Source organism: Vagococcus acidifermentans (assembly GCF_003987655.1).
GTDB classification, from domain to species: Bacteria; Bacillota; Bacilli; order Lactobacillales; family Vagococcaceae; genus Vagococcus_B; species Vagococcus_B acidifermentans.
This window is the reverse complement of the sequence record NZ_NGKC01000004.1, coordinates 115,343-173,013: the sequence shown is the minus strand read 5'-3', so window position 1 is coordinate 173,013 and position 57,671 is coordinate 115,343. Positions and strand designations below refer to the sequence as shown.

Below are 57,671 nucleotides of genomic sequence, written 5' to 3'. Positions count from 1 at the left end.
ATCGTGATGGCCGCAACGGCAATCAGCATCACTTCAGCGACGATTTGACCAATCACTTTGCCGCGTTTTTCCCCTAAAGACAAATAAATGCCAAGTTCGGGACGCCGGTCGCGGAGAAATAAAACAACGACGAGCGTGATAATCATGATGGATGCAAGAACCGCGATAACTAGCACCATTTTAGCAATTTTCGACATGCCTTTCATTGGTCCTGCGATGCTGTCGTATTGATCCGTCGAGACAAGTATTTTGTAATATTGATTGTCGAGCACTGCCTGCGCTTCCTTTCTGAAAGCTTCAGCATCTTCCGGACGTTTCAGCATATAAACAGGGGTGCCGATATTCATCTCATCACTGGTATAAAAAGAGATAATCTCATCTTTGGACATGTTTGTCCCGTCTTTGTTAAACATTTCATAGTGATGCGGATTTTTATCAAAATCACGCTGGAAGTACTCCTTGCCATAGTTGGACACCTGTTTATTAGGCAGATAGATTGTATTCAATTTCTCTTCCATCTCGGTTTCAGCATCCATGCCGAACATCTCTCTTTTTTTCCGGTCTGTTTCTTTGCTGGTTTTTTCAACTTTGTTAACGTCAAACAATCCGATGATTTCTAGTGGAAAGTCAAACGTGCTTTTGTCTTCCGGCTCACCGCCTTCATTGTATGAAACAATTTGGGAATCTATGACCACTTTATCGCCGATAGCTAAACTGTTCTCTTTTGCGAACGATGTCGAAACCACTGCAACTGCTTTGCCGTCCGATACTTCCTGGTCGGAAAAGACTCTCCCGTCAGCCAAGGAAATCTTTTTTGTTTTTATGTCCAATAACGGTGCATAGTTAACCCCTTGAAAAGACACATAGTTCTCCATGTACGACATACCAGATATCATGCTGTCATCATTGGCTCTGTTTACTTTCACGCGTTTTATTTTTTCGGTCTGGGCAATGTTTCTGTGATTGTAATCATAATACTTTACATAGGCCAATTGACTGATTTTCTCTAACGTTTTGACAGAGGGATCTTTGATTTCTTCACTTGGAAACTCACCGTTATGTTCATTAGCATATTTTTCCAGTTTGTCTTGGTCAATCGTCACAGTCGCTGTTGCCCCGATTTTTTTCTTGATGTCTTCCTCCACGTTGTCAGTTCCCTGGTCGATGGCTATTGCCCCGGCGATTACATTCCCCAAAATAAAAATCACCGCAAATAAAATCAATGACTTGCCTTTTCGTCTGGTAACACTCAGTAATGCTCTTTTGAAAAAATTCATCCGCTTATATCCCTCCGTTTTTCCTGAAAATAATCCCTCGCTTTTTCATAAAACATACCTTTTCGTTTGTTTTTTAATTGTATCTTAGTTGAATTGAATTAGCTATCTTTTTTTTGCGGTTGCAGCAGATTATGACGAGTGCAACATATCCGGATTACATTGTGACGCTTTATCACCGATTTCTTTGACTGATTTAACAATGGTGTGCAGACAACCTTGATACATGCAAACGTAATTGTTTTTCCGAAAGTATTCTTTATCAATACTTAAACGTCTGGCGGGAAAATGTCTATGACTTCTGTCTTTTTTATTGAATTTATTTTCTTTGAAACGTTATTTAACGAGTAACTATAAACCGCTGCAACAAAAAAAGCCTTGTGGAAGGCTTTTTTTGTTACAATTCATAAATCATGTCTACATAATCCAATATCTCATCTTTGATATAATGCGAAATCATGGTAACGGTCAGCTGATTATCCATAAATATTTTTTCTTCGATATCAAGCGCATTTTCTTTATCCAAACTCGACGTGCCTTCATCAACCAATAGTATATTCTTTTGATGATAAAAAGCTCGTGCCAAACACAGCCGCTGCTGCTGCCGTCGATCCTGCGCTCATAAAGAAATATAACACAAACTGCAAATAAGTTAATTTTTCACTGTAAATTAGTTTGCTGATCGTCAGTTCGATCATCTCGCTTTCTTTGTTTCTTTTACTATGGGGATATATAAGTTCATTTTACGCTTCTTATTTGTTGCTGTTAACAAATTGCCGGAAACAACTCTTTTAATTCTGTCTGATAGAGATTATTACGCCATTGTTTGTTAAAAATAAAAACGAACAAACAAAAATCCTTGTTTGTCCGTTTAATGATTATTGTTACTTTAGCAACTGATAGTTAGTTTACCTCTGCTATCAGTTCCACTTCGACCAGCACATCTTTCGGCAAGCGGGATACTTCAACACATGAGCGTGCGGGCAGTACATCACCAAAGTATGCGGCATATACTTCATTGAACTCGGCAAAATCATCCATATTCGCTATAAAGCAGGTTGTTTTGACGATACTATCAAAATTGCCGTTAATCGTTTCAAGAACGCCCGCGATGTTTTTCATAACCTGATGGGTCTGCTCCTTAATGGTGGTGCCTGTTACGTCGCCGGTTGCCGGGTCAATCGGGATTTGTCCGGAAGAAAATAGCAGGTTGCCGCTGATATTTCCTTGAACATAAGGACCGATTGCTGCCGGTGCTTTTGCTGTTTCAATTTTTTTCATCTTGTCATTACCCCTTCACTGATTTATTTTACGATTAATCGGTCCAGACTTGCGAAGGACAGTGCCATGCGTGTAATCTTTGCGAGCTGTTTCAACCGATTTCTCCGTACAGCTATATCATCCACCATAACCATGGTATTGTCAAAATAATCTTCAATCAACGGTCTCAAATTTTTCAACGCATCATATGTTTCTTTTAATGTTTTGTCGGAAAAATGATTTTCCAAATCTTCGACAGCGTCGTAAAGTGCCTGTTCTGATTCATTTTCAAACAAAGATGAATCAATCTCAATCTCGCCCCCACGATTGAACAAAAGCTCTTCTTCTTTAAGAGCCAAGTTGATGACACGTGTCAGTGCTTCAATACTCGATTTGAAGTCTGATGCATTCGCATTGTTTTTGAGGATTTCTGACGCTTTCATCATCTGATACAAATCATCTTGGGACGACTCCGTCACGGCTTCAATGATGTCATGGCGCACAGACTGGCTGCTGAACCACTGCTTCATCCGATTTTTAAAGAAGCTTTGGACGGCTGTATCGTTATCGGATAATTGCAGACCAAAGAGATCAACATCTTGATTGATAAGCTGTTTGACGTCTGACTCGACTCTTGCTACCGGGAACCGCCACTGTTTGTCATTGATAATCCGGATGATGCCGTATGTCTGACGGCGCAGGGCGTACGGATCGTTTGAGCCGGTCGGTTCCAGTCCGACAGCGAAAAAGGTCATCAGCGTATCCATTTTATCTGCAACCGCCAAGACGGCTCCGATGTTGCTTTCCGGCAATGCGCTGTCGCTGGATGACGGCAGATAATGTTCGCGGATCGCTTGTGCTACCGTCGGTTTTTCGCCTTGAAGCAGCGCATATTTTTCGCCCATAATGCCTTGCAGTTCCGGAAACTCGCCAACCATATTAGTGACTAAATCAAACTTGTAAATGGCAGAAGCCCGTTCCAGATCTGCCAGTTCTTCAGAGTTCAACCCTTCTTTTCTGGCGATCATTTGAGCAATGGCGCTCACACGCTGCATTTTTTCATACATCGTTCCGATTTTTTCATGAAACGTGACTGTTTTCAATTTTTCAACACATGCGTCAATCGTCAGCTGCTGGTCTTCTTCATAAAAGAATGCCGCATCTTCAAGTCTGGCGACCAGCACTTTTTCATTACCTTTAATGACATTTTCAAGATGGCGGTCATCGCCGTTTCTGACGGAAATAAAGTAAGGCAGCAGCCGTCCGGAAGCATCACGCACGTCAAAGTAGCGTTGATGTTCTTTCATGGACGTAACCAGCACCTCATCCGGAATTGACAAATAGCTGTCCGAGAAACTGCCGATGAAAGCTGTCGGGTACTCGACGAGATTTGTGACTTCTTCCAGTAAATTGTCGTCCAACTCAATCTGCCAATCGTTTTCCCGGGAAAAATCGTCGATTTGCGATACAATCATTTGTTTGCGTTCTTCTGCGTCTACGATGACCCAGTCATCTTTCAAGTTTTGTTCATACGTGCGGGGAGAAGAAACAACTACCTTGCCGCCGAGAAAACGATGTCCTCTGGATTCGTTGGATGCTGTGACGTCTAAAATAGTCATCGGGACAATCTCTTCATCCCAAAGAGCAACGAGCCAGTGAATTGGCCGGATATAGCTGAAATCATAATCAGCCCAGCGCATTGAAATCGGGAAAGTCAAATGCATGATGACATCGCTCAGTTCAGGCAAGAGCGTCAATGTGTCTTTACCGGGAGTGAATTTATTAATAAAGACATACTCGACACCTTTTACCTCTTCAAAGAAAATATCCTCTGTGGAACCGCCTTGCCCGCGAACAAATCCTTCAGCAGCTTTTGACCAGTTACCATCAGCGTCACAGGCAATTTTTTTAGCTGGGCCTTTGACTTTTTCAGACACGTCCGGCTGTTTTTCAGCTAATTGATTGACTCGAAAAGCCAGTCTGCGGGGCGTTGAAAACATCTCGATTGACTGAAAAGAAAGACTGTGGCTGTCAAAAAAAGCTGTGACCTTTTTTTCCAGCTGTGCCGCAGTCGGCGTCACCAAATGAGCAGGGATTTCTTCCAATCCGACTTCTACTAACAAATCTTTTGCCATTTATTCTTCCTCCTGACGTGTGTCTTTTAATAAAGGGTAACCCAGTTTCTTCCGTTCAGCCACAAATGCCTTGGCCAGTTGCCGTGCCATCTTGCGGATTCTGGCGAGATAGCCCGCCCTCTCTGTCACTGAAACAGCACCTCTGGCATCCAAAAGGTTGAACGTGTGGCTGCACTTCAGCACATAATCATAGGCCGGATGCACCAGACCTTGTGCAATGCAGTGTGTGGCTTCTTTTTCATATTCATTAAAGAAATGCAGCAGCATCTCCTGATTACTTTCTTCAAATGAATATTTGGAATGCTCATACTCCGGCTGAAGAAAAATTTCGCCGTATTTAACACCATGCGTCCATTCCAACTCATAAACACTCTCAACTTCCTGGATGTACGAAGCAAGGCGTTCGATACCGTACGTCAGCTCTGCTGTGACCGGCTTGCACTCCAGGCCTCCTACTTGCTGGAAGTAAGTAAATTGCGTGATTTCCATGCCGTCTAACCAGACTTCCCAGCCCAATCCGGCACATCCCATGGAAGGATTTTCCCAGTTGTCTTCAACAAAGCGGATATCGTGTGCTAATGGATCAATGCCCAGCAATGTCAAGCTTTCCAAATACATCTCTTGAATATTGAGCGGCGACGGCTTCATCACCACCTGAAACTGATGGTGCTGATACAGCCGGTTGGGATTCTCGCCGTAGCGTCCGTCAGCCGGCCGTCTTGACGGCTCGACATACGCCGCATTCCACGGCTCAGGTCCGATCGCCCTCAAAAAGGTGTAAGGGCTCATAGTGCCGGCACCTTTTTCCGTATCATATGCCTGCATCAGCATGCACCCATTTTGCGACCAGTATTTTTGAAGAGTCAATATCATTTCTTGCACTGTTAATTTTTGTCCCACTTTTCTTTCCTCCTTGTATGCTAAATAAAAAATCCCTGCGTCTAACACATTGGCTAGACGCAGGGACGATAATTCGCGGTTCCACCCTACTTCCGATATAATCGGCAACTTCATTCGCTGTGCTCCCAAGTGCCTGTTTCAAAAACTGCCAGTACCCGGTTCCCACCATCCCAGGCTCTCTTGAACGACCTATTTTTTACTTTGCTTGTTCTGCGCACATTTATTTGATTACTATTCATAATAAGAGATGGTTTTGAGAATGTCAACCATTTCTTATCATTCAGCCGAGATTTGGTGTATCAGTCAGAGTAACATGCGGCGAAACGACACCCTCCGTCTCAAAGATAATCAGTTCGTTTTCCCCTTTTCTCAGCAGCGGTGCCGGGATATAGAGACTCTGCTGCGGTCCGACAGACCAGAATCTGCCGATGTTGAATCCGTTAATTACGACAAAGCCTTTGCCCCATCCTGTCATGTTAATGAAAGTGTCGCCGACTTCATCAAGCGTGCAAATCACTTTATAAAAAGCCGGGACTCCTTCCTCATACGGTTTTGAAAAATCCAGCTGCTGCAGATTGGTCATTGGCAGCGAATAAATATCCCATCCGGTATGCAGGGCGCCGTTGATAAGTACACCGTCACTAATCCCCTTCTTTTGATGCAGCATTTTAGCAGAATAATTGACTCGTCCCATGTTTTCGACTAGTATGCCCAGCTGACTGTCCGATGCCGCGAGCGTCAACGTCAGTTTTTCACCAATTTCCTGATCTAACTGTGTGGCAAGATGTTTCCCGTTGACAAAAATCTGTGCCCGGTCCATACAATTCAACAATCTGAAATCTTCGATGACGCCCGCTTTGTCGATTTCAGTTTTATAGTAAATATAACCTGTCCCTTGATTCAAACATTCCATGCTGACAGGCGACACAGAAGTTACCTTGCTGCTGATGTCCTCAAGCGATTCAAACAAAGATACTTTTTCCGATACAAACTGGCGATCATAGGATTTATACACAATATCAGTCACCAAATCCATCTCCGGCAAGTCTGTGTATTGACCGATGACTTTGCGGAAGGCCTCGTATTTTGGTGTGAGTTCGCCCCATTCCGTTACCAGTGCATCATAATCATAGCTGGTCACGTCCGGAGTCAGCTTGTCATAGTAATTTGAGCCGTTCATAAAACCGAAATTAGTGCCGCCGTGAAACATGTAAATATTGACCGAACCCTCTGACAAAATTGCATCAAGTTCATTTGCCGCCTCTGTAACAGACGTTTGATGATGTTTACTGTCTTCCCACGCATCAAACCAGCCTATCCAGAATTCCATTACCATTAGCGGTTTCTTTCGTCCATGAAATTGTTTCAAACGTTTAAAATGCTGTTTGACGTCAGAACCGCAATTAATCGTTGCCAGTGCACGATCAGGAAGCGACCCGTTTTCCAGCATATCGCCCCACGGTCCGTCGGAAGTGACCAGCGGTACTGTCACGCCTCTGTCAATCATCATGTCTGCCAAACTGTTTAAATAGTGCAAGTCGTTGCTGTAACTGCCGTATTCATTTTCAATTTGCATCATAATAACAGGCCCGCCAGCAGTCAACTGCAAATCACCTATCTCTTTAAATAAACGGTCAAAATAGTTGCCGACCTTTTGCATAAACAGCGGACATGACTGGCGTATTGTCAATTCCGGATATTGCAGCAACCAATATGGCAACCCGCCAAATTCCCATTCGGCACAAATATACGGTGAAGGACGCAAAATCACGAATAAGTCCAACTCGCCGGCTATTTTAACGAATGATCGAATATCAAGTATACCGGTGAAATCAAAAGCACCTTCTTGCGGTTCGTGCATGTTCCACGGGATGTAAGTTTCGACCGTATTGCAGCCGAGCATCTTTAATTTTTGCAAACGGTCGTGCCAATATTCCGGCACAACTCTAAAATAATGGATTGCCCCGGAAATAATTTTAAACGGGTAGCCATTGAGATAAAAATCATCTGTGATTTCAAATTGTTTCATACAGCGCAACTCCCTCACTTGTATTTTTTAGTTATTACCATGATTATAACTGTTGCTGTCTGAAATAGTTTGGTATGATAAACTAAATTATATGAGAAATCGAAACAAAGGAGACCTCCCATGCCGATATACTATCATCTGTCTTCTGAACGACTGCCGTTGTCAATCGAAAGCATCGGCAATCACTGGCATCAGGAAAAAGTTCGCCGCTCTAACGGCTACCCGTACTATCACTGGCTGCAGACGGAAACCGGCAGCGGAACCGTAGTCAGCAAGCAGCAGACTATCCGTTTAAAAGAAAATCAGGGAATGTTGATTCCACCTTTTACACCGCACGTTTATTTTCCGGATACGGCCAAACACTGGCATACCTGTTTTGTCACATTCAATGGCACACTGGCAGAGAGCATTCACCTGATTGTTGGCGATGCAGATCATATCACGGCTGAAAACCAGACGTCCTTTTCATTTTCACATTGGATTGAACACTATGTCGCGCTGTTTGACACAAATACGCCGGTTGACCCTGATGCTCTTTCCGTTGATTGTTTCCGCTTTTTGTCACAGCTGGCCGCATTGTCGGGATATGGTGTACAAAATGCCGAAAAACATCCGCTCTTTACAGCCTACGTTGAACCGGCATTAGCATATATTGCGGACAATTACGCGCATGATATCGCCGTGTCATCTCTTGCTAAGCGTCTATTTGTCTCTCCTCAGTATTTGACAAGGCTGTTCAACCGCTTTTTAGGTCTTTCCACCAGCCGTTATTTAGTGCAATACCGCTTAAAAAAGCCAAAGAGTTGCTGGTCAATCACCCGTATCTGGATATCAAAACTATTGCGTTCCGGACGGGATTTAACGATGTCAGCCATTTCGTTGCAACTTTCCGGCGCGAAACCGGCTATACTCCGCTGTCTTTTAAAAAACTGTATAACAATCAGTAGCTGCTTACCTGAATAAAATTATTTTGAAGCCAATAAAAATATTTTTGTGATTTAAGGTTGTTATCAGCTGACCGGAAATATGCTAAAATTTAAAGTAGTTTACAAAGGAGGTTCGTTATGGCAATATCACAAAATGAACTTTTTGTGTTCATCAGGTCTGACGACGTGTATCGGCATCAGCTCAAATTGCTGATAAAAAAATACAAGTTAAAAATCATTCCTTCTGCTTACCACTTTGTTTCGAGCTATACAAACACTCTGGCGCATTTCAAGATTGAAGACATCACCGAATTAAAACAGTCGTTCCGCAAGTTCGCACCTTTTTTCGACAGCTATATCGACGCCTTTGCAACAAGTCCGACCATGGAGGAATCCAGCCTGCTCCTTATCTTTTTTTACGGCTTGACCATGGCTGACAATTATACGTTCGACATGTTCGAACAATTTCTGCTCGCCAATCATATCACCTTGCTTGACAGCCGCTCGCTGTACCATTCCCTGCAGCGTCTGTATAAACAACACATGAAGCATTAAAAAATATGCCTGAAGCCTCTTAATCACGGCTGTCAGGCATATTGTTTTTGTTTTTCAATGTATCTTCCCAAGATTTCATATCGTCGATAAATTTTTTACTCTTCAAGTGGAGCCCGACATATTCGTCATAAAGCTCGTCGATTACATGCCGAATCAGTTGCTTGGTCGACTCCTTCATAGTGATTTGATTGATCTGCTCGTATGAAATCTGCGAAAACATCCTTAAAAAATGAATGGCTTTCGGGTCGGCATGAAGCCGGTGGTCATCTTTGTAAATATGCTGCTCGCACAACAAGCCGTTATACGCCGGTGAAAAATCAAATTTTCCCTGCGTCTCGCCGCAAATACGGCAGCCGCTCCAGTCGATTGCGACACCGAAACGGTTTAGCAATTGAATCTCAAAAATATTCGTGATGATTTCCGGGTCAATCTGATTGTTCAAAGCTGTCAAAGCCTGTTTGGTGAAGCCGTAGAGCGCCGGGTCATACACACGGTCTTCAATCGCAGCGTCTACCAGATTCAGCATATACGTAGCATAAGCGCTGATAAAAATATCCTGCTGTATCACTTGAAACCCTTCGATGTGTTTGACCGCATTTAAAAAAGACAAGCCGTCATCCCTGATGTCGCCGATATACACAGCTTTTGTAAAAGGCATCAAAGCTGGCGTCAGCGGATTATTGGGACGCATCGCCCGTTTGACGAAAAACATCCGCTTGCCGTATGATTCTGTAAAAATTTTCACCAGTTTATCTTTTTCCCGGTGCGTTCTGGCAAACAAGACCAGTCCCTCTGTTTCATGAACATGTTTCATCGGCACTCACCCCCCGTCCCCAAGAACTAAAAAACATGGAATGAATCCATGCTAATAGTCTGTTTTTCGATAGCCGAAGTTTTGCAAATTGCTTTGTTTGTCCCGCCAGTTTTTCTGAACTTTGACCCACAATTCCAAATAAACTTTGTTGCCTAACAAATGTTCGATGTCCCGGCGTGCTTTTGTCCCGATGTTTTTGAGCATTTTACCGCCTTTGCCGATGATGATTCCTTTCTGGCTGTCCCGCTCCACGACGATTGTCGCTTGCACGTGAATCTTGTCATAGGCATCCTTCTCCATGTTTTCCGTAATGACTGCTACCGAATGGGGCACCTCCTGCTCCGTCAGCTCCAGAATCTTCTCTCTAATCAGCTCGGCAACAATAAAATATTCCGGGTGATCGGTGATTTGGTCCTTCGGATAGTACTGCGGTCCTTCCGGCAAATAGCTGCTGATCACTGACAAGAGATGTGCCACATTATTGCCTTCAGTGGCGGAAATAGGAATAATTTCCGCAAATGACATCTGCGTCCGGTAATCATCAATGATCGCCAGCAGATCATCCGGATGACGCTGGTCAATTTTATTGATAACCAAAAAAACAGGCGTCTGCTGCTGGCGGATTTTTTCAATGATGAAATCATCACCAGCGCCGCGCGGCTGGTCTGCACTGACCATAAATAATATGACATCGACTTCTCTAAGAGCACTGTATGCAGCTTCCACCATGAAGTCGCCGAGTTTTGTTTTCGGCTTGTGTATCCCGGGCGTGTCAATAAAGACGATTTGTTCCTCTTCTGTTGTGTAAACGCCTTGGATTTTATTGCGCGTCGTTTGCGCTTTATCGCTCATAATCGCAATTTTCTGAGCCACGATGCGATTTAAAAGTGTCGATTTACCAACATTCGGCCGGCCGATGATTGCTGCAAAGCCCGACTTGAAAGCTTGTGTGTCCATAAGTTTCTGGTTCCTCCATCTGGTTATTTCCATAAATGCATGACTTTCGGCAGAAAAATGATGCCGCCGACGACAAGGGCGAATACCGCCGATATCAGCACCGCCGTTGCTGCCATGTCCTTGACTTTTTTGCCAAGCGGGTGGTACGTACAGCCGGTTGCCAAATCCACCATATTTTCAAGGGACGTGTTGATGACCTCGATAATGATGACAACAAAGATTGCCAGCGCAATCCAGAGCCACTCTGATGCTGTCAGCTTAAACAGCAAACCGGCAATCACTGCACAAACACCTGCTAAAACGTGTACTTTCATGTTGCGTTCTTCTTTAAACACTGTTACAAAACCCTGAAAGGCATGGTAAAACGAGGCATGGAGTGTTTTGTTTTTTTCGATACGTTTATCTTTTGAGTCCATATGCATCCAAAATCTTTCTTTGCAGTCCGAACATTTCTTTTTCCTCTTCTTCGGTCATATGGTCGTAGCCGTTGAGATGTAAAAATCCGTGAACAGCGAGAAAGCCCAGTTCCCGTTCAAAACTATGTCCATATTCCTCTGCCTGTTCGGCCGCCCGCTCCAGTGAAATGATGATGTCGCCCAACTCCCGCGGCAAATTAGCCACTGTCTCCATCAGTAAAGGCAGTTCATCTGCTCCTTCATCTTCTATCGCAAAACTAATCACATCGGTCGGGGCGTCTTTTTGCCGATAGTCTTTGTTGATTTGCTGAATTTCCTGATTCATTACAAAACTTACAGACATCTCAGCCGTTTCTTCAATGCCCAGCGTGTCTGCAGCAAACTGCAGCAAACGGTCGACCTCATCCAGCTGGCCGGTGGTCAAACGTTCTGTTTTATCAATCAAACTAATCTCCAACGGTTAAAGACCCCTTTCTTCTTGCTCCTGTTTCATCCGCTCCGCCTCAGACTTCATCTTCGGGTATTTGATACGGGAATGGAAGGAGCTGCATAATCCATCATACAGCGATTTTTCGACTTTTTCCAGTTCGTTCAACGTCAAGCCGGTTTCATTGAGCTGGCCGTCTTCCAATCTGGATTTAATCAAATCGTGTAAAAATTCTTTGATTTTTTCATTGGTCGGATTGTCCATCGCCCGGACTGCCGCTTCAGCACTGTCGGCGATATTCACCACACCGGCTTCCCGCGATTGCGGCTTCGGACCTGGATAGCGGTAGGACTCCTCTTTGACATTCGGGTCCCGCTCTTCTGCTTTCACATAGAAGTACCGCATCAGGGTCGTGCCGTGGTGCTGCTGGCAGACGTCAATGACGAACTGCGGCATTTGTTCTTTTTTGAGAATTTTAACACCTTCTGTCACGTGACTGAAGATGATTTCTTTACTGTCCCCGGGCAGCAGAAACTTGTGCGGATTTTCTGCGCCGGTCGGAAGGTTTTCGACAAAGAAATTGGCGTGTTTGATTTTGCCGATGTCATGATAATAACACGCCACACGCGTCAACAGCGTACGCCCGCCGATTTCTGCAACTGCATTGGCACTCAGGCTGGCCACCATCATGCTGTGGTGATACGTGCCGGGTGCTTCCTGCAGCAGCCGTTTCAGCAGCGGGTGATTGGGGTTGCTCAGTTCATTTAGCACAATCACGCTGTCATCAGTGACCAGCAGTTCCACGTACGGATGCAGTCCGATTGACAGGAGAAACGCAAAGCTCCCGCCCAAGGCACTGCACAGAATCGATGTCAGTGTCCGGCTGTCAAAGAAATTCAATCCTTGATACGTCAAAAGAATCGCCGTAAAGACTGTCGGCACGATAATCAGCAAGAGCGATGCTTGCTTGAGCTGATAGCCAATCCGCTTTTTATCCAGAAAAGTTGCCATGACACCGTTAAAGGCATAGTTCATCGCAATCGAGAGCAGCGCCGTCGTGCCTGCCAAATCATAGAAAATAAAGATGGCAAAGATGCCTTGGAAAATCGATGCCAGCATCCCTGTCCGCCGGCTGATAAAAATAATCAGCATCAACGGCACGAATGCGACTGGAAACAGCAAAGCGATATAGTCAAATGTGTCGTTTTGCAAAATTTGCAGCAGTTTCATCAACACGATAGCAATCGTCATCGACAGCGTATAAAAGGTCACATCGCGTTTCATTTTGGCCTGATTGCTTTGCGGTTTTAATAAAATCATCAGCAAAAACAGCTGCAGTACAATCAGACACGCCAGCGAAATCATCGGAATAATCGATGTCGTCTGCTGGTTAAGTCCCAGCAGTTTGATTTTCTTCATGGCTTTGGCGTCAATCTGCTCGCTTTCACGAACGATGATTTCCCCTTGATAAATCATGACCGGCTGAACATTCTCACGAGCGTTCTTGCGCAGCTGTTCTGTCGCTTTTTCATTAGCCACTTCGTTGACAACAATCGATGAATTCACGATGATGCGGATGGCCTGCTGCAGTTCACTGCTTACGCCCAAATATTGAATCTGGTCTTTCGCTCGCTGCATCTCCGATTCCAGAGTCGACTGGCGGATGTGGCGGGCCATGGCTTCTTCAACGATATCCAGACTCTTTTCCTGCAGTGTCTTCAAATCGCTGCTTGAAAAGTTCAACAGCTGTTTATAAAACGCATCCTGAAAACTCTGGAAAAACGCCATGTCATCCTGACTGATGGATTCTAGTTTGCTTTTCAGCATGGCCATCTTCTCTTCAATGCTCGGTTCGGTTACAACTTCTTTATCCTTGGCATTTTGTTTGGCTTCATCATATTTTTTCTTTGCTTCCGCGTTCACTTCATTTACCAGACCGAACAGGCGATTGATAAGGTCCTGCTGGTCGGCCGCTTTGTTAGCATTGAAAGTGTACTCAGGTACCACTGCCTCTTCGGCCAGCCGGCGTTTTTCTTCGGTTTCTTCCTTGTTTTCCACCGTCTTGTTGGCACGGATAGTCTCATCTGCCAACTGTCCTTCGCGGATATTCAAATTTTTCTGATAAATACTGCTCGCCCCGAACAGGAATGAAACTACTGAAAAAACGGCTAATATAAGGGGGATATAATATTTTCCCAGCATTTTCATGGTTTTATCGATTTTAGCATTCATTATGTTACACTCCTAAACAGCGCTCCACCAATTAATTGTTTTCCTCATAAGCCTTGATGATGTCTGCCACCACAGGATGACGCACGACATCACTCGTGTCAAATTCAACAAATTCAATTTTTTTCAGCCCTTTTAAAATCATTTCGGCATGTACCAATCCGCTGACGACCCCGCGGGGAAGGTCTATCTGTGTTTTATCCCCGTTAATCACCATTTTCGAGCGGAAACCAAGCCGGGTCAAAAACATTTTCATCTGCGAAATGCTCGTATTCTGCGCCTCGTCGAGAATAACAAAACTTTCCTCCAGCGTACGGCCGCGCATATAGGCCAGCGGCGCGATTTCAATGACACCGCGTTCCATCAGGCGGTTCGTATGTTCGACTCCCAGAATGCTATACAGCGCGTCATAAACCGGGCGCAAATAAGGATTGACTTTTTCCTGCAAGTCGCCGGGAAGAAAGCCGAGACTCTCACCTGCTTCTACTGCCGGACGCGTCAAAATGATTTTTTGAACCTCGCCTTTTTTCATTGCGGATATCGCCATGACAACGGCAAGAAATGTTTTCCCGGTACCGGCCGGGCCAATCCCGAAGACGACGTCGCTGCGTCTGATGGCATTGATATAGTGGCGCTGACCAAGATTTTTTATTTTGATCGGTTTGCCGCTGAAATCCTTGATCAATGTTTCTTCATACATGTCAAGAAAATAATCCAACGTGCCTTTGCGAGCCATTTGGATAGCTGCAGCAAAGTCTGCTGTGCTTACCAGGTTGCCTCGGCTCATCAGTTCTTGAATCACCTCGAGCACCGATTTTGCAATGTTTACGGCAGCTTCTTCTCCAGAGATGTGAATGATGTCGCCTCTAGTCGTGACAGCTGTTTCTGTTTGTTCTTCCAAAAACTTAAGATGCTTGTCATGCGTGCCAAGTAGCTGGCTGATGTCTTGCTCGTTGCGAATCATGACATCTTCTGAGAAATTTTTGCTTGTCGTCAAATAATTTACATCTCCTTAATTCAGATTACACTCTTAAATAATACCACAAAAAGCGCCAATCACAAAGATTACTGTACATAACGAAAAAAAAGTACCTTAAAACAAATCAGATTGTTTTAAAGTACTTCGATTTACATGTATTTAGCTCAGCAGTTCTTTGACAATACCGTTCACAACTTGACCGTCCGCTTTCCCTTTGACCTGCGGCATGACAATCGCCATGACCTTGCCGAATTCTTTGACCGATGCGGCTCCGGATTTCGTGATAGCGTCCTGTACAAGCTGGCGGATTTCTTCATCTGTCAGCTGCTTAGGTAAATATTTTTCTACAACCAAAATTTCTTGATTAATCTTGTCGACTAAATCGTCTCGTCCCGCTTTTTTAAATTCTGCCAAGGATTCGTTGCGCTGCTTCATCTCGCGAGACAGAATCGTCAGTTCTCCATCTTCGTCAAGCGGCTTGCCCAATTTGATTTCCTCGTTTTGGACAGCTGCCTTCAGCATGCGGATGACAGTCAATGTCGCTTTATCTTTGGCCTTCATCGCTGCTTTCATATCATCATTTAACGTAGTTAAAAGAGACATATTCTCAGCTCCATTCGCTAACTTTAGAATTTTTTGCGTTTTCTGGCTGCTTCAGACTTTTTCTTGCGGCGAACACTTGGCTTTTCGTAGTACTCGCGTTTACGGTATTCTTGTAGTGTACCAGTTTTTGAAACGGAACGTTTGAAGCGACGAAGAGCGTCATCTAATGATTCGTTTTTACGAACAACAGTTTTTGACATGAAAATTCCCTCCCCCCAAACTTAAGTAACCGTTTTTCATAATTAATTGTCACAAAACATAAAAAACAAAAAACTGTTCACGTATCATTATATCTAATGTGTTTTTTTCAGTCAACCCCGAGATCATCTTTTTGCGCAAATTTCGCATTTGCCGAGTATTTCAAATCGGTGGTCTTCGATGACGCAGCCGGGCAGTTGTTCTTTAAAAAAATCCATCGGACACAGCGATATTTCGCGGGTCGCCCCGCACTCTGTACAAATGAAATGATGATGGTGTCCGTGGTGGTCACCGTACGAACAATGAAAACGAAATTTTTTTTCACCGTCCAGTTCAGTCACTTCAATTAGAGACAACTGTTCAAAATCATGCAAGTTGCGGTAAACTGTGTCGTAACTCATACCAGTATACGTTGCACTTAGCGAGTCATACACTTCTTTTGCACTGACATACCGGTTTTCTTCAAAGAGATACGCTAAAATATCTTTGCGTTTTGTTGTCAGCTTCAGCCCTTCTTTTTTCAAGACTGCCAAAGCATCATTCAGTTTTGTGTTCATTTTTTTTCACACCTTATAAATAGTCCAAGTTGCTCTGTGATTATATGCTATAATAGTAGCGAATGAAATGCAAGAAAGGGAGTTTTTTATGGTAGATAAAGTGATTCATATTTACGTCATTTCCGATTCGGCCGGAGAAACAGCATCGAAACTGGCTCAAGCCGCCATCGCCCAATATGATGTCCTTGATTTGGAAGTCCAGATTGTCAGGCGGACATTTGTTAGCGACAAGGAAACGTTGATGGATGTGTTGCAGGAAGCCAAAGAGCTTGACGCCATTGTTTTGCAGACATTGATTGTGGATGAGCTGGTCGTCATCGCCAAGCAATTTTGTCAAGAAAACGGCATCTTTTCGATTGACCCGCTGACGCCGCTGGTGGATGAAATCAGCCGCCGTTCAGAGACGGAGCCTAACAGATTGCCTGGTGCCATGCATTTTCTGAACAAAAACTATTTTGACCGTATCGCTGCGATGGAGTTTGCGGTCAAATATGACGACGGCAAAGACCCGAGAGGCTTTTTACAGGCAGACATCATTTTACTTGGTGTTTCCCGCACATCAAAAACCCCTCTCAGTTTGTTTCTGGCAAACAAAAATCTGAAAGTAGCAAATTTGCCGCTGATTCCAGAAGCACATATCCCCTCTCAGCTTTGGGAAGTCAACCCTAAAAAAATTGTCGGCTTGACCAATGACCCGAAAATATTGAATGTGATTCGCAAAGAACGGATGATTGCCTATGGGCTGAATCCCGATACAGCCTATTCGAATATCAATAAGATTAAAGAAGAACTGGAATTTGCCAATAATCTTTATAAAAAAATCGGCTGCCCGGTTATCAATGTGGCCCAACGCTCCATTGAAGAGACGGCCAGCATCATCCTGAGCGAACTCGGTCTTGAAGACAGAAGCTACTACCACAGTTAAAAACTGACACATTGCCCCGACCCAATATGCGCCAAGCGAGATATTGGGTCGTGATTGCAACGGTCAGTTTTTTAATTTACGGTTATCGCGTAGCTGCATGTAAAATGCTGACCGGCTATCAAATGATTGATGCCCAGCTTTTCTTCGATATTGCCTGACGCATCCACCGTATCAGCTACTCCGCACCACGGCTCGATACAGACAAACGGCGCTTCCTTCGGGTACGGCGACCAGATACCAACGTACGGCATGTTGTCATAACTCAGAGCCACTGAGCGGCTGGTCTTCTCAGACAAGATGGAAAAACTGTTTTTGCCGACCGTTTCCAAAATAAACGCATCATTTTCAAACAACCGGCGATTCAAATTAATGTTCGTATTCGTCTGCGCCAGTGTGCGGTTGTCAAAATCGACATAAGGGCCGGAAAGCGGCAATGTCAGACGTGATTTTGACGGGTGAAACCGGATGTAATAATCGGTAAATTCAGTATTCGGTACTAGCGGGACGTTGAATGCAGGATGTCCGCCAATTGAAAAATAAAGTTCTTCCCCTAAATTCCGTACTTCGTAAGTGACTGTCAGCGTCTGTTCTTCCAGCTGATAAGAAATCAGCAGCTCAAAATCAAACGGATAGACGGCTTTTGTCTCCGGTGAACTTGTCAGTGAAAAAGTCGCATGAGACGCACCATGAGCGGTTAATGTAAACTCATGGTCGCGTGCAAAGCCGTGTTGCGACATCGGATAAGTTTGTCCCTGATAGCGGTACGTGTCGTGTTTCAGCCGGCCCACAAACGGAAACAGGACCGGTGCATGACGTCCCCAGAACTCTGGGTTTCCCTGCCAGATATATTCTACGGATGCCTTCTTGTGTTTCAAGCTGTACAACTCAGCTCCCACTGTATGAAAGGAAGCTTGCAAAAACTCATTTTCAATAGTGATGCTCATTGGACTCCCCCTGACCTGACTTAAATAATTTTTTCTTTCGCCAGCTGTTCTTTAAATAAATGGTTGATGATTTTAATGTATGTCCCCTTCATGCCCAGAGAACGCGATTCGATGATGCCTGCAGATTCCAGTTTCCGCAGTGCATTGACGATAACAGAACGGGTGATGCCGATTTGGTCGGCAATATTGGAAGCAGTCAAACGTCCCTCATCGCCTTCCAGCTTGTCAAAAATAGCTTTGACTGCTTTCAGCTCACTGTACGACAGCGTATTAATAGCCATTTGCACCATCGTCTTGTTGCGGATTTCCTGTTCGATTTCCCGGGAAGTCTGATGGAGTATTTGCATACCGACCACTGTTGCACTGTATTCCGCCAAAACTAAGTCATCATTGTCAAAGGCTGTGCCGATTCTGCCGAGGATAATCGTCCCCAGCCGCTCGCCGGCACCATATATCGGGACCACAGTCGTATAGGTATCCGTCAGCTCCTCCCGCAGTTCGATCGGGAATGCGGTCAATTCATTGGTGATTGGAATATTTTCTTCTGTGCGGCTGACACGTCCGACATTTTCAGCATAATTTTTCGGAAAGCGCTGCATCACCAGCATGTCTTTGATACGCTCGTTATTGATATCGTGCAGCACGATGTAGCCTAATACTTTACCGTCTTTATTAATGATGTAAGTGTTGCTGTCGAGGATGTCGCCCAATGCGTCCGCCATTTTGTTGTAAGGCAATTCCGAGTCAAGGCTTAACGTATTTTCCTGTTGAAGTAATTCATTGATCATTCGTGTTTTAGCCAATAAGGTTCCCATGTTCAATTCTCCTTTTATAGAATATAGCGGCTTAAGTCTTGATTTGCAACAATATGCGCCAGTTTATCAGCCACATATTGTTCGGTGATTTGAATATCACCCATCTGCATGTCAGACGCTTCGAACAACAAGTCTTCCAGCAGTTTTTCCAAAATCGTATGCAGTCTTCTGGCTCCGATATTGTCTGTTTCGCGGTTGACCGTATAGGCAATATCCGCAATTTTTTCAATCGCTTCCTTGGTAAACGTGACTTTGATGTTTTCTGTTGCCAAAAGCGCGATATACTGTTTGACAAGAGCGTTATTCGGCTCCGTCAATATTTTGACAAAGTCTTCGGCTGACAAGTCATCCAGCTCGACTCTGATCGGGAACCTTCCTTGAAGCTCCGGTATCAAATCGCTCGGCTTGCTGATGTGAAACGCCCCTGATGCGATAAATAAAATATGGTCAGTGTGAATCGGTCCGTATTTCGTATTGATTTGCGACCCCTCCACAATCGGCAGGATATCCCGCTGGACGCCTTCCCTGGAAACTTGTCCGCCCTGGTCGGATTTGGACGTGATTTTATCAAATTCGTCAATAAAGATAATCCCCTGATTTTGCGCCAGACTGATGGCCTCGCTGTGAATGTCCGCGTCATTGACCAGCTTGGCAGATTCTTCCTGAACCAAAAGTTCCCGGGCTTCCTTGATGGTCAGCGTACGTTTGACTTTTTTCTTCGGCGTCAGTGCACTCAACGTGTCGCTCAAATCGATTCCCATCTGTTCCAAGCCGCTGTTCATCATCGGCACTGATTTCTTTTCTTCCACTTCCACCGTCACTTCGCGGTCTTCCAGCAGACCTTTCTCCAGCTGGGACTGGACCGTTTCGCGGCTGACACGGATAGAATCAGTGACTTCTTCCTTTTCCTCTTCCTGATTTTGCTGCATGCCGCTCATCATCTGCATCATCATGTCAAACTGATTGCCTGACTGACGTTTTTCTTTCTTGATACCGGGCACAAGCAGCTTGACCAGACGGTCCTCGGCTTTTTTCAGCGCCTTCGTATATACTTGACTGTACTGCTGTTTCCGCACAATTAAAATACTGGCTTCGACTAAATCACGGACCATGGATTCGACGTCACGGCCGACATAGCCGACTTCCGTGAACTTCGTAGCTTCTACTTTGACAAACGGAGCATTGACGATTTTCGCCAGCCGGCGGGCTATTTCTGTTTTGCCCACACCGGTCGGTCCAATCATCAGCAAGTTCTTCGGCGTGACTTCCTGCTGCATCTCCTCGTCCAGCTGCATGCGCCGATATCTGTTTCTAAGCGCAATCGCTACCGCTTTTTTTGCAGTATGCTGACCCACAACGTACTGGTCCAATTCAGCTACGATTTCTTTTGGTGTCTTACTAGTCATCGTTATCATCTTCGCACATCCTCTTAAATTTCTTCTACGATAATGTTGTGATTTGTGTACACGCAGATGTCTGCGGCAACATTCAGTGCTTCGCGGGCAATATCGCCGGCAGTCATGCTGCTGTCCCCGCGTTTTTTCAATGCCCGGGCAGCTGCCAAGGCATAGTTGCCGCCGGAACCGATGGCCAAAATACCATCATCCGGTGCAATCACCTCGCCCGTCCCGGAGACGACCAGCATCTCCTTGTCATTCATGACAATCAGCATTGCTTCCAATTTTTGCATGACCTTGTCGCTACGCCACTCCATTGCCAATTCAACGGCCGCGCGCATCAAGTTGCCTTTATATTCATTCAGTTTCGTTTCAAACTTCTCTTCCAGATTAAATGCGTCTGCGACACTGCCGGCAAAGCCGACCACGACTTCATCGTTATAAATACGGCGGACCTTGCGCGCGGTGCCTTTCATGACTACTGACTCGCCCATTGTGACCTGACCGTCGCCGGCCATGGCAAACTTGCCGTCTTTTTCGACTGCACAAATGGTCGTCGAGTGAAAAGTTGTATAAGCCATAGATAATATGTCTCCTTTAACTGTCGATTTTGCTAAGCTCTGGGGTGAAAATGTCGATAGCTTTTTTGTAAGTTATCGGTTGTCACATGTGTATAGACTTGGGTTGACGACAAGCTGGCATGCCCCAGCAGTTCCTGAACGGTCCGCATATCCGCTCCGTTATTCAACAAATGCGTCGCAAAAGTGTGGCGCAGCATGTGCGGATGGATGTCTGTCGTCAGTGCGCTTTTGCGGATAATTGCCTTCAATACATACTGAACGCCGGCCGGTGTGATTTGCTGACCGCGGTGGCTGATAAAGACATAGTCATGTTCCTGCCCGTATTTGGCCATCAGCGGCTCTCTACACTGCTGAAAATAATTTTTCAGTGCATCTTCAATAAAACTGCCGAACGGGACATAGCGTTCTTTATTGCCTTTTCCGTGAACCAGAAAAACACCCGTGTCAAAATCAATATCCGAAAGTGTCACATTCACGCATTCGCTGACCCGCATCCCTGTGCCGTACAACACTTCAAGCAATGCCACATTGCGGTAATCCAGCGGCATCTCGCCTTCAGCTGCGTCAAACAAGGCTTGCAATTCTTTTTCGTAAAAGAAACGCGGCAGCCGCAGCCGGGAGCGTTTCATTTGGATGTAGGAAAACGGATTTTCCTCAATCAGGCCGTTTCTCACCAAAAACTGATAAAACGAACGTAAACTGGAGATTTTCCGGCTGATAGTGTTCCGGCTGTAATTGCGTTCATGCAGTTCGGATAAATAAATCCGTATGTCATGAACCGTGATAGTCAGATAGCGGTCGTCTCCCGTTTTTTCCAAAAATTCATAAAAATCCAGTATATCATCTTTGTACGCCAGTTCCGTTTTATCGGAATATTGACGCTCCACAACCAGATACTTTAAAAAAGAGGACAGCATTTCTTCCTTCGACATAGTGTTCACTCCAATTAGTTTTACAAAAATAATGTACCACAGCTGTTTCGTTAAAACAAATAAATTGTCAGAATTTAAACAATTGTTACGAAAAAAGCAACAATTTGCGTAACTCTTGCCGGACAACGGAAAAACACATGCCGCAATCATGCAGACATGTGTTTTTGTTACGTTATGGACGCCTTAAACTCGCCAATCGCCGTTAACGAGCGGTCAGCCAGTGCTTCGTAGCGCAATTTTTTGTCGCGGATTTTTTCCGGCAGTTCAGGAAACAAACCGAAATTCACATTCATCGGCTGAAAATGTTTGCCGGATGTATGGGTGATGTAATGAGCCAGACCGCCAATCGCAGTGACTGCTGGAAATATCAACGGCTCCTTGCCGAGCGCCAGTCTTGCCGCGTTGATGCCGGCAACCAGTCCGCTTGCCGCACTCTCGACATAGCCTTCCACACCAGTCATTTGACCGGCAAAAAACAGAGAAGCGCGTTTTTTTGTTTGATACGTCGGTTCAAGCAGCTCTGGCGAGTTCAAAAAAGTATTTCGATGCATGACCCCGTAACGGACAATCTCTGCCTGTTCGAGTCCAGGAATCATACGGATAATGCGTTTTTGTTCGCCCCATTTCAAATGTGTTTGAAAGCCGACGATGTTGTACAGTGAGGCAGCCGCATTATCTTGCCGCAGTTGAACAACCGCATAGGGACGTTTGCCTGTTTTCGGGTCTTCAAGCCCGACAGGTTTCATCGGACCGAACAGCATCGTCTTTTCACCGCGGTTTGCCATGACTTCAATCGGCATGCAGCCTTCAAAATATTTTTCCTTTTCAAAGCGTTTTAAAGGTGCGACTTCCGCGGCAATCAAAGCATCGCGGAAAGCATGAAATTCTTCTTTTGTCATCGGGCAGTTCAAATAAGCCGCTTCACCCTTGTCATAGCGGGATTTTAAATAGACCTTATCCATGTTAATGGTCGCTTTATCAATGATTGGAGCGGCAGCATCATAAAAGTACAAACCTTCCTGTTCCGTGAAGCCGGCGATTTTCTCCGCCAGCACCTCGGACGTCAGCGGTCCGGAAGCGATGACTGCCACCTCGTTGTCCGGGATATCACGGACTTCTTCATCGAAAACAGTGATGTTAGGATGATGACGCAGCCGGTCTGTAATAAATTGTGAAAACTGTTCCCGGTCAACCGCCAGCGCCCCGCCTGCCGGAACTTGAGTCGCGTCAGCTGCTTCTGTAATCAGCGAATCGAAACGGCGCATCTCTTCTTTTAAAACACCGACTGCATTAGTCAGATTGTTGGCGCGCAATGAATTGGAGCACACCAGTTCAGCGAATTTTTCCGTCTGATGGGCCGGCGTCTTTTTGATTTTTCTCATTTCGTAAAGCTTGACTGCGACGCCCTGCTCTGCTGCCTGCCAAGCTGCTTCGCTGCCGGCAAGTCCTGCACCGATAATCGTGATAACTGGTTTTGTCATATAGCTGTCTCATTCCTTTTCATTCAGCATGAAGATAACAGGGACTAACATGACATTCGCTGGTTAGTCCCTGTACAGTTGATTATACACAATTTACGGCGCTTGTAAAAATTATTTTTGAACGTCTTCCTTGTAGTCGCAATTGCTGCAGACAACCTGCTTGCCGCCCTTGACTTTTTTCTCGACCAGATAATGCTGGCACTTCGGACAATCGCGCCCGATCGGCTTGTCCCATGAAATAAAGTCACAGTCAGGGTAGCGGTCGCAACCGTAAAACAGCCGGTTTTTCTTGGATTTCCGTTCAACAATCTGTCCTTTGTGACACTTTGGACACGTCACGCCGATTTCTTTAACGATCGGTTTCGTGTTGCGGCATTCCGGAAAATTGCTGCACGCATAAAATTTACCGTATTTGCCGAGTTTGATGACCATCGGATTGCCGCACAGTTCGCAGTCAAACCCTGCCGGTTCATCCTTGATCTGGATTTTTTCCATCTGTTCTTCCGCAACCGACAGTTCTTTTGAAAACGGCTGGTAAAACTTATCGACCACATCGACCCATTTTTCCTTCGCTGCGGCCACGTTGTCCAAATCTTCTTCCATTTCAGCAGTGAAGCTGGTATTGACGATTTGCGGGAAAAATTCTTCCATCAGCTGGTTGACGATTTCTCCCAGCTCTGTCGGTTCGAACCGTTTGGCATTTAATTTTGCATAGTAACGGCGCTGTATTGTTTCCAGCGTCGGCGCATATGTTGACGGCCGACCAACACCATTCTCTTCCAGTGTTTTGATGAGAGTTGCCTCTGTATAGCGTGCCGGCGGCTGAGTGAAATGCTGTTTGGGTTCGATATCCACTGATTTCACCACATCGCCTGCGGCCATTTCCGGAAGGATGTTTTCTTTTTCGTCTTTTCCGTCATCTTTGCCTTCAATGTAGACCTTCATAAAACCGTCAAACTTGACTTTCGAACCGGTGGCAACAAAGCGCACCCCATTTTGTTCGAGGTCGACCGACATCGTGTCCATCACGGCCGGTGACATTTGACTGGCCACCATCCGCGACCAGATAAGCTGATACAGTTTGAACTGGTCTTTATCCAACTTGTCTTTGATGGACTCCGGTGTCCGCATGACGCTTGACGGGCGGATCGCTTCGTGCGCATCTTGGGCCGCTTTATTATTGGCTGTTTTTTTCTTGTTTTTACCGCCGTAATAACCCTCACCGTAAGTATTTTCAATGAATGTGCGTGATTCAGCTTTTGCCGTATCCGACAATCTGGTCGAGTCGGTACGCATGTAAGTGATTAAACCGACAATCCCTTGCCCTTTGCCGAGGTTGATTCCCTCGTACAGCTGTTGCGCCACCATCATCGTTTTCCTTGTTCTGAAATTCAGCTTGCGGGCAGCTTCCTGCTGCAAACTGCTGGTCGTAAACGGCAGCGACGGATTCCGTTTACGTTCTTTCTTTGTGACTTTCGTGACATCATATTCTTTTGACGTCAGGCGTTGAGTGATTTGTTTCACATCATCGGCGTCAGAAAGCTTCATTTTCTTCCCGTCGACTCCATAGAAAGACGCTTTAAATTTTTTGCGGCTTTTAATGAAATTGCCGTTAATCGACCAGTATTCTTCCGGTTTGAAGTCGCGGATAGCCCGTTCGCGGTCGATAATCATCTTTAACGCAACCGATTGAACTCTGCCGGCACTTAATCCTTTTTTGACTTTTTTCCATAAAATCGGACTGATCGAGTATCCTACCAGACGGTCCAAGATGCGTCGTGCCTGCTGTGCATCAACTAAGTCCTGATTGATTTTTCTTGGTTCTTTAAACGCTTCTTTTACTGCTTCTTTTGTAATTTCGTTGAATACGACACGGTTTTTGTCTTCCAAATCCAAAGACAGCACGTGTGCCAAATGCCAAGCAATCGCTTCCCCTTCTCTATCCGGGTCAGCTGCCAGAAACACTTTCTGAGCTTTTCCTGCCAGTTTCTTTAATTCTTTGATGATCGGCCCTTTGCCGCGGATATTGATATAACGAGGCTCGTAGTTATTTTCAATATCTATGCTCATTGTACTCTTTGGCAAATCCCGAACATGTCCCACACTGGCTACAACTTTGTACTGTTTCCCTAAATATTTTTCAATGGTTTTGGCTTTTGCAGGAGATTCCACAATTACTAAGTATTTATAGCTCATACATTAATCCCTTTCGATAGTCATTTCTTTTCGTACACGGCCTCAAATTCAATCGTGTACAATCTTAGTCCATGAAATGACACTTTGTCAAGGCTAGGGATTTATTTTTTTGTAAACCGGCAGTTCTTCAATGATGTGTTCCGCTTTCCAGACGCACTTGGCCCCCTCCTGAATCAGCTGCAAACAACCGTCTGATTGAGTGGTCAGACCATTTCCCGGCACAGCAAATACTTCACGCCCTGATTCGAGCGCCAACTGGGCGGTGATGATACTGCCGCTTTTGGCGCGGGCTTCGATGACACATGTTCCCCATGACAAGCCGGCTATGATGCGGTTGCGCTGCGGAAAGTGCCAAGCAAGCGGTCTGGCAGCCGGCAAGTACTCCGATACCACCAGACAATGGTCGCTCATGTATTGCTGCAACCGGAAATTTTCCTGCGGATATGACACATCCAGTCCGCTGCCGATTACCGCTATCGTTTTTCCGCCGTATCTGATGGCTGTTTGATGTGAATAGGTGTCTATCCCTTTTGCCAGACCGCTCACGATGGTATAAGGCTGCGCTGCCAGTTGCGGCATCAGCGACTCAATGACCCGGCGGCCATAGCTGGTCGCCGCACGGGACCCGACCATCGCCAGACATGTCGTCTTCAGCAGTGTGACGTCGCCTGCGTAAAACAAGGCAATAGGCGGGTCATATATTTCCCTGAGAGAATCCGGGTAGGCATCATCCAGAATCGTCACCATCGGATAGGTTGGATAGGACTCCAACAGGGCGCTCTGCCGGTCTTTGATAAACTCAACGGACTGCTGAAATACTTCTTGATACTTAGGTTTCACCCCCGCACGCTGCGCCAGCAGACCTGCGTCCCACACAATATTGCTTTCTCCCATGAAGGCATGCAGCAAACGCAGCAGCCCGGTGTTGCCGACGCCTTTCAAATGTTTCATCAAAAAGATAAACTCTCGCAGATTTTGTGTCATAAAAAAACCTTCCTTTGCAAACACTGTTTCTACTAGTGTTCGCAAAAAAAGGTTATTTGCTTGTTACACCATATCTTTAACCGGTGCAAAACTCCGGCGATGAATCGGTGTTACTCCTTGGGCAGCCAATCCTGCCAAATGTTCTTTCGTGCCGTAGCCTGCATTTTTAGCAAAACCGTACCCCGGGTATTGTTTGTCAAACTCCGCCATCATCCGGTCCCTCGTTACTTTTGCAACAATACTGGCACAGGCGATAGAGGCGCTCTTGGCGTCGCCTTTGATTAAACTTTGCTGATGAATCGGCAGATTGAGCGTCATTGCATCAAGCAAAAGAAAATCCGGACGGCATGACAATTGGTTGACCGCATCGATCATCGCCAGCTTGGTCGCCTCATAAATATTGACCTCATCGATGATTCGTTCCGTCATCACGCCGATCCCCACACAAGCGGCCTGTTCCAAAATAACATCGTACAGCGCTTCTCTTTTAGCTGCCGACAACTGCTTGGAATCATTCACCTCGTATAACGTGAAATCATCCGGCAGCACAACGGCAGCAGCAACGACCGGACCTGCAAGCGGTCCTCTGCCCACCTCGTCGATGCCGGCAACACATTGATAGCCTCTCTCCTTCAGCTCACGTTCAAATGACAGCATCTCCTCAAAGTGTGCACGCAGGTCAGCCGCTTTTTTCAGCCGTTTGCGTGTTTGTTGCACAGCTGTCAAAACTCCTTTGCGCGTGTCTGCTGCCAAGTCTGATAAAAACGGGTCATCCAAGGAAGCTACCGTACTCAGCTTTTCTTTGATTTCTTTAATCGACTGCTGCTTCATCTTGCCACTCCTCTTCGTCCAGTCTGTCCAGTGTGTAGCGCCCCAGTCTGCCGTCGCGGATATCTTGGATGATCATCCGGCTGCCCCGGTCATAGTCATCCTTGTACCCTCTTTTTTCTGTGATCAGCATCAGCAAGTCCGGTGTATCAAGCAGCAGCTCTTCGCCAGACAGCTGATACCGTTCCGTCAATGCTTCAGGATAATATGCCCTGAAAAAATCAAGACCGAAAATCGCTAAATCATCCATGTGCAGGACATGATCTTTGATTGCGCCTGTCAACGCCAGTTTCTTGCCGATGGCCTGGTCATCAAACTTAGGCCATAAAATGCCCGGCGTATCCAGCAATTCGAGTTCTTTACCGAACTTCAGCCACTGCTGGCCCTTGGTCACCCCGGGTGTATTGCCGGTCCGCGCCATATTTTTACCGGCCAGCCGGTTTAGCAAGGTGGATTTGCCGACATTCGGCACACCGAGACACATTGCACGAATCGCCCGCGGTTTCATGCCTTTGATTTGCGGACGAGTGCGCCTCGCGTCAAGAATCCGCTTGGCCTCCGGAACGATTTTATTGATGCCCTTTCCTTGGTTGGCATTAATCGTCAGTGCGCTGTATCCCTGCTCGATAAAATACTGCTGCCACTTCTTCGTTTCTGCCGGGTCCGCCAGATCACCTTTATTCAACAGCACAATCCGCGGTTTTTGCTGAATCAGCTGATCAAGCATCGGATTGCGGCTGGAAGCCGGGAGACGTGCATCCACTATTTCGAATACAATATCCACCAATTTCAATTTTTCTGCTACTTCCCGCCGTGCTTTGGCCATATGGCCCGGGAACCATTGAATGGTCATCGTTCACTCTTCCTTTCGTCTCTGCTGCCAAAAAAGTTTGGTCGCTTCTTTTTCTACTATTATAATTGCACTAACTAAAACATATTCCTTTAGCACTGTCACGTTTGCCAAGTCACATTATAACATATTCTGCGGATCAGTCGAAAATGATCGGTTTATTTTAAATGCCCTTCCTTGTACTTTCGGTAAAAAAAAGCGGCGGCACAGTTTCATGCCGCCTTGTGGTTTATTAGTGTGACCTGTGCTCCTGTCTTGCCGGATTAGCGACTAGGATAAGCCAGTTTTCTTCTGTTTCCAGATGATGCAGATAAATTATCAAACGTTCGTAAAGGTGAACAGCGGCTTCCTCCTGTTCCTGAGCCAGCAAGGCACCGATTTCTTTCACCGTTTTCTTCCCGTCTATCTGTTGAAATACGAAACTGCCGTACTCATCCAGCATTACTTTGGTTTCTTCCGGTATGTTCACATGGAGTTTTCTGAATAATTTTTGAAGCCAGTGGTTTTGAGATTTATAGACAGTCACTTGATTCGCCGCTACATCGTAGTGGAGATTGTCCGACAGTTTGTAAACTCTCTCTAAAAACTGCGCGTCATCAGTCGTCATGAGTGTCTTCCCGTGTCACTTCTTTTTTCATAAAAATCGGCACAGCTATCGCAATCACCATTACCACCAGCAAGATAAACGCTCCGACATTGCCTGAAAACAGCCCTGCTGGCGTGGCAACTTTTACAACACCCGTTACTTGCAGCACGATACCGATTAAACCAATAATCGAGCCGCCGGCAATTAACCCGGACGACAAACTGACACCGTTTGACAAACGGGCATCTTTCAGCGAGCTGTCCGGAGTTGTTTTCTCAACGAGCACCCTGATCAGCGCCCCAATTAAAATAATGGAGGTTGTTGAAATAGGCAAGTACGCTCCTACTGCCAGACTCATGACCGGCAAATCCAGTAAAAAGAAAACGATGCCCAAGACGATACCGACAATGATCATCAGCCACGGCAGACGCCCCTGCATGATGCCTTGTGTCAAAGTCGCCATCAGATTGGCTTGCGGCACAGCAAATTGAGCTTCATCGCCTGTCAGCGCGATTTGAGGTGCCAGCAAATTGATGACACCGACAACGACTACCACGCCGACGATGGCTGCTATCAGGAAGTAACGTCTCATTTCACGGCTGCTGCCGCCCATGACGAACGTGACTTTCTGCGACTGAGTGTAGCCGCCGGCAACTGAAATAACTACCACTACAAACGTTGCAAACAGCAAAAGCATGACATTGTCTGCCTGAGCGGTCCAGCCCATCGTCACAAAAATTAAGGTCATGATAACAAGGGAGGCAATCGTCATGCCGGAAACAGGCAAGTTGGAAGTCCCAATCGTTCCTGTCAAGCGGCCGGCCACGATTGCAAACAGCACGCTCAAAATCAGCGAGACAAGTGAGACGAGCAGCGTGACCACGATGTTTTTTGAAATCAAAAAGCCCATGGCGAACGTCAGAACGACACCTGTCAATAAAATACCCATGCCCGAAGCACTGGTATCTGCGCCAGTCGATTTACGGCCTTGAATAGTTTGGGAGATAGACGAGCCGATTGTCGGAATCAATTTGACGGCACCGATCAGCCCGCCGCTGATCATCATGCCGGCGCCGATGTACTTTGTATAAGATGCTGAAATGTGATTGACCGTCATGTCATTGACCAGCAGATTATTGACATCCCAAACTGTCGCACTGCTGTCGGCCAGCTCAGTGAAATAGCCGATCAGCGGAATCAATCCGAAATTGGTTAAAAGCGAACCAGCAAACATAATCAGCGCCACCTCAAGCCCCACGATAAACCCGATCCCGGCCAGCATCGGATTCGCCTCGATTTCCAGTTTGCTTTTGTAAAATCCGTCGCTGACGAAACTGATGACATTGTTGACGACTCCAAAAACAGAACTGGTGAGAGCTGTCAGTACACCGCTGATGCCAAAACCGATCCCCATATTTTTCAGCGACTCGCCGCCAGTATCCGAAGCCACCAAAGATTCTGAGATGGCCATCGCTTCTGGATAAACCAGTTTGCCGTGTTCCTGCACAAGCAGATAATTTTCCACCAGACTGGTAATCCCGATACTGCAAAGGACACCTGTTACCCCGACAATCACCCCTTCAATGAAATTAGTCTGTCCGCCAATCAGAATAATGGCAGGAAAAACAAAGATAATACCGCTTGCCACCGATTCGCCGCCAGTGGACATCCCCGACAAAATGTTTTTGCTCAAAATATTTCTTGATTTAACAAATAACGCCACAATTCCCGAACCAATGATTGAACCCGGAATACCTGCTGCAACTGTCAAGCCTACTTTCATGCCTGAATAAGTGGTTGATGCGGCAAATACCGCCGCCAGCAAAATACCGAAAATCAAGACAACAGGTCCCCCGTTGTTCCGGGTTTTCCCATCGGTCACATAAGGCTGGTAATCTTTTCCTTTGACTTCCCCATACGCGTCTTTCGACAGCTTCTTCATTTTAATCATTCCTCATTATTCGATTTTTAATCCGTCAACGCTTATTTGATTAAACGATAAATCGCATCTGCATAGATGGCTGCCGACTTGAAAATATCATCCACATACATATATTCGTTTGCCTGATGCATCACATCTTCTCTGCCCGGGAACAGTGCGCCGTAAGCGACCCCTTTTTCAAACAACCGGCCGTAAGTGCCGCCGCCGATAGTTTTGCCTTGTCCTTCCTCGCCTGTATGGTCCTTGTAGACATCCAGCAATGTCCGGACCAACTCATCAGTCACCGGCACATAGTGAGGTTCTTTCACGCCTTCCTCGGTAACTATGTCTGTATACTCCGGCAAAGTTTCCCGCATTTGTTCGGCGATTTGTTCGGCATCCGTCCCTTTCGGATAGCGGACATTGACAGCAATCATACTGTCTTCTCCTGTCTTGTAACCAAACATATTGGCACTGGAAGTCAGTTCCCCCATGACATCATCTTTGTGGTCAATACCTAACAACTTGCCTTCCGTATCATTGTGAAGATATTTTTGAATGAGCGACAAATATCTTTCGCCAGACGGATCAAACGCAAAACGGCATAGAAAATTAGCCAAATGAGTTGCGGCATTGACACCGGCTTTCGGATTTTGCGAATGCGCAGCTTTGCCGATGACTGTCAGCTGCAAGCCGTCAGCTGTTTTCTCAACCGCTCCTTTTAATTGATGCGCATCGAGGTACTCTTGAAAGGCAAGTGCCACTTCGTCTTCTGAAACGGCTGTCAGGCTGATAACCGCCACGGCATCGCCCGGAACCATGTTAGAAGCCAGTCCGGATTGAAAAGTCGAAAGTGTGGCGTCGCCGCCATCACCCGGCACATAACTGGAGCGTATCTTAAAGGTCGCAATGCCTTTTTCGCCATTGATGATTGGAAATTGGGCGTCCGGGGAAAAGCCGAAATCCGGCATCTTTTCATTTGCCTGATAACGCTCCATGCAGTACCAGCTGCTTTCTTCATCCGTCCCGACAATCAGCCGGACTTTTTTTGAAATCGGTAGCCCAAGCTCTTTAATGATTTTTATCGCATAATAGGCTGCCATCGTCGGGCCCTTGTCATCGCTGGAACCGCGGGCATACAGCCGGCCTTCCTTGATGACCGGCTCAAAGGGATGCGTGTCCCAGCCGTCGCCCGTCGGCACCACGTCGACATGACCAAGTACGCCAAGCACTTCTTCGCCTTCACCGTACTCTAAATGACCTGCGACGTTTTCGATATTTTTAGTGACAAAACCGTCCCGAGCCGCAATCTCTAAAAAAGTCGCCAGTGCTTTTGCAGGTCCGGGGCCAACTGGTGCTTCAGCTGATTTATGTGCTATATCTTTGACACTGTTGATACGCAGCAAGTCAAAGAGATCGGCAAGCAAATCCTCCTTCCGTGATATCACTTCTTTTTCCCAATTGATTCCTGTCATGCTTTGTTCCTCGCTTTCTTTAAATTATCACCGTGAGTTGCCGGAATGGCACTCACGGGTAACCCCTTATGTTGGCAAAATGTCGCATGATGATAACTTTTTTGAGAGAAAACTGTCCACTCATCTTTCATACTGAGTTCATTTCCCGCTAACATGCATCGCAGCCGGCTGAGCGGAGTAAAGTATATGAGTCGCTCACGACGGTTGTCGTACAGTTCAATGGAAAAGTGTAGCGAAATACAGTTATATAACAAATGATATATTCATTTGTCTGACGTTTTACAAAAGTTATCTATCACCAGTCATTATATCACCAGCAAGTAAACGCTTTCCTTTTATAAGATATTTCTTTTTAAATTCTCATGACGTCATCATAAAATAACAATTAAAGATGAATAATTGAACGCCGAAGATAATCTTAAACACCGCTGATCCCGAGCTGGCGGGAGCGCTTATACCGGACATATCCTATTTTGATAAAAACAATCATTCATTTATTCTCAGTGTAATTTTCACCATCGTTTAAAGTCACGTTAACTTGGCATTCATTTTCACCATAAGAAAAACCGTCTGTCAAATCAATTTGACAGACGGTTTTTAATAATATGTTTAAATAGTGTGCTCTGTACGTTCGATGATATCGTCCTGTGTGGCTTTTGACAGCACATTGAAAAATGCGGAGTAGCCGGCAACACGGACAATCAAGTCCCGATGTTTTTCAGGATGTTTCTGCGCATCAATCAGCGTCTCACGCGACACGACATTGTATTGAATGTGGTAGCCGTGCAATTTATTGAAAAAGGCGCGCAGCATCATGATTAACTTTTGCTTGTCTTCTTCTTTTGCCAATGTTTGCGGATTGACTTTCTGATTCAGCAGCACACCGCCGGTAATCTCCTCGGTGCGCAATTTGGAGACAGACTTCAGTACGGATGTCGGACCATTTTGATCCATGTTGTGGGAAGGTGAACACCCTTCTGCCAGCGGCACCCAGGCATTTCTGCCGTCCGGAGTCGCCATCGTGCCTTTCCCCTGGCCGACGTTTGCTGAAATCGACGAAGTACCTGAATAACGGATACCACCGATTGGCCCCCTGCCGAAACGGGTATTCGGGTATTTTTTCACTTCATCAATGTAACTGTCGTAAGCCTCGACAACCAGCTGGTCAACATAGTCATTGTCGTTCCCGTATTTAGGCACGTCATGAATAATCATTTGCTGAATTTCCCGGCCGCGTTCGCTTGAATAATCAGTCATCAACGCATCCCATAACTCTTCCGGCGTGATCTTCCCTTCTTCATACACCAGTTTTTTGATTGCCGCAAGCGAATCCGCCAAGTTGGCAATCCCGACTTGCAGGCCGGAAATGAAGTCATAGACAGCGCCGCCTTCCTTCAATGTTTTCCCGCGGCCAATGCAGTCATCCGTCAAAGCGGAACATAAAATGTCCGGCACTTCTCTTTCAAGTCCAAGGTCAATGGCATTTTCGACAATTACACTCATGCGTGTCAGTTCCCTCACCGTTTTATCCCACGCATCTTGCAACTCTTCAAATGTGGTCATGTCTTTAAAGTGTCCGTGTCCTGTGACGAAACGTTTGCCTGAAACCGGGTCGATACCGTCGTTCATCGCAATCAGCAGGATTTTCGGAAAATTCATGTAGCTCATGCCGGTACAGCGGTAGCCCCATTTGCCCGGCACAGCCGTTTCAACACAGCCGATGGCGCTGTAATCATACGCATCATCTTCTAAAACACCGTAACTGATAAATGATGGAATGATGATTTCGTCATTATTGAAGGCCGGCATACCAAAACCGAGCTTCATGACTTCAATACATTCATTCATAAAACGGTCGTCCAGTCCTGAATGATAACGGACTGTCAAGTTCGGCTGCGGCAGTTTGGTCTGGGCCACACTGCGCAGGACTAAATAAGACAATTTGTTCACGGCATCTTTTTTATCTCTAGTTTGTCCGCCAATCGTCACGTTTTGATAAAGCGGGCTGCCGGCACTGCTGAAAGTGTGTGCCTGACTGCGCACTTTATTGATTGTCAGTGTTTTGATCCACAAGTTGGTCAGCAGTTCGACTGCTTGGTCTTCCGTCAGGCGCCCGGCTGCCAAATCTGCCTGCAAATAAGGGTACATGTACTGGTCGAAGCGGCCGTAAGACAGTGAATGGCCGTTTGACTCGATTTGCAGAATCAGCTGGATAAACCAGACCGCCTGGATTGCTTCGTGAAACGTTTCTGCTGGTTCGTAAGGCACTTTGGCGCAAATACGGCTGATTTCCAGTAATTCTGCTTTCCGCTCGGGAGCAGCTGTTTCCGCCTTTTCTTTTGCCAATTCTGCAAAGCGATTAGCAAACGTTTTGACTGCATCAATGACGATCAGCACGGCATTGTAAAAATGATACTTGTCGATATTTTCAAGAACGGTTAAATCCAAAGCGGCTTTTGCTTGAAGCGTCCGCTCCTCGTAGCCTTGCAAACCGACCGAGAGCATCTTCTGATAATTGACTGCCAAATGGGCGTCGCCGGAATTCATTTTTCCTTCCATTCCGAAGAAGCCGGTTTCCATAAAGACAGAAACTTCTTCAGGCAGCAAGGCGCCGGCCTTAGCCCGCAAATTATTATTTTCCCAAAACGGGGCAATCGAACGCAAATCTTCTTTTGTCTGCTCGGTGATGTAAAACACATCGCCGTCCCGTTTTTCAAACAAGTCCAGTTCATCAAGTACAAATTCCAGTGTGTATTCCGGGAAAATCGGTGCATCTTTGTTTGATGCTGCCTGATTTCCGACAATAAGGGTTTCATCTTCGATATAAATCGACATTTTTTCTAAAATATTTTTCAACATCAAGGCCCGTTTCATGACACTCGGCTGATTCTGATATTCCTGATAAGCTTCTGTCGCTAACAGTGCCCGTTCTGCACAAATATAGGGTTTCTTATTCAGCACAGACTCTCGGTATTCATTCATCCGGTTGGTTAGGTGCCCAAAATATGATTGGTTGACAGCACGCTCGTTTTCTTTGACTTGAATACTCATAATGTCTCCTCCTGTTTTTTCGTTCGTAACACTTTTAACCTTCCTACGAAATAATCATAGCACAGAAACCGTCAGTTAGTCAATTACTCCACCTCTTTTGTGTGAAAACGCACGATTGTGCAGACGGCAAAACAGGCTTTTTAGAGACGTATATGCGGATTGTGTTACACTATCAACAAACAGTCACGCTTATCTCAAATGTTTGATTTAATCAAAATAGGCTGAGTGCCTGTCTGCAAGAATCATCAGCTGCTCTTTTGTCGTTCTTTTTTGTGAGAGGATGGGCAAGTTTTCCAAATTAAAAAAGCCAATATGAGATGTTTCCAGATTTTTTTGAAACGACCCGCTGATGATCTCACAGTCAAAAACTAATTTATAATATTGAAAAAGTTGCGGGATATCCTCCCGTTTATTGGTATCAAATACAGCCAGCAACTTGTTCACACGAACGTTCATCCCAGTTTCTTCCAAAACTTCTTTGCTGATATTGTCGCTTGGCGATAAGCCGATTTCGGCATAACCGCCAGGCAAGGACCATTCTTTGGTGTTTGTATCTTCCACTAAAAGAATTTTATGCTCGTGCTTGATGTATGCCCTGACATCAATTTTAGGCGTAGGGTAGCCGTCTTCTTTCGTAAGCAACCGTTCCAGTGTTTCTATCGGTTCATCACACACATTATTAATCAGCTCAATTGCGATGGATTTAAGTTCTTGGTAGCGTTCTTTGTCAAACGCGTCTTGTCCATAGTACAGGCCGGCTTCTGCCAATGCCAGCACTCTTCTGTAATTTTTTAGCAGTTCATTGCTCATCATCGGATCTCTCTTTCTGTCAAATTTACATTTAAGCTATTTTAAGCTATAATATATTATAGCTTAAAGAAACTTACTCGTAAACAGACTTAGGGTCACAGCAAGGAGGTAACCGCTATTACCAAAGAACAACGATTGAATCTGATTCTATCAACCCTGAAGAAAGAAAAAAGTCTGAGTTTAAAAAAAATCATGTCCTTGACAAACGTATCCAGGGATACTGCCCGGCGGGATATTGTTACTCTCACGGAGAATAATCTGGTCAGGCGCACTTACGGCGGCATCGCCCAGCTTGACTCCTTCAAAGAACTCGATTCGTTTTTAACACGCAGCTCGCACAAAAGCCGGGAAAAATTTTTATTGGCCAAAGAAGCAAGTAAGCTGATTGCAGAAGACGATTTGGTTTACTTGGATGTCTCGACGACTGTCAGCCTGGTTCCGCAAAATCTGCCGGAACACTTAAACAATTTAATTGTGACAAATTCCATTGATATTGCCAACCAGTTATTGACCTACTCCAATTGTCATTGCAGATTGCTGGGCGGGAATTTGGATAAAAAAAAGCGGTGTGTTGTCGGTACGAAACCACTCAGGGAATTGGATGATTATCTCATTGATTTGGCTGTCATTGGCGTCGTAGGCATCGACGAGAAAGGTGTTTATTATGCCTATGAAGAAGATATCGAGATGAAGCGGAAAATCCGCTTACAAAGCAAAAAAATCGCCTTGTTAGTCGACAGCACTAAAATTGGAGAGGCGCATAAGTTTCGTGTCTTTAATTTTGACGAGATTGACGCAATTCTTGTCACTGCAGAATTACCCGGTTCATTGTTGCGCAGGATGAAGGAACATCATGTGGAGATTATACAGGTGGCAAACTGACAAAATATGAACTAAATTTAAACATAATATGATGGAGATGATATCTATGAAATTAATCGGGATTGATTTAGACGGCACATTGTTGAATTCAAAGCAGAAAATAAGTGAGAGAAATGTGGAAGTATTAAAAGAAATATCTTCCAGCTCCCTTCCTTTTATTTGTTCAGGAAGAGAGGTAGCAGATATTAAACAGATTCTTAAAGAATCCGATTTGTCGCTTTTGGCGGTGGGGTCAAACGGCGCTGTCGGCCATGATGAGCATGAGCAGCTGTTTGAATTTTCTTTCAATCAGTCCAGTGTTGAAGCGGTGAACACAGTCGTTGCGGATTTTCCGACAAAGATTTTCACCAATGCCGGAAGTTATGAGTCGCTAGATTATATCAAAGAATTAAAAAATATTTTTGACGCCGTCGGTAATGAATATGACAGGCGCCATTTGGATTATGAACTGGCTTACGCCAGCTCTGTCCATTCGACACCTTACAGACATATCGGCGAACTAGTCGGCTCTGAGCAGCTGAAAGTTTATAAATTTTTTGTTTTTATTCCAAATAAACAAATCAAACAGGACGTTCAGAAACAACTCGCAGGTTTAAACGGTGTGTCTGTCACCGAGTCGTCTGATGTCAACTTGGAAATCGTGCCCGATACAGTGTCGAAAGGGTTTGTCTACGGCCATCTGGAAAAAATTTATCAGCTTAGCCAGACAACCAGATTTGCGATTGGCGACAGTTTGAACGACCTGTCGTTGTTTGAGCACGCCGACATCAGTTTCGCGATGGCTAACGGCCACCCGAAAATCAAAGATATCGCTACTCATGTCATACCTTCAAACGATGAGGACGGCGTGTCAGATGCACTCCGCATGATTGCCGGCATGTAACGGCTGCCCGCAGTCACCGGCGGCATTCATCGTTTAGTTGATGATACCGAAATGCTGCAGCGGGAAGTAGACCATGCGTGCTTTCCCGAATATCTTGTCCGCCGGGACAGCTCCGAATGAACGGCTGTCTTTACTTAGTCTGCGGTTGTCTCCGAGTACGAAATAATGTTCGTCAGGAATAGTTTCAGTCCCGGTAATGTCAGCCGCATCCAAGTCGGTCGTCAAAAGCTGCCCTTCGTTTTTCTTCGATGCCGGTAAAAACGGTTCATCAACTTGGACCCCGTCAATATACAGCTGGTCGTCCTGGTAAGCGACGTGCTCGCCCGGCAGACCGATCACCCGTTTGACGTAGGTTTCCCCGTTTGGCAGTCCGAAGACGATAATATCAAACCGCTTGACAGGGGTCATGCGTTCCATCAAAATGTAGTCTTTTTCTGTCAACGTTTCTTCCATCGATGTACCTGAAACCTGAACGGGTACTAAAATAAATGCCCGAATCAGAAAAGCCAGTGTACCGGCAACCACAAAAATTTTGACCCAGTACCAAAATTTATCAGTCAATGTCCTCTTCATCTTATCCACCTGTCTTTTTCTTCTCTTACATCATACAGAAAAAATGCGGTCATTGCCAGATAAAAACCGCTTATTTATCAAAACAGGACAATGATCATCATTGTCCTGAATGTTTTATGTCAGCTCTTTGACAGCCCGTTCGTACTGCGTGTCTGATTCAAGAATCAGCTCGTACAGCACTTCGGAAAGTGTTTGCGCTGTTGCCTGGTCAACTTTTCCGGTAACCGGCAATTCGTGCGTTTGCTGAAATGACTTGACAGCTGCTGCGGTTTCGCTGGAAAATGTCTGGTCTGCTTTGCCTGTGAAATCGCCTGTAGCTTTCAGCATTTCTTGAATCGTCCCGACTGCTTCGCCGCTCATTCCTTCTTCATAGGTTACTGAGGTGTCGAACACGGTCAAATAGGCAAAGTCCGGCAGTTTTTGTTCAATCGTCGGTGCCAGTCCCTTTTCGTTGACCCAGTTGCCGTCAGGCGTCAGCCATTTTCCGGTAGTTAATTTTACCTCGGCCTGTTCAAATGGTATCATCTGCTGGACTGTGCCTTTGCCGAAAGTCGTTGTGCCGATGACGTCAATGCCGGCGGATTCTTTCAATGCGGCGGCCAGCACTTCTGAGGCGCTGGCGCTGTTTTCGTTGACCAGAATCACGGCCGGTTCAGTCACTTTGAATCCGTCGTCCAATTCTTTGCCTGCCTTCGTCCGTGAACGCTGGCCGTCGGCATCTTCAAACTGGACGATAACTTTGCCGTCTTTAAGGAACATGCTGGCCACTTTTTCAACTTCTGTCAGCACGCCGCCCGGATTGCTCCGCACATCAACGATGAATGACTCGGCACCTTGTTTGCGCAAATCTTTGACAATTGTTTTAAACTCATCAGATGTTGTCTGACTGAAGCTTTTAATCCGGACATAGCCGATGGTCTTATGTGTTTCATCCAGATTGCCTGTGACTGATTCCACCGGAATAATGTCCCGCGTAATCGTCAACGTGAACGTGTCGTTGCCCCGGCTGATTGTCAGTGCGACATCAGTGCCCTTTTCGCCGCGCACTTTAGAAACGACTTCCGATAAGCTCAAGCCTTCAGTTGATTCGCCGTCAACTTCTAAAATCACATCATCGACCTTCAGCCGTGCGCGCTCCGCCGGCGACCCTTTGATTGGCGGCTCGGCAACGGTCGGCAGATTATTTTTCATCGTCATGGAGGCGCCGATACCGCCGAAGCTGCCGGAGATGGATGAATCAAATTCTTCTGCTTCTTCCCCGACCATGAATGATGAATACGGGTCGCCGATGGCCTCGGTCATACCGTTCATGGCCCCGTTAATCAGCGCTTGTGTGTCCACCTCGCCGGCGTAATTGTCTCTGATTAAATGATACAGCTGTTCCACACTGGCAAACTCATTGCCTTGACTGCCTGCAAACGAATAGTTGGGTGTCTTTCTCAGTTGCCATTCATAAAAAAATACCGTACCTGTTACAGCAATCACGGCAACAGCCAGCGAGGTAAGAATGTATTGGAAAAGAGAAATCTTTTTTGATTTATTTTTCACGCTGATTAATGTCCTCCTTTAGACACGTTAGTTGTTCTGCAAATATTTATCCCATAGTTCATCGAAAAGATCCATATTGGTAATATAGTAAGCATTGTTTTCCAAATAATCAGAAATATCATGATACGTTTCAGAATGCTTCGGGAACTGGCTGTCATCTGAAATTGCCTTAGCCAGCTGCGCTTCCGGATTAGGAACGGAAAATTCCTTCAATGTTTGGACATAGTGATAAAAACTACGCTTCATCCGAATCCCCCCAAACGTCTGCCAGATACTGTGCTCTCAGAGCATGGTTCGCGTGATAGCGGCGGGGGTTTTTCAGATAAAACTGCTGATGGTAATCTTCTGCCGGATAGAAAGCTGCGGCAGGTTCGATAGTTGTCACAATCGGCTGGTTGTAGCGGCCGCTGGCTTCCAGAGCCGCTTTACTGGCTTCTGCAATTTTTCGCTGCGTCTCATTTTGATAAAAAATAACTGGACGGTAGCTGTCGCCGCGGTCCTGAAACTGACCAAGTGCATCTGTCGGATCGGTCTGCTGCCAATAGATTGTCACCAGCTGTTCATAGCTGATGACCGCTGCATCAAATTCGATTTTTACGGCCTCTGTATGCCCAGTCTGGCCGCTGCAGACTTGTTCATAAGTCGGGTTCGGCACATGCCCGCCTGTATAGCCGGAAGTCACGTTCAAAATGCCGGGCTGTTCTTCAAAGGGCTGCACCATGCACCAGAAGCAGCCGCCGGCAAATATTGCACTTTCTTTTTTCATTTATTTCTCCTTTTCATCTTGTATCGGGAGAAAAACGCTCAAACGTATTTCATCATCCACTAAATTGATTTTATCGGCTCTTAAAAACATGCCGCTTTGCATCTCAAATTCATCCAAATGAAGATTGACCAGCTGCTCTTCCGGCAAGACTTCAATCCACGGCGGCACGTCAATGGAATTCATGATGTATTTCATGATGGCAGAAATCGGCAGGCTCAGTGTCCCGACCGATAAACTGGTCGCCCGCAATTGAACATTGCCGTTTGTCAGGACAAACGGTTCAAAGTACAGGTAAAATTTTGTGTCGTGCCCTAATAGCTTAAATGTCCCGGAAAGCATCGCCTGATCCGCTAAAACAAAGGAATACTGCACACCGGAATCTTTCAGAAAGTCATTTAAATAGTGACTGATGACCCGGTTGACTTGTTCCTTGTTCAAATCAACGCTGAACGCCGGCATGTCTCCCCGCTGACTTGCGGTCTGGACCGGTTTGTACGTTTCTCTGACACTGAAAATCCGCGTGGATAAAAATCCGGCTGTGCCTAATAAGACTGCTGCCAGTAAGATAAACGCCACTTTCCAGCCGTTGACTGGTTTGTTCTGTTTAACGGGGACCTCCGCCCTGCGTTTTGTGTTTTCTTTCGTTTCGTTGCTTTCTGTGCTTTCTTTGTTTTCGTTCATTGTTGTCGTCTAGCCTCCCCGCCTAGTTTGTCTGCAGCCAGCTCTGCTTGGTGCCGGCGATTTTATCCCTAAAGGCATTGGCAATGATTTGATAGCCGAGATTGTTGGGATGAAAATTGTCCTCACCTGAAATCAGATTGTTGATAGAGTCGTTCTGGGTGACAGAACCGGCCGTTTCCGAACTGTCCGTTGTTGCAAGGGTGGTCAAACCGGAGTAGATGTCGTCGTTAATCGGCACAAAATACGCATTGTCCTGACTTTGCACAAATTCCTGCGACCCTTGATTCCAAAAATCAACCACGTCCTGCATTTCCGTCAAATCCGGAAAGTTTAAGTAAAACGGATTGTATATGCCCAGCTGGTAAATCGTCGCAGTCGGATTCAAATTTCTCAGTTCGTCATAAATTTTCTGAAGATAGGCTTGATATGTTTTCAGCGGTTTCTTAAATGTTGCCAGTTCAATATCATTGAATATATCTGATTTGACTGTTTTCATCAAATCATTGCCGCCGACAGTCAGCAAAATCAGATTGGCCTTGGCAACCGACTGTTGAAGGCTGTCGTCTTTTTTGATGCGTTTCAATATCTGGTCGCTTCTGTCCCCTGACTTGCCGAAATTATCTGCCTGAACGACTTCTGCGATTTCAAGTTCTTCCAGATTTTTCTGGAGCAGCGGCACATAGCCGCCTTCCTCGGTCAAATCGCCGATGCCTTCCGTCAGAGAATCACCGATACTCGTCAGACGGAGAATATCCATTTTCTGCTTTTCAGCAGATTTTGCGGCAGTATCAGTCAGCATTGTTTCTGCTTCAGGAACTGTCACAGTTAAAATGAGAAAGGTCGCTGCTGTCACTATCACAAACAGCAACAGCAGCGCTCTGTTATTTTTGAACATCTTCATTTCCCCTCTATCCAAAAAAGCAGACCAGACTCTGATCTGCAAAAAAGTGACTTCTTAGTCTTCCGTGTACAACATGACAGCAAAGGCCCCTTTGCCTGTGTGAGTGGCAACCAGCGGGGATGTGTGCATGATGGGAATCGCGAGCGACGGCAATTCACGTTGAATCCGTTCCTTCAGTTCACGGGCGATGTCCATTCCGCCCGCATGCGAAATACCCAGAGCCTTGACTTTCGGCATTGTTTTGAGCTGCTCGCAAAACTGATTAACCCATTTGGTGAATGTCTTGTTGCCTCTGCCTTTAGTGATGATTTCAAGCCGGCCTTTATTCAGCTCGAGAACGACCCGCATATTCAGCAGGCCGGACAGCGTGCCGACGATCCGGTTGACACGGCCGCCTTTCACTAAATTATCTAAAGTGGATACACCGATGTAAAGTGTTGTGTTTTCTTTTACTTTGTCGATTTCAGGAAGAATTTGTTCGACGGTCGCCCCCATCTGTGCCATCTGTGCGGCTCTTATCACCTGGAAGCTCAATGCCTGGTCGATAAAATCACTGTCGATAACCGTCACAGCTGATTCGGTCAGTTGTGCTGCCTGATGGGCAGCGCCGGAAGTTCCGCTTAAGTGTTCGGTCAGATGGATGGAAATAATATGACTGCCGTCTTTGCCGAGCCTGTCATACAAATCGACAAATTCACCGATGGGCGGCTGACTGGTTTTAGGCAGCGCCTTCGCTCCGGCCATCATCTCCATGAACTCTTCTTTTCCAAGTTCTTCATGATTCGCGTAAATGACTCCATCAATCATAACAGACAAGCTGATAATGTGTATATCCAGCTCTTCAGCAAGCTTCGGGTCCATCATACAGGAGGAATCCGTTACGATTTTTACGTTTGACATAATCTAACCTCTTTCAAAAAAAACAGTAATCGTGTAGAATTGTAGTAAGTATGAATTCAGTATAACAGATTCATTTTATTTTTTCACTTATTAACGACGAAAGGATGTTTTTAATGGAACATACTGCTTTCTCTAAAAGATATAATATTGTCAACGAAGTTTTCAATGCCGTCACGCACGGCATCGGCACAGGACTCAGCATCGCCGGTCTGATTCTTTTGATTATCAAAGGCGCAAAAGCCGGTTCTGCTTTGGAAATTGTATCTTACGTCATTTTCGGCGCATCGATGATTCTTTTGTTTTTGTTCTCAACCTTGTATCACAGTCTGATTTTCACCAAAGCACGCAACGTGTTTCAGGTGTTTGACCACAGCTCGATTTATTTGCTGATTGCAGGCAGCTATACACCGTTTTGCCTGCTGACCATTCAAGACTGGAAAGGCTGGGCGCTGTTCGGTGCAGTGTGGGGAATTGCGATTCTCGGCATCATTTACAAATCCATCTGGCTCAAGAAAAAAAGCAAAGCAGATGTCCTGATTTATATCGTCATGGGCTGGCTGTGCGTATTGACTCTGCAGCCGCTGTATGCCGGTCTGGGCCGCACCGGCATCCTGCTGTTGGCGCTTGGCGGTGTCGCTTATACTGTCGGAGCAGTTTTTTACAGTTTGAAAAAAGTCAAATTCATGCATGTCGTCTGGCATCTCTTCGTTCTTTTAGGCGCCGGTTTCATCTACTTTTCGATTTATCTATTTGTTTAAGACAAAGCAGCAGATAAAAAAATCTGCTGTTTTATTTTTTTCTGGCAATACACCCTTTTTTTCGGTAAAATGGATGCTTAGGATGTGTCCCTATACAACAAACTCCCACCGGAAAGCAAGGTATCTGCATGAAAATCTATCTAATTTACACAGCTTCCCGCAGCGTCTTATCCCGGACGATTAAGCTGTATACAAAAGAAGATTACAACCACGTATCGATTGCCTTTGATAAAAGCTTGACAGAAACTTACAGTTTCGGCAGAAAAAAAATCAGCAACCCGTTTATCGGCGGATTTGTGAAAGAAGATTTTAATGATCCTTTTTTCCTGACTGCCCACTGTGAGATTTATTCCATCACTCTGACTACTGAACAGTATTTGCTTTTGAGGCAGCAGTTGGCCTACTTCATTAACAACCAGCCTCTGCTCAGGTACAACCTGCTCGGTCTGCTGGCGATTACGGCCAATGTCAAATTTCACCGCGAGCACGCTTTTTTCTGTTCCGAGTTTGTCGCAACGCTGTTGACAAAAAGCCGCATCGCCTCATTTTCAAAAGAGCTGGTGTTTGTCACACCTCAGGATATCCTGAAGACCTGCTCCCTCGAGAGGGAATACCACGGGACTGTCAAAGGTTATCTGGCCTATACGGCAATCAAACGCAGTAAAACCCGTTGACAAGCTTTATAGCTTGCCAGCGGGTTTTGCGTTTGCTGATATGCGCCCGGTTAAATTTTCCGGCGCTGGTATGTTTCATAATCATGCGGGTAAATATTTTGTTCATCGACTTCGCCTTCGCTGACGCTGACCATGTTCCAGTCATACCAGTCGATGTACGGAAAGTACGTGTCTCCTTCAAACGTATGTTTGATAAACGTCCGGTACAGCACATCCGTATAAGGCAGAAAAAGTTTATAGATTTCGCCGCCGCCAGTAATAAATGTGATGCCTTCAAACTTCTCTGCGTAATCCAGTACTTCCTGAATACTATGCATCACAAGAGCCCCTTCAACATGGTAGTCCGGTTTATGCGTGAGAATGATTGTCTGCCTGTTGGGGAGCAGTTTTGAATCCATTCCTTCAAACGTCTTACGCCCCATGACAACTGTATTATTTTCCGTCATTTTTTTGAAAAACTTCAAGTCGTTAGGTAAATACCAAGGCAGTTTATGGTTCTTTCCGATTAACCCCTGTTCATCTTGAGCCCATATGGCTGCAATCATAATAAACTTCCTCCTAATATCCCTCGCCTAGACGGCAATCGGCGCTTTGATTGCCGGATGAGGGTCATATCCTTTTATTTGTATATCTGATACGTCAAAATCAAAAATAGAATGCTTCTCCGGATTCAATTCCAGCTGCGGAGCCTGACGAATGTCGCGCGTCAATTGAAGGCGCATCTGGTCAAAATGGTTCACATATAAATGGGCGTCGCCCAATGTATGGATAAACTCGCCGACTGCCAACCCTGTTTCATGTGCGATAAGATGGGTCAGCAGCGCGTAGCTGGCAATATTAAACGGTACGCCGAGAAAAACATCCGCGCTGCGCTGGTAAAGCTGACAGCTCAGTTTGCCTTCTGCCACGTAAAACTGGAACAATGTGTGGCAAGGCGGCAAGGCCATGCTCGGGATATCTTCAGGATTCCAAGCTGATACAATCATGCGTCTGGAATCCGGATTTGTTTTTATCAGATGAATCACGTCAGCCAGCTGGTCAATCGTCTCGCCCTTGGCTGTCTGCCAGTGCCGCCACTGCGAGCCGTATATCTTGCCCAGCTCCCCGTGCTTGGCTGCAAATGCGTCGTCGGTCAATACGTTGTCGCAAAAAGCCGCCAGTTCCGCCTGGTAAACATCATTAAATTCCGGGTCAACTAATGCCCGTTGCCCAAAATTGGTCATATCAGGTCCGTGATAGTCAGTGCTGTTGACATAGCGCTCAAACGCCCATTCATCCCAAATATGATTTTTATGTTGGAGTAGATAGCGGATATTCGTATCCCCTCTCATAAACCACAGCAGTTCGCTTTTTATCATTGAAAAAGCCACGCGTTTTGTGGTCAGCAGCGGAAACCCCTGACTTAAATCAAAACGCATTTGATGACCGAAAATACTCTTGGTCCCTGTTCCGGTCCGGTCGCTTTTTTCAAAACCGTCTGTTAATATTTTACGGCCTAACTCAAGGTAGGCTTTTTCCATTTATGAACACCGTCCTTTATAATTCAACAAACGCACTCAAATATTCCCAACGTGCCATTTTATGTTCTAGCTGTGCCTCTGTTTCAGTCAGTTCCTGCTGCAAGGACAACAGCTTCTCTGCATCTTCAGCGTGTGCCAGCATGCTGTCCTCCAGCTGCTGAACCGCCTGTTCCAGCTCATCGATGTCATTTTCGATGGTTTCCCATTCCTTTTGTTCCATGTATGTCAACTTTTGTTTTTCCTTTTTCGCCGATGCAGCGCGGGGCGCATGCGCAGCGGCAGGACTTGCAGTTGCCGTTTCGGTCTGCTTTTCCTCGTCTGTTTCTGACAAATAGTCGGACATTGAACCATAATAAGTATCTACTATACCATTTCCTTTAAACAGCAACAACTTTGACACTGTTTTGTCCAGAAAATAGCGGTCGTGGCTGACAGTGACGACCGCCCCTTGGAATTGTTGAATGTAGTCTTCCAGTATGGTCAGCGTTTCGATGTCCAAATCGTTCGTCGGTTCATCAAGCAGCAGCACATTCGGCTGTTGAATCAGAATCTTCAATAAATACAGACGGCGCTTTTCGCCGCCGGAAAGTTTGCGAATCAGTGTGCCGTGCGTGTGCCGCGGAAATAAGAAGCGCTCAAGCATGTCTGCCACACTGACAGTGGTGCCGTCTTTTTGCGCCACTTCTTCAGCCTGTTCCTGCAAATATTGAATGACCCGCTTGTCTTCTTCAAGCTGCTCGTTTTCTTGTGTGTAATAGCCGATCCGGACCGTTTCACCGGTTTCCAGTGTTCCGCTGGTGAGCGCCAGTCTGCCTGCCAAAATGTTCAGCAGTGTGGATTTGCCCGTGCCGTTGTCGCCGGTGATACCGAGACGCTCATTTGATTGAATCAGCAGATTGAACTGGCGGAGGATTGACTGACCATCAATGTCGTAAAAGCCGTCTTCAATCAGCAGAACTTTTTTTCCCAGGCGCTGCTGGGCTGTCGTTATTTCAAGACTGTCCTGTTTTTTGACGGGGGCAAGCCCTTTTTTCAATTCATGGAAACGGTCGATACGCGCCTGCTGTTTTGTGCCTCGCGCCTGTACCCCTGCACGCATCCAAGCAAGCTCCTGCTTGAATAATTGCTTTCGTTTATGAGACTGTCTGCTTTCGGTTTCTTCCCTCTCTGCTTTGGCTGCCAAAAACGACTGATAGTTGCCCGTATACTCATACAGTTTGCCGTATGACAATTCAAAAATACGGGTCGCCACTTGGTCCAGGAAATACCGGTCGTGTGTAATCACTACCAGCGCGCCTTTGAAGTCAGTCAAATATTTTTCAAGCCACTGAATCGTGCGGTAATCCAAGTGGTTGGTCGGCTCATCCAAAAGCAGCAGATCCGGCTCCTGAATCAAAACTTGCGCCAAGCCCAAACGTTTCTTCTGCCCGCCGGACATCTCGCCGACTGCCTTGCTCAGATGCAGGATGCCAAGTTTGGATAAAATGGTTTTGGCACTTGTGTCGACCAGCCACGCATCCTCTTTGGTCATCTCTTCTTCCGCCCGCTGGTACTCTTGCTGAACAACCGGGTCATCGCCATGCACCGCCAGTTTTTCCACTGCTGTTTCATAGCGTTTGACGGCTTGAATAATCGGCGAATCACCTTGAAAAACAGCTTCCAGCACGGTGACGTCCTCTTTAAAATCGACGTGCTGCGGCAAATAGCCGATGGTGTAGTCATGCTGATGACTGATTGTACCGGCATCGGCAGTCTCTTTGCCTGCTAACAGCGACATCAGAGTTGTTTTTCCAGTACCGTTGACACCAATCAGCCCGATACGCTCTTTTTCTTTAATCAAAAAAGAAACATCATCCAGCAGCTGTTTCTCACCGTAAGATTTTTTTAGCTGTTCTGCTCGCAAGATTCTCATAATTTTCTCCTTTGATAAAGTTCTTTTACATTTTAACAGATATCCCATCATCAGACAAGCTGACGAAAATCACCTGCCGTGAACACTAAAAAAACTGCCCCTGTAAAGAGGCAGCGTCTGGTGCTTTAGTGTTTAAAATTTATCTCCGTAAATATCGTCAACCGTGCGCTCTGCATCAATCACGATGTACAAGCGGTTGTCTTTCGAAATTTTTGTTGATTGATACTGGTTGTCCAGCCCTTCCTGTCCCGGTGTTTCTTTATCCAGATATGGGAAGTAAATCAGGTCGCTGCTGCCATCGTTAAATAAAATCGACATTTTTTCAATGTCTTGATATTTTAACGCACGGGCAAACATGCCAAGTTCCAAACCGCCCAGATTGATGTCAGATGACTGGACGTGGTCTGCTTCTGGTAAAATTTCTATCTTAATTCCTTCACATGGTCGGATTTTCTGGAAATCTCCCCCGTTAATCCGGCCGTAGCTGATAGTCACTTGACGAATCCAGAGGTCGCCGATATACTCACGGTCAATCGTCCACGTTTCACCGTTTCTAAAATAAATTTTAAAACCTGTCATGTCTTTTGTCATAGCCATTCTCCTTTACGTGTAAATATTAGAATAATGCCACCCTTATTCTAACATAGACAAACTCGAACAAACAAATTAATTGGATTTTATTCCGGATAAACGCGCTCGAGAAACCGTTTGATATCGACCACAACACGGTCATGTTCGCCTTTGGCTATCAACCTGTCATCTTCAAATGCCTGATAACTGAAATGCAGGCGCTGTTGCTCCTGAGATTCCAGCGTCACCTTGACTTTGATGCTTTTTCCGATGCCTGTCGGCCGCATATGTTCGATGGCAATGGCTGAACCGACCGTGGTTTCGCCGGCTTCAAGAAACGATTCGCACAGTTCCTTGCTTGTCTGCTCCGCCATTGCCACTAAAGCCGGTGTCGCCAAAACCGGTAAATCGCCTGAGCCGATGATTTGAGCAGAGTTCTCCTTCGTCACAGAAAAAAATTTTTCCAGAGTGTTCACTTCTCACCCTCCATTCTGGTAGTTGCATAATCAATCAGTGCATCATACGTATTCTCCAGTTGAAAAGTCAGCACGCGCTGCTCCAGCTCTTTGATACATTTTCCCAGCCACGGGCCGCCGCGTTTGCCGGTCGCCGACATGATGTCTGACCCTGCCACAGCCAAATCCTGCACTTTTTTAATCGGCAGCGCCGCATAGCGGGACAGTGCACCGGCCGCATCGCCGGTTTTGCCGCAGTAAGTCAAAGCGCTCTCCACCAATGTGATGTTGTCCGCACCTGACCGGTAGAGCCAGCTGTTCGTCCAGTCATTAGCCAACCTGAACTGAAGCGCGGAAAGTGCCTGGTCAACTTGCTGCATCATTTTGTTGGACGTCTTCCAGTGACGCAAAAACTGTTTGACTTCTTTTACTTCCAGTACATGACAAACAAGCAGCCAGACCAGTTCTTCACTGTCAATCGGCGGCCCCTGCATTCCCGCAAGCGTCAGCAGCTGAACACTTTTATCCGCCAAATCGGGACAGTACCGGTAGCAACCTGATGCGATAAACGGCAATAACCCGGCATGACGATTGATGCCTTGCATCATTTTCACAAATTCGACGTTAATCCGTTCGACTGATATTTTTTCAAGCAGTTTATGGTGCTCATAAATAGCGGACAGTGTTGATTCGGACAATGTAAAATCAAGCTGGCTGGCAAAACGCAAGCCTCGGAGCATCCGCAACGCATCCTCGTGGAAGCGTTCGCCGGCGTTGCCGACTGCTTCAATCCGCTTGTCGCTGATGGCCTGCATCCCGTTGAATAAATCAATGATTTGCCCTTCTTTGGTCATCGCCAGCGCATTCATGGTAAAATCCCGCCGTTTTAAATCTTCCGCCAATGTCCGCACAAACGTCACGGAATCCGGACGCCGGAAATCCTGATAAGCAGATTCCGTCCGGAACGTCGTGATTTCATATTGGTAACCGCCGCTTAAAACCAGCACGGTCCCGTGTTCGATGCCGACATCAACTGTTCTGGGGAATATTTTTTTAATTTCTTCCGGAAATGCGCTGGTAGCGATGTCGACATCGTGAATCTTCGCCCCGAGAAGAAAATCACGGACGCTGCCGCCGACAAAATAAGCGGAAAATCCGGCATCTTCGATTTGTTCGATGACCGGCACTGCATGCAAAAATTCATCAGGTAGCTGCCCGGTCATCATAACAAGTGTTCCAATCCGTAGATCAGTTTGTCCATAGTGACGACCTTCTCGCACGCCAGCGCCACGCCGGTCATAAAGGAGCTGCGGTCGTAGCTGTCATGCCGAATCGTCAAGCCTTCCCCGACATTGCCGAATTGCACTTGCTGGTGGGCAATCAATCCGGGCAGACGGACACTGTGGATTCTCATCCCGTCATAGTCCGCTCCGCGCGCACCGGCGATCAGTTCCTTCTCGTCAGGATGACCTTGCTGTTTTTTCCCGCGCACTTCCGCCATCATTTCCGCTGTCTTGATGGCCGTGCCGCTTGGAGCATCCAGTTTGTTGTCATGATGCAGTTCAATGATTTCCACATCCGGAAAATACTCAGCCGCTTTTTTAGCAAAGGACATCATCAGCACTGCGCCCACAGCAAAATTCGGGGCAATCAGCCCGCCGACGTGATTTTTTTCGGCAATCGCTTGAAGCTCGCCGATTTGTGTTTCTGTAAAGCCTGTTGTCCCGACGACAGGAGATATGCGGTGCTCAAGGGCAAACTGCACGTTGTCATAGGCGACTGCCGGAATCGTGAAATCAATCCAGACATCCGGTACGACCGCTGCGGCCATGTCTTCCTTTGTTTTAAAAACCGGAACATTTTGTCCGTGAAACTCAGGGATATCCTGCAAGTTCGTTTCGGCTGCATGGGGGTCAATCACACCTGCCAGTTCGAAACCCTCGTGCGACAGCACCATCTTCGTGGCGGTCATGCCCATCTTGCCTTTAAATCCGGCTACTACAATTTTAATCATGTGTTTTCCCATCCTTTCTTTCAAAACGATAATGATCGCGCTGATTGAATTTAGCCATGTTCTGTTCAAACGTCTCTGTCAAGTCAATGTCAAGAGAATTCGCCATAATCATCAGTACAATCATGACATCTCCCAGCTCCTCTTGGACACTGCCCGGCAGTTCGTCATGCTTTTTCTGCTTGTCACCATAGTTATGGTTGATTTCGCGGGCCAGCTCACCGACTTCTTCTGTCAACCGCGCCAGCTGGGACAGCGGTGGAAAATAGCCTGCTTTGAACTGGCTGATATACTCATCGACCGCTTGCTGCATTTCTTTCAATGTTCTCCCGTTTTGTGTCAATACCGCTTCACCTCCAGCTTCCTTCTGTTTAATCTTATTAAAAAAAAGGCAATTATGCAAATCGGAATCTCCTGTTGTTGTTTTATCTCAAGAATGATAGTATATGTTTGGATATATTTCAATAGGCTAAACAGAGGAGTTGAACGATTAATGATCAGAAAACATGTCTTCCGTGATTTTCTGCTGATCTTTGCAGGAACCAGCATCATGGCCTTTGGCATCGTGATGTTTAACATGGCAAATCAGCTGGCCGAAGGCGGCATTACCGGTATTACCTTGATAATTTACAATTTATTCCAGCTGGACCCTGCTATTTCAACGCTTGTCCTGAATGCGCCGCTGATTGTTTTCGGCTACAAACAGCTGGGCACGAAAGCAATTATTTACACGTTTATTGGAACCGTTTCATTATCGTTTAATTTATGGGTCTGGCAGTTAGTGCCCCTGGCCATCTCTATCGACCATGATTTACTGATTGCTGCTCTTTTGGCTGGTTTGTTCGGAGGAATCGGCGCCGGTATCGTCTACAAGTTCGGCGGCACAACCGGCGGCACGGACATCTTTGCCCGGGTAATCGAAAAAAAATTCGGCTGGACAATCGGCCGGTCACTGCTCGTGCTTGACGTGATCGTGCTGATTTTATCCCTGTCCTACTTGGATTTGAAGCGGATGATGTATACGCTGATCGCAGTGTTTGTGTATACAAATGTCGTGGATTTTGTTCAAGAAGGGGCATACTCCGCCAAAGGCATCTTCGTGGTCACGGACAAAAGCGAGGAGATTGCGGAAACCATCATGCGGGAGTTGGAGCGCGGGGTGACCTTTTTCAAAGCTGAAGGCGGTTATTCAAGTGCAGAGAAAAAAATTATCTTCTGCGTCGCCACTATGGCGGAAATCAACGCCATTAAGCTGATTACAGAAGAATTTGATGAAAATGCCTTTATTTCTGTCATGAATGTTAATGAAGTGCTGGGTGAAGGCTTCACTTACGACACGCCCCCGACCGTCCTGAAAAAAAGAAAGGAAGTGGCACAATGATCCGGTGTTTTTTCGGGAATGAAAAATGGCTTCAAGCAGCTTCCTACTATTTAAGAATGCTTGTCTTCGTGCAGGAACAGCACATTTCGCCAAAAGCCGAATTCGACCGGCTGGATACTGACCAGACAAACTATATCGTTATCTACCACCGGCAAGAGCCAGTGGCGACCGGCCGCTATCAGCAAGATGATCCGCTTACCGTCCGGCCTGACCGTTTATGTGTGAAGAAAAACTGGCGCAACAGAGGTCTGGGCAGACGCATCGTGACTGAGCTGGAACGCATCGGCCGGCGCAACGGCTGCCGCGTTTCACGCATTCATGGCGAAAAAACAGCCGTTGCTTTCTACGAAAAATGCGGTTATCAAGTCGTCTCTGATGACTTTATCGAAGATGGCATCATTTGTGTCAAACTAGAAAAGCAGCTGTCTGCTTAAGCGGACAACTGCTGAAAATCGGTCTTAACTGTAACGCTTTTCCCGCGTCTGATGCAAAGCTGCCTGAAGGGCCAAGAGATGAGCCAGCTTCCAATAGAGCTGATGGTCATCTGCCGAATCCTGCACATTGTTTCCCGGCTGCACTGTTTTTTTCAACGGTTTGCCGTGGAGTGTCCCCACCCGTTGATCATGTTGGAGCATCAGTTGCAACAGTTTTTCAATTTCTTCTTTTTTTAACAAAGGCAGCGGATTGCTTGTATTCATTTCAGCCAAGTCAAAAAAAGAAGCTAAGACTGAGCCGATGATTTCTGATTTGCTTAAACCGGTGTATGTTTCCACATCTGCTAAACAGTCGTGCAGTTCCTCCGGTAATTCAATTAGCATTGCGTGTTTCATTTCAGCCACCTCATTAATTTTTATCTTTTTCCAGGTTAATTGTAGCAAAATCAGGCCGAGTTGCTGGGTTCAGCGACTCGGCCTGATTATTTTTTTTTTGAAGGTTATGAAAAATCCTGTTTCCGCGCTTTTCTTCGCGAGCGCGCTTCTTGTCTGCGTTCAATTTTGCGTTTTTTCCGCTGATTTTCTGCAATTGCGTATTTCAATTTCTTTTTATAGGCTGGTTTGACTTTTTTCTGTTTCTTTTTGACCAGCCCGATCATTGTCGTATCCAACTCGACTTTGCTTTTGCTTCGTTTGGTCCGGCGGTTCCGGTCATAGGAATCAACGATTTCATGTTGACGGATGTCTTTGGGATGGAACTCAATGCCCAGCTTTTCCAGCTCAGCAATCGTCTGTTCTTCACCCGGCTCGTAAAAAGTGATAGCCGTCCCCGGCATGCCTTGGCGGCCGGTCCGTCCCACACGATGAATGAAAAAGTCCAGTTCGTTAGGAATTTCAACGTTGATGACATGGGATACTCCTTCAATATCGATGCCGCGGGCGGCTAAATCAGTGGCAACGACATATTGATAATCCAGATTCTGAATTTGTTTCATGACGCGTTTGCGTTCGCGCGGCTGGATGTCGCCGTGAATCTTCGCTACTTTCAGCCCTTGATTTTTCAAATAGTCCGCCAGTTCATCCACACGCTGCTTCGTGTTTGCAAAGACGATGGCCAGATAAGGGTGACCGATTGTCAAGACATCGTAAGTCAGCTGGTTGACATCTTTCCCTTTTGTCGACATCAGCCAGTTATCAATGGTGTCTGAGATAACTGATGCCGGTTTAATTTGTTCAATCACCGGATTGTCCATATATTTCTTCAAAAATGGTTTCAATTTTTCTGGAATAGTTGCCGAAAACACCAGCATCTGCAAAGAATCCGGCAATGTCGCGGCTATCCTGTCCACGTCAGCTAAAAATCCCATATCCAGCGTCATATCAGCTTCATCAACGACAAATGCACGGGCAGTATAAACTTTCAGCGCCTGTTCGTTCATCAAATCCAGTATCCGTCCCGGCGTACCGATGACAACATGGGGCTGTTGTGTCTGAAGCTTTTCCAGTTGGCGCAGCTTGTCAGTTCCGCCGACATAATTGGCCACTCTGATTTCTTGATCGCTGAAAGAAGCCAGCTGCTGGGCCGCCTGATAAATCTGTTCAGCCAATTCGCGGCTTGGGGCCGTTACAAGCACTTGAACCTCATTGACATCAGGCTGCAAGCTGTTAAATAGAGGCAAAAGAAACGTGTGGGTCTTGCCGGAACCTGTCTGGGACTGTCCGACCACACTTTTCCCCCGTTGAATCACCGGTATCAATCGCTGCTGGACGTCAGTCGGTTCGCGGAAGCCCTTGTCCGAAAGCGCCTTGGTTAGAAACTCTTTTAAGTTAAATTCTGCAAATGTACTCATCACATTCACCTCTTCTTTCCTTCGTATAGCATGTCCTTTAGCATTATAGCACAAAGGACGGAATAATTCGTCTGTCAGCCGACCAATAATTTCAAAAGCACGAGAATGACTAAAAAGTAGCTGAGAATGGAATACGTCAGTCCGCTGGTGGCAAACTCTTCATCTGCCCCGTAGTTCCTTGCCAGTATCGGCACAGAGTTTTGCACCGGCATGGCCGACTGCAGGATAAACACTTTCAGCATGAACTCCGGCACATGTATCACAAAGGACAGCCCGTAGACAATTAAGGGAGATATGACATAGCGTCCGAGCAGCACGCCGAACACATCTTTGTCCATCTTTAAATTTTTCAAGCCTGTGTTATAAATGATGATACCGATGACGAACATCGACAATGGCGTCGTTAAATTCCCCAGCGAACTGCTGAAGTCAACCAGCGGCTTCGGCAGAGGCAGCTCCAGCAAAAGCCAGGCAATGCCGACCATGAACCCCAACAGGGCCGGCGACAACAGTTTGCGGAAAAACTTCGACCAGCTGAAGGTGAGGTGGACATCTGCCAGCTCCTGATTGTCCCGGGCCATCATAAAGATACCGACGGTAAAGAAAAAAGTTGTATTGCAGATATAGTACAGCAGCGCGTACGGAATCGCCCGCTCGCCGAACACGGCCGTATTGACCGGCAGGCCCATAAAAATGGTGTTAGAAGCAGTGAACATTGTCTGGAATGTCCCGCGCCTATCGACCGGCACCTTAGTGATGCGGGCATACAATATGCTGATAGTGAACGTCACGAGTATTGAGACAAACGGCAGTAAAACACCTTGAAAAAGCGCCAGAAATTCTTCTTTAGAAAACTTCTGAGTCATGTTCAAAAACATATTCAGCGGAAGCGAGATGTTTAAAACCACTTTGGCAAACATATCTCCCGCCATATTATCAAACCATTTCCGCCATGTCAGCACATAACCGACAAACATCATCGCAAAAATGACTAATATATTCAGATAAGATGTTATCATCAGTCGTCCTCCTTCACATCCTACATCATAACACAAAAAAGACCACGAACAATCGTGATCTTACAAATCGACATAAATCCGCGGGACACGCTCTGAGAGGTTACATGGCAGTTCATAATTGATTGTCCCGATATACTCGGAGGCTTTTTGAATACTGTTGAAACGTCCGCCGTTTTTGCCGTATACTGTTACTTTTGTGCCGAGCGGGTATTTTTCAGGCAGCCGTATCATGCACTGATCCATGCAGATGCGGCCGACAATCGCCGCCTCTCGTCCGTCAATCAGGACGCTGTAGCCGCTGAACGACCGGCGCAGTCCGTCTGCATAACCCACCGGTATCGTACCGATCCATTCGTCATCCTGCGTCTCGTAATCAGCACCGTAACCAATATGCTCCCCTTTTTTCAACTGCTTGACATGCAGCAGCTCGGTTTCCAGCGAGAGTGCTTCCTCCAATTGATAGGGCGGTGTCAGCTCGGTTCCCGAAGGGTTGAGTCCGTACATGGCATTGCCGAAGCGGACCATGTTCGAGCCCCAGGCGTCATGCCACAAAGCTGTTGCAGTGTTGGCAGTGTGCACATATTTTATCGCCTCGGGAAATAATTGACGGGCTTCTGCGAACCGCTGCTGCTGGAGATGGAAATAAGTTTCATCCACCGTATCAGCTGTGGCAAAATGGGTATACAGACCTTCAAGCTCAAAGACCGGCGACGATGCCAAATAGTCATTGGCTTTTGTCATCTCTTTCTTGTCAATAAAGCCGATGCGGCCCATGCCTGTGTCTATTTTTACATGCACAGGAATTTTCTCTGTCAACTGAAACTCATAATATGCTTCTTCGGCAGCCAGCAGCCACTCGTTGCTCGGCGCTGTCACTGACAACCGGTACCTTGAAACCAGCTGGAGATAGGCAGGGTTGATGATGCCCAGAACAATAATCGGCACATCAAAACCGGCTTCCCTCAATTCAATAGCTTCGTCAAGAACAGCCACACAAAATCCGGATGCACCTGCTGCCACTGCAGCCTGTGCTACTTCCACGGCACCATGACCGTACGCGTCAGCCTTGACAACGGCAAACAATGACACGCGGCTGTCCAAGCGTTCCAACTCATTGATGATATTTCGTTTGATTGCACCTAAATTGATGATGGCCCGTGTTGGCCGGTGAATTCCCTTCACCATAAAATTATCACTTCCTTCGCATGTCACAAAATATATTCTATAATTAATTGCTCAGGATTACTAGTGATAACTCTGTTCTTTCCATAAAATTAAGCTTCAGCAGACATTAATGTGAGCATGAGCGCCTTTTGAGCATGCAGCCGGTTTTCTGCTTCCTGGTAAATAATCGACTGCGGACCGTCAATGACTTCAGCCGTCACTTCGCTGCCGCGGTAAGCCGGCAAGCAGTGCATGAACTTGCAGTCAGGAGCAGCCGCCGCCATCATGGCTGCTGTTACCTGATAATCAGGTAAAAAAACAGCTTCTTTAGCGGCTTTTTCATTTTCCTGTCCCATACTCGCCCATGTATCTGTATAAATAAAATCGGTTGAGCCAATCACCGTCTCGGGTTTGTCCGTGACTGTGATGACAGCACCGGTGGCTTCGGCCAGCTCCTTTGCCTTTGCAACGATGTCGGCAGCAGGTTCATAGCCTTGCGGGGAAACGACTGCCACATTCAGACCGACTTTTGCACCGCCGATTAGAAGCGAATGCGCCACATTGTTGCCGTCGCCGATGTACATGAGAGTGACACCTTTAAACGTGCCTTTCCATTCATAGATCGTTTGCAAATCCGCCAGACATTGACAAGGGTGGTGCAAATCCGTCAGCCCGTTAATGACCGGTATCGTGCTGTGGGCTGCCAGCTCAGCGACATCGGCATCGGCATACGTTCGGATCATGATGCCGTCCA

Annotated in this window: 59 protein-coding genes (2 of these 59 running past the window's edge); 9 read left to right on the top strand and 50 right to left on the bottom strand. The window is 46.2% G+C overall.

From position 1 onward, the window contains the following. From CBF27_RS05415 to CBF27_RS05390, 6 genes are all read right to left on the bottom strand, one after another. On the bottom strand, positions 1-1,277 hold the 5' portion of the coding sequence (locus CBF27_RS05415; RefSeq protein WP_126813163.1) for an ABC transporter permease. It extends 289 nt beyond the left edge of the window; the window shows 1,277 of its 1,566 coding nt (coding positions 1-1,277); its start codon is at positions 1,275-1,277; its stop codon lies off the left edge, out of view. A 394-nt stretch (positions 1,278-1,671) separates the two neighbouring features. Beyond that, a complete protein-coding gene (locus tag CBF27_RS05410) occupies positions 1,672-1,860 on the bottom strand; it encodes a P-loop NTPase family protein (RefSeq protein ID WP_126813161.1) in 189 nt (62 codons plus the stop codon). 317 nt (positions 1,861-2,177) lie between these two features. Continuing rightward, on the bottom strand, positions 2,178-2,555 hold the full coding sequence (locus tag CBF27_RS05405) for a RidA family protein (RefSeq protein ID WP_126813159.1): 378 nt from the start codon (positions 2,553-2,555) through the stop codon (positions 2,178-2,180). Positions 2,556-2,578: 23 nt separating this feature from the next. Continuing rightward, complete coding sequence (glyS, locus tag CBF27_RS05400) at positions 2,579-4,669, bottom strand: glycine--tRNA ligase subunit beta (protein ID WP_126813157.1); 2,091 nt, start codon at positions 4,667-4,669, stop codon at positions 2,579-2,581. Next, complete coding sequence (gene glyQ / locus CBF27_RS05395) at positions 4,670-5,569, bottom strand: glycine--tRNA ligase subunit alpha (RefSeq protein ID WP_126813218.1); 900 nt, start codon at positions 5,567-5,569, stop codon at positions 4,670-4,672. A gap of 280 nt (positions 5,570-5,849) precedes the next feature. Further along, positions 5,850-7,598 (bottom strand): glycoside hydrolase family 35 protein, encoded by a 1,749-nt coding sequence (locus CBF27_RS05390; protein WP_126813155.1) that lies wholly within the window; start codon positions 7,596-7,598, stop codon positions 5,850-5,852. 120 nt (positions 7,599-7,718) lie between these two features. Here CBF27_RS05390 and CBF27_RS05385 point away from each other — a divergent pair, with 120 nt between their 5' ends. Continuing rightward, complete coding sequence (locus CBF27_RS05385; RefSeq protein WP_126813153.1) at positions 7,719-8,561, top strand: AraC family ligand binding domain-containing protein; 843 nt, start codon at positions 7,719-7,721, stop codon at positions 8,559-8,561. Between the two features lie 101 nt (positions 8,562-8,662). Then, positions 8,663-9,079: a hypothetical protein gene (locus CBF27_RS05380; RefSeq protein ID WP_126813151.1), complete on the top strand. Its 417-nt coding sequence runs from the start codon at positions 8,663-8,665 to the stop codon at positions 9,077-9,079. Positions 9,080-9,098: 19 nt separating this feature from the next. Here the strand turns inward: CBF27_RS05380 and recO are convergent, their stop codons facing one another. From recO to CBF27_RS05335, 9 genes are all read right to left on the bottom strand, one after another. Beyond that, positions 9,099-9,893, bottom strand: a complete 795-nt coding sequence (gene recO / locus CBF27_RS05375) for a DNA repair protein RecO (RefSeq protein WP_126813149.1) — start codon at positions 9,891-9,893, stop codon at positions 9,099-9,101. A 51-nt stretch (positions 9,894-9,944) separates the two neighbouring features. After that, the gene (gene era / locus CBF27_RS05370; protein WP_126813147.1) at positions 9,945-10,850 is read right to left on the bottom strand and encodes a GTPase Era; all 906 of its coding nucleotides are present in this window, start codon (positions 10,848-10,850) and stop codon (positions 9,945-9,947) included. A gap of 23 nt (positions 10,851-10,873) precedes the next feature. After that, the gene (locus CBF27_RS05365) at positions 10,874-11,266 is read right to left on the bottom strand and encodes a diacylglycerol kinase family protein (protein WP_281273658.1); all 393 of its coding nucleotides are present in this window, start codon (positions 11,264-11,266) and stop codon (positions 10,874-10,876) included. Beyond that, the gene (gene ybeY, locus CBF27_RS05360) at positions 11,250-11,723 is read right to left on the bottom strand and encodes an rRNA maturation RNase YbeY (RefSeq protein ID WP_126813143.1); all 474 of its coding nucleotides are present in this window, start codon (positions 11,721-11,723) and stop codon (positions 11,250-11,252) included. The genes CBF27_RS05365 and ybeY overlap by 17 nt, the downstream gene beginning before the upstream one ends. Positions 11,724-11,726: 3 nt before the next feature. Continuing rightward, complete coding sequence (locus tag CBF27_RS05355; protein WP_126813141.1) at positions 11,727-13,925, bottom strand: HD family phosphohydrolase; 2,199 nt, start codon at positions 13,923-13,925, stop codon at positions 11,727-11,729. Between the two features lie 31 nt (positions 13,926-13,956). Then, positions 13,957-14,886, bottom strand: a complete 930-nt coding sequence (locus CBF27_RS05350) for a PhoH family protein (protein ID WP_126813216.1) — start codon at positions 14,884-14,886, stop codon at positions 13,957-13,959. A 174-nt stretch (positions 14,887-15,060) separates the two neighbouring features. After that, complete coding sequence (locus CBF27_RS05345; RefSeq protein ID WP_126813138.1) at positions 15,061-15,504, bottom strand: GatB/YqeY domain-containing protein; 444 nt, start codon at positions 15,502-15,504, stop codon at positions 15,061-15,063. Positions 15,505-15,527: 23 nt separating this feature from the next. After that, positions 15,528-15,704 (bottom strand): 30S ribosomal protein S21, encoded by a 177-nt coding sequence (gene rpsU / locus CBF27_RS05340; protein WP_126813136.1) that lies wholly within the window; start codon positions 15,702-15,704, stop codon positions 15,528-15,530. 123 nt (positions 15,705-15,827) lie between these two features. Further along, positions 15,828-16,259, bottom strand: coding sequence for a Fur family transcriptional regulator (locus CBF27_RS05335; RefSeq protein ID WP_126813134.1), 432 nt, complete (start codon positions 16,257-16,259; stop codon positions 15,828-15,830). A gap of 88 nt (positions 16,260-16,347) precedes the next feature. Between CBF27_RS05335 and CBF27_RS05330 the strand changes: the two genes are divergently transcribed. Beyond that, positions 16,348-17,184, top strand: a complete 837-nt coding sequence (locus CBF27_RS05330) for a pyruvate, water dikinase regulatory protein (RefSeq protein ID WP_126813132.1) — start codon at positions 16,348-16,350, stop codon at positions 17,182-17,184. A gap of 71 nt (positions 17,185-17,255) precedes the next feature. Here the strand turns inward: CBF27_RS05330 and CBF27_RS05325 are convergent, their stop codons facing one another. The 15 genes from CBF27_RS05325 to CBF27_RS05255 form a co-directional block, all read right to left on the bottom strand. Further along, a complete protein-coding gene (locus tag CBF27_RS05325) occupies positions 17,256-18,128 on the bottom strand; it encodes an aldose 1-epimerase family protein (RefSeq protein WP_126813130.1) in 873 nt (290 codons plus the stop codon). Positions 18,129-18,148: 20 nt separating this feature from the next. Then, a complete protein-coding gene (gene codY / locus CBF27_RS05320; protein ID WP_126813128.1) occupies positions 18,149-18,943 on the bottom strand; it encodes a GTP-sensing pleiotropic transcriptional regulator CodY in 795 nt (264 codons plus the stop codon). A 14-nt stretch (positions 18,944-18,957) separates the two neighbouring features. Beyond that, positions 18,958-20,349, bottom strand: a complete 1,392-nt coding sequence (gene hslU / locus CBF27_RS05315) for an ATP-dependent protease ATPase subunit HslU (RefSeq protein ID WP_425469920.1) — start codon at positions 20,347-20,349, stop codon at positions 18,958-18,960. A 23-nt stretch (positions 20,350-20,372) separates the two neighbouring features. Beyond that, complete coding sequence (gene hslV / locus CBF27_RS05310; protein WP_126813126.1) at positions 20,373-20,921, bottom strand: ATP-dependent protease subunit HslV; 549 nt, start codon at positions 20,919-20,921, stop codon at positions 20,373-20,375. A gap of 32 nt (positions 20,922-20,953) precedes the next feature. Continuing rightward, positions 20,954-21,853 carry a tyrosine recombinase XerC gene (gene xerC / locus CBF27_RS05305; protein ID WP_126813124.1) on the bottom strand — a complete coding sequence of 300 codons (900 nt, stop codon included), beginning with the start codon at positions 21,851-21,853 and terminating at the stop codon, positions 20,954-20,956. Between the two features lie 167 nt (positions 21,854-22,020). Beyond that, positions 22,021-23,334: a methylenetetrahydrofolate--tRNA-(uracil(54)-C(5))-methyltransferase (FADH(2)-oxidizing) TrmFO gene (trmFO, locus tag CBF27_RS05300; RefSeq protein ID WP_126813122.1), complete on the bottom strand. Its 1,314-nt coding sequence runs from the start codon at positions 23,332-23,334 to the stop codon at positions 22,021-22,023. A 111-nt stretch (positions 23,335-23,445) separates the two neighbouring features. After that, positions 23,446-25,530, bottom strand: coding sequence for a type I DNA topoisomerase (gene topA, locus CBF27_RS05295; protein ID WP_126813120.1), 2,085 nt, complete (start codon positions 25,528-25,530; stop codon positions 23,446-23,448). Positions 25,531-25,623: 93 nt separating this feature from the next. Further along, a complete protein-coding gene (gene dprA, locus CBF27_RS05290; RefSeq protein ID WP_126813118.1) occupies positions 25,624-26,514 on the bottom strand; it encodes a DNA-processing protein DprA in 891 nt (296 codons plus the stop codon). Between the two features lie 63 nt (positions 26,515-26,577). Then, positions 26,578-27,345, bottom strand: a complete 768-nt coding sequence (locus CBF27_RS05285) for a ribonuclease HII (protein ID WP_126813116.1) — start codon at positions 27,343-27,345, stop codon at positions 26,578-26,580. After that, a complete protein-coding gene (gene ylqF, locus CBF27_RS05280; protein WP_126813114.1) occupies positions 27,326-28,195 on the bottom strand; it encodes a ribosome biogenesis GTPase YlqF in 870 nt (289 codons plus the stop codon). Before ylqF ends, CBF27_RS05285 begins: the two co-directional genes overlap by 20 nt. Before the next feature lie 229 nt (positions 28,196-28,424). Next, positions 28,425-28,799, bottom strand: coding sequence for a PqqD family protein (locus CBF27_RS05275; protein ID WP_126813112.1), 375 nt, complete (start codon positions 28,797-28,799; stop codon positions 28,425-28,427). Beyond that, positions 28,789-30,720: an OPT family oligopeptide transporter gene (locus CBF27_RS05270; protein ID WP_126813110.1), complete on the bottom strand. Its 1,932-nt coding sequence runs from the start codon at positions 30,718-30,720 to the stop codon at positions 28,789-28,791. The genes CBF27_RS05275 and CBF27_RS05270 overlap by 11 nt, the downstream gene beginning before the upstream one ends. A 41-nt stretch (positions 30,721-30,761) precedes the next feature. Further along, a complete protein-coding gene (gene pepV, locus CBF27_RS05265; protein WP_126813108.1) occupies positions 30,762-32,174 on the bottom strand; it encodes a dipeptidase PepV in 1,413 nt (470 codons plus the stop codon). A gap of 609 nt (positions 32,175-32,783) precedes the next feature. Continuing rightward, positions 32,784-35,225 (bottom strand): glycyl radical protein, encoded by a 2,442-nt coding sequence (locus CBF27_RS05260; RefSeq protein WP_126813106.1) that lies wholly within the window; start codon positions 35,223-35,225, stop codon positions 32,784-32,786. A gap of 207 nt (positions 35,226-35,432) precedes the next feature. After that, on the bottom strand, positions 35,433-36,035 hold the full coding sequence (locus CBF27_RS05255) for an NUDIX hydrolase N-terminal domain-containing protein (protein WP_126813212.1): 603 nt from the start codon (positions 36,033-36,035) through the stop codon (positions 35,433-35,435). Positions 36,036-36,170: 135 nt separating this feature from the next. Between CBF27_RS05255 and CBF27_RS05250 the strand changes: the two genes are divergently transcribed. After that, entirely contained in the window at positions 36,171-36,917 is a 747-nt protein-coding gene (locus tag CBF27_RS05250) for a DeoR/GlpR family DNA-binding transcription regulator (protein ID WP_245985965.1), read from the top strand. A 46-nt stretch (positions 36,918-36,963) separates the two neighbouring features. Next, positions 36,964-37,800: an HAD family hydrolase gene (locus CBF27_RS05245; RefSeq protein WP_126813104.1), complete on the top strand. Its 837-nt coding sequence runs from the start codon at positions 36,964-36,966 to the stop codon at positions 37,798-37,800. Between the two features lie 33 nt (positions 37,801-37,833). Here CBF27_RS05245 and lepB read toward each other — a convergent pair whose 3' ends face one another. The 7 genes from lepB to CBF27_RS05210 all read right to left on the bottom strand — a co-directional run bounded on the left by lepB (position 37,834) and on the right by CBF27_RS05210 (position 43,169). Next, positions 37,834-38,373: a signal peptidase I gene (lepB, locus tag CBF27_RS05240; RefSeq protein ID WP_126813102.1), complete on the bottom strand. Its 540-nt coding sequence runs from the start codon at positions 38,371-38,373 to the stop codon at positions 37,834-37,836. Between the two features lie 114 nt (positions 38,374-38,487). Next, positions 38,488-39,921 carry a S41 family peptidase gene (locus CBF27_RS05235; protein WP_126813100.1) on the bottom strand — a complete coding sequence of 478 codons (1,434 nt, stop codon included), beginning with the start codon at positions 39,919-39,921 and terminating at the stop codon, positions 38,488-38,490. 27 nt (positions 39,922-39,948) lie between these two features. Next, positions 39,949-40,167: a YozE family protein gene (locus CBF27_RS05230; protein ID WP_126813098.1), complete on the bottom strand. Its 219-nt coding sequence runs from the start codon at positions 40,165-40,167 to the stop codon at positions 39,949-39,951. After that, positions 40,157-40,687, bottom strand: coding sequence for a peptide-methionine (S)-S-oxide reductase MsrA (msrA, locus tag CBF27_RS05225; protein ID WP_126813096.1), 531 nt, complete (start codon positions 40,685-40,687; stop codon positions 40,157-40,159). Before msrA ends, CBF27_RS05230 begins: the two co-directional genes overlap by 11 nt. Further along, positions 40,688-41,368, bottom strand: a complete 681-nt coding sequence (locus tag CBF27_RS05220; RefSeq protein ID WP_126813093.1) for a YpmS family protein — start codon at positions 41,366-41,368, stop codon at positions 40,688-40,690. A gap of 22 nt (positions 41,369-41,390) precedes the next feature. Further along, complete coding sequence (locus CBF27_RS05215; protein WP_245985963.1) at positions 41,391-42,263, bottom strand: SGNH/GDSL hydrolase family protein; 873 nt, start codon at positions 42,261-42,263, stop codon at positions 41,391-41,393. Between the two features lie 60 nt (positions 42,264-42,323). Next, on the bottom strand, positions 42,324-43,169 hold the full coding sequence (locus CBF27_RS05210) for a DegV family protein (RefSeq protein WP_126813091.1): 846 nt from the start codon (positions 43,167-43,169) through the stop codon (positions 42,324-42,326). Between the two features lie 113 nt (positions 43,170-43,282). Between CBF27_RS05210 and trhA the strand changes: the two genes are divergently transcribed. Both trhA and CBF27_RS05200 read left to right on the top strand, forming a co-directional pair. Further along, positions 43,283-43,927, top strand: coding sequence for a PAQR family membrane homeostasis protein TrhA (gene trhA, locus CBF27_RS05205; protein ID WP_126813089.1), 645 nt, complete (start codon positions 43,283-43,285; stop codon positions 43,925-43,927). A 128-nt stretch (positions 43,928-44,055) separates the two neighbouring features. Next, positions 44,056-44,601: a hypothetical protein gene (locus CBF27_RS05200; protein ID WP_126813087.1), complete on the top strand. Its 546-nt coding sequence runs from the start codon at positions 44,056-44,058 to the stop codon at positions 44,599-44,601. Between the two features lie 50 nt (positions 44,602-44,651). Here CBF27_RS05200 and CBF27_RS05195 read toward each other — a convergent pair whose 3' ends face one another. The 8 genes from CBF27_RS05195 to CBF27_RS05160 form a co-directional block, all read right to left on the bottom strand. Beyond that, positions 44,652-45,146: a dihydrofolate reductase gene (locus CBF27_RS05195; protein WP_126813086.1), complete on the bottom strand. Its 495-nt coding sequence runs from the start codon at positions 45,144-45,146 to the stop codon at positions 44,652-44,654. A gap of 27 nt (positions 45,147-45,173) precedes the next feature. Then, positions 45,174-46,121: a thymidylate synthase gene (locus tag CBF27_RS05190; protein ID WP_126813084.1), complete on the bottom strand. Its 948-nt coding sequence runs from the start codon at positions 46,119-46,121 to the stop codon at positions 45,174-45,176. A gap of 16 nt (positions 46,122-46,137) precedes the next feature. After that, complete coding sequence (locus tag CBF27_RS05185; RefSeq protein ID WP_126813082.1) at positions 46,138-48,033, bottom strand: ABC-F family ATP-binding cassette domain-containing protein; 1,896 nt, start codon at positions 48,031-48,033, stop codon at positions 46,138-46,140. A gap of 132 nt (positions 48,034-48,165) precedes the next feature. Continuing rightward, the gene (locus tag CBF27_RS05180) at positions 48,166-48,624 is read right to left on the bottom strand and encodes a hypothetical protein (RefSeq protein ID WP_126813080.1); all 459 of its coding nucleotides are present in this window, start codon (positions 48,622-48,624) and stop codon (positions 48,166-48,168) included. Positions 48,625-48,710: 86 nt separating this feature from the next. Then, positions 48,711-49,079 (bottom strand): thioesterase family protein, encoded by a 369-nt coding sequence (locus tag CBF27_RS05175; protein ID WP_126813078.1) that lies wholly within the window; start codon positions 49,077-49,079, stop codon positions 48,711-48,713. Further along, on the bottom strand, positions 49,076-50,284 hold the full coding sequence (locus CBF27_RS05170) for a CCA tRNA nucleotidyltransferase (protein ID WP_170175008.1): 1,209 nt from the start codon (positions 50,282-50,284) through the stop codon (positions 49,076-49,078). Before CBF27_RS05170 ends, CBF27_RS05175 begins: the two co-directional genes overlap by 4 nt. Continuing rightward, positions 50,281-51,072 carry a 4-hydroxy-tetrahydrodipicolinate reductase gene (gene dapB / locus CBF27_RS05165; protein WP_126813076.1) on the bottom strand — a complete coding sequence of 264 codons (792 nt, stop codon included), beginning with the start codon at positions 51,070-51,072 and terminating at the stop codon, positions 50,281-50,283. Before dapB ends, CBF27_RS05170 begins: the two co-directional genes overlap by 4 nt. Continuing rightward, positions 51,065-51,382, bottom strand: coding sequence for a nucleotide pyrophosphohydrolase (locus CBF27_RS05160; protein WP_126813204.1), 318 nt, complete (start codon positions 51,380-51,382; stop codon positions 51,065-51,067). Before CBF27_RS05160 ends, dapB begins: the two co-directional genes overlap by 8 nt. A gap of 180 nt (positions 51,383-51,562) precedes the next feature. Between CBF27_RS05160 and CBF27_RS05155 the strand changes: the two genes are divergently transcribed. Both CBF27_RS05155 and CBF27_RS05150 read left to right on the top strand, forming a co-directional pair. Further along, entirely contained in the window at positions 51,563-52,450 is an 888-nt protein-coding gene (locus CBF27_RS05155) for a YitT family protein (RefSeq protein ID WP_126813074.1), read from the top strand. Next, positions 52,447-52,884, top strand: coding sequence for a GNAT family N-acetyltransferase (locus tag CBF27_RS05150; RefSeq protein ID WP_126813072.1), 438 nt, complete (start codon positions 52,447-52,449; stop codon positions 52,882-52,884). The genes CBF27_RS05155 and CBF27_RS05150 overlap by 4 nt, the downstream gene beginning before the upstream one ends. A 24-nt stretch (positions 52,885-52,908) precedes the next feature. Here the strand turns inward: CBF27_RS05150 and CBF27_RS05145 are convergent, their stop codons facing one another. From CBF27_RS05145 to argF, 5 genes are all read right to left on the bottom strand, one after another. After that, a complete protein-coding gene (locus tag CBF27_RS05145; protein ID WP_126813071.1) occupies positions 52,909-53,280 on the bottom strand; it encodes a hypothetical protein in 372 nt (123 codons plus the stop codon). Positions 53,281-53,384: 104 nt separating this feature from the next. After that, positions 53,385-54,734: a DEAD/DEAH box helicase gene (locus tag CBF27_RS05140; protein ID WP_126813069.1), complete on the bottom strand. Its 1,350-nt coding sequence runs from the start codon at positions 54,732-54,734 to the stop codon at positions 53,385-53,387. Between the two features lie 74 nt (positions 54,735-54,808). Continuing rightward, a complete protein-coding gene (locus CBF27_RS05135; protein ID WP_126813067.1) occupies positions 54,809-55,753 on the bottom strand; it encodes an AEC family transporter in 945 nt (314 codons plus the stop codon). A 60-nt stretch (positions 55,754-55,813) separates the two neighbouring features. Beyond that, positions 55,814-56,938: an alanine racemase gene (gene alr / locus CBF27_RS05130; protein ID WP_126813065.1), complete on the bottom strand. Its 1,125-nt coding sequence runs from the start codon at positions 56,936-56,938 to the stop codon at positions 55,814-55,816. Positions 56,939-57,027: 89 nt separating this feature from the next. Beyond that, positions 57,028-57,671, bottom strand: partial view of an ornithine carbamoyltransferase gene (argF, locus tag CBF27_RS05125; protein WP_126813063.1) — the 3' portion only. Its footprint extends 298 nt past the window's final position; the window shows 644 of its 942 coding nt (coding positions 299-942); its start codon lies beyond the right edge, outside the window; its stop codon occupies positions 57,028-57,030.

What these genes read in the sequence shown, in the direction of transcription:
- CBF27_RS05405 (WP_126813159.1), bottom strand. Translation starts at nt 2,555, where the DNA reads ATGAAAAAAATTGAAACAGCAAAAGCACCGGCAGCAATCGGTCCTTAT.
- glyS (WP_126813157.1), bottom strand. Translation starts at nt 4,669, where the DNA reads ATGGCAAAAGATTTGTTAGTAGAAGTCGGATTGGAAGAAATCCCTGCT.
- CBF27_RS05390 (WP_126813155.1), bottom strand. Translation starts at nt 7,598, where the DNA reads ATGAAACAATTTGAAATCACAGATGATTTTTATCTCAATGGCTACCCG.
- CBF27_RS05385 (WP_126813153.1), top strand. Translation starts at nt 7,719, where the DNA reads ATGCCGATATACTATCATCTGTCTTCTGAACGACTGCCGTTGTCAATC.
- CBF27_RS05380 (WP_126813151.1), top strand. Translation starts at nt 8,663, where the DNA reads ATGGCAATATCACAAAATGAACTTTTTGTGTTCATCAGGTCTGACGAC.
- recO (WP_126813149.1), bottom strand. Translation starts at nt 9,893, where the DNA reads ATGAAACATGTTCATGAAACAGAGGGACTGGTCTTGTTTGCCAGAACG.
- era (WP_126813147.1), bottom strand. Translation starts at nt 10,850, where the DNA reads ATGGACACACAAGCTTTCAAGTCGGGCTTTGCAGCAATCATCGGCCGG.
- CBF27_RS05365 (WP_281273658.1), bottom strand. Translation starts at nt 11,266, where the DNA reads ATGGACTCAAAAGATAAACGTATCGAAAAAAACAAAACACTCCATGCC.
- CBF27_RS05355 (WP_126813141.1), bottom strand. Translation starts at nt 13,925, where the DNA reads ATGAATGCTAAAATCGATAAAACCATGAAAATGCTGGGAAAATATTAT.
- CBF27_RS05350 (WP_126813216.1), bottom strand. Translation starts at nt 14,886, where the DNA reads ATGATTCGCAACGAGCAAGACATCAGCCAGCTACTTGGCACGCATGAC.
- CBF27_RS05345 (WP_126813138.1), bottom strand. Translation starts at nt 15,504, where the DNA reads ATGTCTCTTTTAACTACGTTAAATGATGATATGAAAGCAGCGATGAAG.
- rpsU (WP_126813136.1), bottom strand. Translation starts at nt 15,704, where the DNA reads ATGTCAAAAACTGTTGTTCGTAAAAACGAATCATTAGATGACGCTCTT.
- CBF27_RS05335 (WP_126813134.1), bottom strand. Translation starts at nt 16,259, where the DNA reads ATGAACACAAAACTGAATGATGCTTTGGCAGTCTTGAAAAAAGAAGGG.
- CBF27_RS05330 (WP_126813132.1), top strand. Translation starts at nt 16,348, where the DNA reads ATGGTAGATAAAGTGATTCATATTTACGTCATTTCCGATTCGGCCGGA.
- CBF27_RS05325 (WP_126813130.1), bottom strand. Translation starts at nt 18,128, where the DNA reads ATGAGCATCACTATTGAAAATGAGTTTTTGCAAGCTTCCTTTCATACA.
- codY (WP_126813128.1), bottom strand. Translation starts at nt 18,943, where the DNA reads ATGGGAACCTTATTGGCTAAAACACGAATGATCAATGAATTACTTCAA.
- hslU (WP_425469920.1), bottom strand. Translation starts at nt 20,349, where the DNA reads ATGACTAGTAAGACACCAAAAGAAATCGTAGCTGAATTGGACCAGTAC.
- hslV (WP_126813126.1), bottom strand. Translation starts at nt 20,921, where the DNA reads ATGGCTTATACAACTTTTCACTCGACGACCATTTGTGCAGTCGAAAAA.
- xerC (WP_126813124.1), bottom strand. Translation starts at nt 21,853, where the DNA reads ATGTCGAAGGAAGAAATGCTGTCCTCTTTTTTAAAGTATCTGGTTGTG.
- trmFO (WP_126813122.1), bottom strand. Translation starts at nt 23,334, where the DNA reads ATGACAAAACCAGTTATCACGATTATCGGTGCAGGACTTGCCGGCAGC.
- topA (WP_126813120.1), bottom strand. Translation starts at nt 25,530, where the DNA reads ATGAGCTATAAATACTTAGTAATTGTGGAATCTCCTGCAAAAGCCAAA.
- dprA (WP_126813118.1), bottom strand. Translation starts at nt 26,514, where the DNA reads ATGACACAAAATCTGCGAGAGTTTATCTTTTTGATGAAACATTTGAAA.
- CBF27_RS05285 (WP_126813116.1), bottom strand. Translation starts at nt 27,345, where the DNA reads ATGAAGCAGCAGTCGATTAAAGAAATCAAAGAAAAGCTGAGTACGGTA.
- ylqF (WP_126813114.1), bottom strand. Translation starts at nt 28,195, where the DNA reads ATGACCATTCAATGGTTCCCGGGCCATATGGCCAAAGCACGGCGGGAA.
- CBF27_RS05275 (WP_126813112.1), bottom strand. Translation starts at nt 28,799, where the DNA reads ATGACGACTGATGACGCGCAGTTTTTAGAGAGAGTTTACAAACTGTCG.
- CBF27_RS05270 (WP_126813110.1), bottom strand. Translation starts at nt 30,720, where the DNA reads ATGAAGAAGCTGTCGAAAGACGCGTATGGGGAAGTCAAAGGAAAAGAT.
- pepV (WP_126813108.1), bottom strand. Translation starts at nt 32,174, where the DNA reads ATGACAGGAATCAATTGGGAAAAAGAAGTGATATCACGGAAGGAGGAT.
- CBF27_RS05260 (WP_126813106.1), bottom strand. Translation starts at nt 35,225, where the DNA reads ATGAGTATTCAAGTCAAAGAAAACGAGCGTGCTGTCAACCAATCATAT.
- CBF27_RS05255 (WP_126813212.1), bottom strand. Translation starts at nt 36,035, where the DNA reads ATGAGCAATGAACTGCTAAAAAATTACAGAAGAGTGCTGGCATTGGCA.
- CBF27_RS05245 (WP_126813104.1), top strand. Translation starts at nt 36,964, where the DNA reads ATGAAATTAATCGGGATTGATTTAGACGGCACATTGTTGAATTCAAAG.
- lepB (WP_126813102.1), bottom strand. Translation starts at nt 38,373, where the DNA reads ATGAAGAGGACATTGACTGATAAATTTTGGTACTGGGTCAAAATTTTT.
- CBF27_RS05230 (WP_126813098.1), bottom strand. Translation starts at nt 40,167, where the DNA reads ATGAAGCGTAGTTTTTATCACTATGTCCAAACATTGAAGGAATTTTCC.
- msrA (WP_126813096.1), bottom strand. Translation starts at nt 40,687, where the DNA reads ATGAAAAAAGAAAGTGCAATATTTGCCGGCGGCTGCTTCTGGTGCATG.
- CBF27_RS05220 (WP_126813093.1), bottom strand. Translation starts at nt 41,368, where the DNA reads ATGAACGAAAACAAAGAAAGCACAGAAAGCAACGAAACGAAAGAAAAC.
- CBF27_RS05215 (WP_245985963.1), bottom strand. Translation starts at nt 42,263, where the DNA reads ATGTTCAAAAATAACAGAGCGCTGCTGTTGCTGTTTGTGATAGTGACA.
- CBF27_RS05210 (WP_126813091.1), bottom strand. Translation starts at nt 43,169, where the DNA reads ATGTCAAACGTAAAAATCGTAACGGATTCCTCCTGTATGATGGACCCG.
- trhA (WP_126813089.1), top strand. Translation starts at nt 43,283, where the DNA reads ATGGAACATACTGCTTTCTCTAAAAGATATAATATTGTCAACGAAGTT.
- CBF27_RS05200 (WP_126813087.1), top strand. Translation starts at nt 44,056, where the DNA reads ATGAAAATCTATCTAATTTACACAGCTTCCCGCAGCGTCTTATCCCGG.
- CBF27_RS05195 (WP_126813086.1), bottom strand. Translation starts at nt 45,146, where the DNA reads ATGATTGCAGCCATATGGGCTCAAGATGAACAGGGGTTAATCGGAAAG.
- CBF27_RS05190 (WP_126813084.1), bottom strand. Translation starts at nt 46,121, where the DNA reads ATGGAAAAAGCCTACCTTGAGTTAGGCCGTAAAATATTAACAGACGGT.
- CBF27_RS05185 (WP_126813082.1), bottom strand. Translation starts at nt 48,033, where the DNA reads ATGAGAATCTTGCGAGCAGAACAGCTAAAAAAATCTTACGGTGAGAAA.
- CBF27_RS05180 (WP_126813080.1), bottom strand. Translation starts at nt 48,624, where the DNA reads ATGACAAAAGACATGACAGGTTTTAAAATTTATTTTAGAAACGGTGAA.
- CBF27_RS05170 (WP_170175008.1), bottom strand. Translation starts at nt 50,284, where the DNA reads ATGATGACCGGGCAGCTACCTGATGAATTTTTGCATGCAGTGCCGGTC.
- dapB (WP_126813076.1), bottom strand. Translation starts at nt 51,072, where the DNA reads ATGATTAAAATTGTAGTAGCCGGATTTAAAGGCAAGATGGGCATGACC.
- CBF27_RS05160 (WP_126813204.1), bottom strand. Translation starts at nt 51,382, where the DNA reads ATGCAGCAAGCGGTCGATGAGTATATCAGCCAGTTCAAAGCAGGCTAT.
- CBF27_RS05155 (WP_126813074.1), top strand. Translation starts at nt 51,563, where the DNA reads ATGATCAGAAAACATGTCTTCCGTGATTTTCTGCTGATCTTTGCAGGA.
- CBF27_RS05150 (WP_126813072.1), top strand. Translation starts at nt 52,447, where the DNA reads ATGATCCGGTGTTTTTTCGGGAATGAAAAATGGCTTCAAGCAGCTTCC.
- CBF27_RS05145 (WP_126813071.1), bottom strand. Translation starts at nt 53,280, where the DNA reads ATGAAACACGCAATGCTAATTGAATTACCGGAGGAACTGCACGACTGT.
- CBF27_RS05140 (WP_126813069.1), bottom strand. Translation starts at nt 54,734, where the DNA reads ATGAGTACATTTGCAGAATTTAACTTAAAAGAGTTTCTAACCAAGGCG.
- CBF27_RS05135 (WP_126813067.1), bottom strand. Translation starts at nt 55,753, where the DNA reads ATGATAACATCTTATCTGAATATATTAGTCATTTTTGCGATGATGTTT.
- alr (WP_126813065.1), bottom strand. Translation starts at nt 56,938, where the DNA reads ATGGTGAAGGGAATTCACCGGCCAACACGGGCCATCATCAATTTAGGT.